The organism is Stenotrophomonas sp. INTA L402-1, assembly GCF_059295135.1.
In genome coordinates this window covers 57672-114578 of the sequence record NZ_JCAFWP010000006.1, presented here as the reverse complement: position 1 = coordinate 114578, position 56907 = coordinate 57672, and the positions used below count along the sequence as shown (strand labels likewise).

Genomic DNA, 56907 nt, shown 5'->3' with positions numbered 1-56907 from the left:
GTATCCGGGCAGAAGCTGCCGGGCTCGAAGTTCGATGGCCGTGGCGAGGTCTTCACCTTCAATGGTGACGCATTCGCCGCTGGCGCCTCCAGCCTGTCCGGTGGGGCCCGCAACCAGGCCAAGGCGCTGGCCGAGTACCTGAACATCGGCAAGAAGGGCCGCCTGCGCATCGAGGCCTATGACAGCGCCAACGGGGTCGGTCAGAAGCGTGCCGAGGCCCTGCGCGATGCCCTGGTCGCGGCGGGTGTCGCGAGCAACCGGATCCAGCTCAGCGGCAAGAAGGCGGCGTCCACCCGGGCACGCTCGGCCGAGGTCATCATCGCCCCGTAATTGCTTGATATTGTTTGTTTTTCGTTGCGATGAGCATTCAGCCTGAACCCCGCCCCGGCGGGGTTCGGTCTTTTTGCCGCAGGGGTCTTGTACCCCGCCTTGAGCAGGCGTAGGGTCAATCGTCCGGGACGCAATGCCGCGGACCGGACGATGGGAGGGCCGGGCCGATGCAAACAGGGCGCGAACCGCAGCAGATCGACGTGCGCAGGCCAGTGCCGCAGGTCGTTGCAGGCGTCCAGGTGGCCATCGACCGGCGCTCCTCCATGAACAACGCCCCGTGCCTTGCGGCCGGGGCGTTCGTGTATCTGTCGAAGGAGGTCCATCATGTTTGAAGATCAGCCCCAGAGCGAGATCGACGCCCGTCGCGCGCGTGATCCGGAGTTCAGGGCACTCCATGACCAGCACCGCAAGTTGAACAAGAAGTGCATGGACGCGGAGTTGGGTGTACTCCCGATCGATGATGTCACCCTGGGTCGCATGAAGCGCGAGAAGCTGCTGGCCAAGCAACGACTTCTGCGGATGTACGAAACACCGCTCCCAATGACGTCCCCCACGCTTTGACGCACCCCGTCACGCCCGGAACGGCGTGACCCGGCCATCGATGGCCCCGCCGGGCGCTCCTGCCCCGGCATCGCGGCACCGCCGATGAGGCGGCCGCGCCAAGGCACCACAGGCCGTGGTGCCTTGGCCTGCAGGCACAGCTCACCGATGCGGGCGGTACCGGTCTCCTCGTCGATCCGGGGCTGTCCGCATCTCTTTTTACGGTGGACGGGCTGCGGCCCTGCCGACCTGACTTTCATCGCCATCCGTCGGATAATCATCGGTCCGGCCCTGTGCGGCGCGAACCGAAAGTCCTCCGAATGCCCATCCATTCTTCCGTCCTCGAACTCATCGGCCAGACCCCGATCGTCAAGGCCCAGCGCCTGGACACCGGCGTCTGCGAGCTCTACCTGAAGCTGGAGAGCGCCAACCCGGGCGGATCGATCAAGGATCGCATCGGCCTGTCGATGATCGAGGCGGCGGAAAAGCGCGGCGACCTGAAGCCCGGTGCCACCCTGGTCGAGGGCACGGCTGGCAACACCGGCCTGGGCCTGGCGCTGGTGGCCCAGCAGAAGGGCTATAAGCTCATTCTGGTCGTTCCCGACAAGATGAGCCGGGAAAAGATCTTCAATCTGAAGGCGATGGGCGCCGAAGTGCGCCTGACCCGCTCTGACGTGGCCAAGGGCCATCCGGAGTACTACCAGGACCTGGCCAAGACCATCGCCGAGCAGACCCCGGGCGCCTACTTCATCAACCAGTTCGGCAACCCGGACAATCCGGCCGCGCATGAATTCGGTACCGGCCCGGAAATCCTCGAACAGATGGGCGGTGACCTCGACGCGATCGTGTTCGGCTGTGGCAGTTCCGGCACCATGACCGGCCTGTCGCGTGCCTTCGCCAAGCTGTCGCCGAAGACCGAACTGGTGCTGGCCGATCCGGTCGGTTCGATCCTGGCCGAGTACATCAACGACGGCAATCTGAACGACAAATCGGGCAGCTGGCTGGTGGAAGGCATCGGCGAGGACTTCCTGCCTTCGATCTCCGATTTCAGCCGCGTCAAGAAGGCTTATGCCATCAGCGATGCCGAGAGCTTCCACACCGCACGCGAACTGCTGGGCAAGGAAGGCATCCTGGGGGGGTCGTCCACCGGCACCCTGCTGGCCGCCGGCCTGAAGTACTGCAAGGAGCAGACCACGCCGAAGAAGGTGCTGGTGCTGGTGCCGGATACCGGCAACAAGTACCTGTCGAAGATGTACAACGACTACTGGATGTTGGACAACGGTTTCCTGCAGCGCCCGCAGCATGGCGACCTGCGCGACCTGATCCTGCGCCCGTACGGCCAGCGCGACACCGTGGTGATCGGCCCGAACGACCTGCTGACCACCGCCTACCAGCGCATGAAGCTGTACGACGTATCGCAGCTGCCGGTGATGGACGGCGAGCAGCTGGTCGGCATCGTCGACGAAAGCGACGTGTTGCTGCACGTGTATGGCGATGAGGCACGCTTCCGCGACACCGTCGCCACCGCGATGGTCAGCAAGCTGGACCGGCTGGACGTGAAGTCGCCGATCGAGGCGCTGCTGCCGGTGTTCGACCGCGGCCAGGTGGCGATCGTGATGGACGGCGACACTTTCCTGGGCCTGATCACCCGTATCGACCTGCTGAACTATCTGCGTCGTCGCGTGCAGTAAGCCGCTGATCGCAGACGTTAGCTACTGAATCCTGGTTTATCCGCGTCAAAGGTCGTTAAGGCCGCGCTGGTAGACTTCCGCACCTTCGATGGCGCCGTGCGTCGGCGCCCCTCAGGAAAGAACATGTCCAACGCAACTTCCCAGGATCGCGCCCTGGCCCTGGCTACCCTGGCCATCCACGGTGGCCAGTCGCCCGACCCCAGCACCGGCGCGGTGATGCCGCCGATCTACGCCACCTCGACCTACGCCCAGTCCAGCCCGGGCGAGCATCAGGGCTTCGAGTACTCGCGCACCCACAACCCGACCCGCTTCGCCTATGAGCGTTGCGTGGCGTCGCTGGAAGGGGGCACCCGCGGCTTTGCCTTCGCTTCGGGCATGGCGGCCAGCTCGACCGTGATCGAGCTGCTGGACGCCGGCAGCCATGTGGTGGCAATGGACGATATCTACGGCGGCAGCTTCCGTCTGTTCGAGCGCGTGCGTCGCCGCACCGCCGGGCTGGATTTCAGCTTCGTCGACCTGACCGATCTGGCCGCGTTCGAGGCCTCCATCACGCCGAAGACGAAGATGGTGTGGATCGAGACCCCGACCAACCCGATGCTGAAGATCGTCGACATCGCTGCGGTCGCTGCCATCGCCAAGCGCCATGGCCTGATCGTCGTCGTCGACAACACCTTCGCCTCGCCGATGCTGCAGCGCCCGCTGGAGCTGGGCGCTGACCTGGTCCTGCATTCGGCCACCAAGTATCTCAATGGCCACTCGGACATGGTCGGCGGCATGGTCGTGGTCGGCGACAACGCCGAACTGGCCGAGCAGATGGCCTTCCTGCAGAACTCGGTGGGTGGCGTGCAGGGCCCGTTCGACAGCTTCCTGGCCCTGCGTGGCCTGAAGACCCTGCCGCTGCGCATGAAGGCACACTGCGCCAATGCGCTGGCCCTGGCACAGTGGCTGGAGAAGCACCCGGCCGTGGAAAAAGTGATCTACCCGGGCCTGGCCTCGCACCCGCAGCATGAGCTGGCCGGCAAGCAGATGGCCGGTTACGGCGGCATCGTTTCGATCGTGCTCAAGGGCGGTTTCGAGGCGGCCAAGCGCTTCTGCGAGAAGACCGAACTGTTCACTCTGGCCGAGTCGCTGGGCGGCGTGGAAAGCCTGGTCAACCACCCGGCGGTGATGACGCATGCCTCGATCCCGGTCGCGCGGCGGGAGCAGCTGGGCATCAGTGATGCGCTGGTAAGGCTGAGCGTGGGTGTGGAGGAGTTGGGGGATCTGCAGGTGGATCTGGAAAGGGCGCTGGCGGGCGCCGCGGAATGAGCGGCATCCAAGCCGAGTTCGGCAGTTCGCCGGGTGCGCTCGTCCGCAGCTTGGTCTCCAATCGCATGCTGATCTGGCAGTTGACCCAGCGTGAGGTCATCAGCCGGTATCGAGGTTCGGTCTTCGGGCTGGCGTGGTCCTTCTTCAATCCATTGTTGATGCTGGCGGTCTACACCTTCGTTTTCTCGGTGGTGTTCAAGGCGCGCTGGGGCGTGGAAACCAGCAACCATGGTGATTTCGCCGTAATCCTGTTCGTCGGCATCATCGTCCACGGCGTGTTCGCCGAGTGCATCAACCGTGCCCCGGGGCTGATACTCAACAGTGCCAGCTACGTGAAGCGCGTCGTGTTCCCGCTGGAGACCCTGCCGTGGGTCGCGATGGGTGCCACCCTGTTCCATTCGATGGTTTCGGTGGTGGTCCTGCTGATCGCCCAGCTGCTCCTGCGCGGCTCGATCCCGCTGACCGCACTGTGGCTGCCGGTGGTGATCCTCCCGCTGGTGGTCGGCACCATGGGTGTGTCCTGGCTGCTGGCGGCACTGGGTGTCTACCTGCGTGACATCGGCCAGGTCACCGGCATCGTCACCACGGTGATGCTGTTCATGGCACCGGTGCTTTATCCGGTGCAGGCCCTGCCGGAGACGCTGCAGCCGTACATCTATCTCAACCCGCTCACGTTCATCATCGAACAGGCACGTGAGGTCCTGCTGTGGGGTCATGTCCCGGACTTCATCGGGCTGGGCAAGTACGCAGTAGGCGCTGCGCTTGTCGCGTGGTTCGGTTTTGCGACGTTCCAGAAAATGCGCCGGGGGTTTGCGGATGTCCTCTGATCCCTCCAGCGATGTCGCCATCCGGGTCAGCGGCGTCACCAAGTGTTTCCAGATCTATGGCCAGCCGCACCAGCGGCTGAAGCAGGCCGTGCTGCCGCGCCTGCGTCGAGCCGCGGGCCTTGCGCCGCGCCGTTACTACGATGAATTCTGGGCGCTGAAGGGCGTCGATTTCGAAGTGAGACGCGGTGACACGGTCGGCATCATCGGCCGCAACGGGTCGGGCAAGTCCACGCTGCTGCAGATCATCTGCGGCACCCTGCAGGCCACCTCTGGAACGGTCGAGGTCAAGGGGCGCGTGGCGGCCCTGCTGGAGCTCGGCGCGGGGTTCAACCCGGAGTTCAGCGGGCGCGAGAACGTCTACCTGAGCGCCTCGATCCTCGGCCTGACGCGCGAGCAGATCGACGCCCGGTTCGACGACATTATCGCCTTCGCTGACATCGGCAATTTCGTCGACCGGCCGGTGAAGACCTACTCCAGCGGCATGTACGTGCGACTGGCGTTCGCGGTCATCGCGCACGTCGATGCGGACATCCTGGTCATCGACGAAGCGCTGGCCGTGGGCGATGCCATCTTCGTGCAGAAGTGCATGCGCTTCCTGCGCAAGTTCCGCGAAACTGGCACGCTGCTGTTCGTCAGCCATGACACCTCCTCGGTGCTCAATTTCTGCCAGAGCGCGGTGTGGCTCAACCGTGGCGACATGGTCATGCACGGTACTGCCGAAGACACCTGCAACGCCTACATCGAGTACTGTTCGCAGGAGGTGTACGGCGACACGGTGAAGCTGACCTCGCGCCAGGCATCGCGTGATGCGGCGTCGGCCAAGCCGCGGCCCAAGGCCCAGGTGGAGCAAGACACGCGCCTGGAAATGTTCGACAACGTGGCCAATTCGGCTGGCTGGCATTCCGGTGTCGCCAGCATCGATTCGGTGCTGCTCAGCGATCCGCAGGGCGAAACCCTCACCTCGTTCGCTGGTGGCGAGGATGTGCTTCTGCGTGTGCGCGCCACTGCACACCAGGCGCTGTCCAGTCCGTTGATCGGTTTCTTCGTGAAGGACCGGCTGGGTCAATCGCTGTTCGGTGAGCACACCTTCACCTACATCCAGCCGCCGATGCAGGTCGAGGCCGGTACGACGCTTGAGGCCAGTTTCCGCTTCACGTTGCCGATGCTGCCCAACGGCGATTACTCGATGACCGTTTCCATTGCCGACGGTGATCCGTTTGCCAATACCCAGCACGCGTGGCTGCATGACGCTGTGCTGATCAGGGTCGCTTCGCCCAAGCTGCGTTATGGCCTGGTGGGCATTCCCTTCGATGAGGTCACCATGAAGCGGGTAGGGAGGGCGGAATGAACCATGGCTTTATTCCGCCGCTGACCACCGACGACACGCGCGTCAGCATCGGCCGCTTCACCTACGGCGGTGCTACGTTCAAGCTGTGGAGCGCAGGCGAGCGCATCGAAGTGGGTGCGTTCTGTTCCTTCGCAGAAGACGTGCTGATCTTCGGTGGCGGCGAGCACCGCATGGACTGGGTCACCACCCATCCGTTGCGCATCGCGTTCAATTCGCCGGGCGCGGGCCAAGACGGGCATCCGCATAGCAAGGGCGTGACCCGAATCGGCAACGATGTGTGGATTGGCCATGGCGCACTGGTTCTCTCCGGAGTGACGGTGGGCCACGGCGCCTGCATCGGGGCCGGTGCTGTGGTCAGCAGGGACATCCCGCCCTACGCCATCGTCGCGGGCAACCCCGGCCGTGTTGTGCGCATGCGCTTCAGTGAGGCGCAGATCGAGCAGTTGCTGCAGATAGCTTGGTGGAACTGGCCGGTGGAGCGGATCAAGCAGTTCGAATCGCTGCTGTGCAGCCCCAGCATCGACGCATTCATTACGGCCGCGCTGGCCGACCCGGACGCTGCGGCGTCGTTCACGTGATAGAGACTGAGATGATCGATTTCCCGTTGTCGTCGAACATGCTGATGATGCCCCGCAAGCTCCCGCACAGCGCGTGGCTCGGGCACATTCCCTTCGCCAGCTGGCTGGTGGAAGTGGTGCGGCCAAAGAGCATCGTGGAGCTGGGTACGCACAACGGCGCCTCGTTCCTTGCCTTCTGTCAAGCGGTGGAAACCCAGCAGGTCAGTACGCGGGTGTTCGCGGTGGATACCTGGGAAGGCGACGAGCATGCCGGTTTCTACGGCAATGAAATCTATGCCGAGCTCCGCGATTACCAGCAGCGCCACTACGCGGGCATTTCCGAGATGATGCGGATGCGCTTCGACCAGGCGCTGGAGTACTTCGCGGATGGATCGGTCGACGTCCTGCATGTGGACGGTCTGCATACCTACGAAGCCGTCCGCGAAGACTTCGAGACGTGGCGCAGCAAGCTGTCGCCGCGCGCAGTGGTGTTGTTCCACGACAGTTGCGTGCGCGAGCGCGGATTTGGCGTGTGGCAGTACTGGAGCGAGATCTCCTCGCAGTTCCCGTCGTTTGAATTCACCCACACCCATGGGCTGGGCGTGCTGCTGGTGGGCGAGGAGCAGCCGCAGGCACTGCTGCAACTCGCCCAGGCTGCTCGTGATGGCCAGTTCGCTACCATTAACCAGTTCTTCGATGCCTTGGGTCGCAACATCAAGAACGTGGAAGAGATCGAACGGGTGAACCAGGGCCTGACCGCCGCCCATGGCGAGATCGGGCGGCTCAACGCCGAGGAAGCACGCCTGCGCGCGCTGCTGGAAAAGAGCAGCGACGCCACCGAGGAGCATTACGCGATAGTGGAGTCGCAGTTGCCGAGCCTGGCCCAGGGCCTGTCACTGCTGGAGCGTCGCGTCATCGAAGGGATGAGCGAGACGCGCCAGGCGCTGGACCATTCCCGTGAAGCCTCGGTCGCCAATGTGGTGGCGTCGGTGATCCCGCGCCTGGACGAGCAGGACCGGAAACTCAATCTCCTCGTGCGCCCGTGGTGGCGCCGTGCCCTTGGCCGCTGAACAAACAGGATCCCGCAAGGCATCTACATGTCCATCGACAAGACCCTACTCAAGCGTGGCCTCAAGCGGGTGGCGGCAAAGGTGCTGTCCATCAACTGGTTCGCACCGGTTCCCGATCGCCTGAAGCTGCTGGTTGCCCGTCGGGCGGGGTGCTGTGACTGGCACTGGTATGCGCGTTTCATCCTGCGTTCGCCCGGGGCGGCCGCCGAAGGCCCCGGCCACTTCCTGTCCTTTGGCGATGCCGAAGGGAAGTCACCGAGCCCGCTGTTCGACCCGGCCTGGTACTGCGCACGTTTCGGCCTCAGGGCGTCCCCGCTTGATGCCCTGATGCAGTACATCTGCATCGGCGACCGCCTCGGCCTGGCACCCAGCCCGTGGTTCGATCCGCGCTACTGCCGGCGCACCGCACCGTCGTCCAGCGGCCTGCGGCCGGTGCTCGGCCAGTACCTGGTGGATTACCACAACTCGGGAACGCCACACCCGTTGTTCGACCAGGACTGGTACCTCAACCAGTACCCGGACGTGCGCGACAGCGGCGCCAATCCGTTGGTGCATTTCCTCTACGACGGCATTCCCGAAGGGCGCCTGCCCAATCCGTACTTCGCGCCGGCGTGGTATCTGGAAACCTATCCGGATGTGGGAGGCAACGACCCGTTCGCACATTTCTTCGCGCATGGCGCGGCGGAAGGACGCAGCCCGGGACCCGAATTCAACGCGCGACAGTATATGGACCAGAATCCGGATGTTGCGCTGACTGGCATGAACGCGCTGGCGCACTACCTGGCGGTGGGGCGCCGCGGTGGTCGCGAGCTGGGCAAGCGCCCCTTCTCGCTGTCCGATCTTGCCGCGCCCGTGGCGCCTGCCGACGCGCCGCTCCAGGACGGCGTGGTTGACATCGTCCTGCCGGTCTACCGCGGCCTGGAAGAGACGCGCAACTGCATCGATTCGGTGCTGCGCTCACACAACCGCAGCCGTACCCGGCTGCACATCTACAACGACTGCTCGCCCGAGCCGGAAGTGACCGCCTACCTGCGTGAGCTGGCCAGCCGCGAGCCGTCGGTACGCCTGGCCGAGAACCCGCAGAACCTGGGCTTCGTGCTGACCGTCAATGCCGGCATGGCGCACGCCCTGCAGCAGGCCGACAGCATCGGTGCTCTCCTGCTCAACAGTGACACGATCGTGACCGGTGACTGGGTCGACCGCATGGTTGCCCACCTAGGGGCCAATGTCGGCTCGGTCACGGCGCTTTCCAACAACGCTACGATCTGCAGCTATCCCCAGCTGGGCGCCAACGCGCTGCCGAAGGCGATGGATGCGTCGGCGCTGGACCACCTGACCCGCCGCATCAATGCCGGTGTGGCCGTGGATGTTCCCACCGGCGTCGGCTTCTGCATGCTGATCTCCCGCGCCGCGCTGGAAAAGGCCGGCCTGTTCGATGCCGAGGCTTTCGGCAAGGGCTACGGCGAGGAGAACGACTTCTGCATGCGCTCGGGTCGTCTCGGTTTCCGCCATCGCTTGGCCATGGACGTGTTCGTCGAACACGTGGGTGAAGTGAGCTTCGCCGACGACAGCAAGCCCGGCAAGATCATCGCGCAGAAGATCATCGACGAGCGCTACCCCGATTACGGTTCGCAGGTTGCCCGGTTCTGTTCGATGGATCCGGGCTTCTCGGCGCGCGTGCGGCTGACCCTGGAGGTCTGGAAGGCGAGGGCGCGTCCGGTCTCGGTGCTGTTGACCCACACCTGGGGCGGAGGCACCGAGCGTGCCGTGCAGGCCATGCGTGCCTCGCTGGCCGAAACCGGCGAAGTGGTGATCGTACGGCCGATGGAGGACAACAACGGGTCGGGGCTGGTCAACGTCAGCCATGCATCGGACTTCGATGGCTTCGAGTTCCTGTTCCGCTACCGCACGCCCGACGAGCTGGCCGGGATGCTGCAGGCACTGGGCACCGGGACGCTGCAGATCCACCATCTGGTCGGGTTTGGCCCGTCGGTGCGTCGCGCGGTGGCGCTGACCGGGCTGCCCTACAGCTTCCACGTGCATGACAACTATGCGATCTGTCCGCAGATCACCCTGACCGATGCTACCGGCAACTACTGCGGCGAGCCTGGTGAAAACGGCTGTGACAGTTGCATCGCCGAGCGCCCGTCCAACGGCGCGGCGGACATCCGCAACTGGCGCGCCAACAACCAGTGGCCGCTGCTGGGTGCGCAGGCCGTGTTCGCACCGAGCCGGGATGCGGCGCAGCGCATGCAGCGCTACACCGGCATTCCCGTGCAGGCCGTGTACCACGAGTCGAGCATCGACACGAATCCGGGCCGGCTTGGGCGAGGCGCGCGGCCGTACCGGGTGCTGCTGCTGGGTGTGATGGCCGCGCACAAGGGGCTGAATCACCTGCTGGCCATTGCCGAGGAAGCGCGACGTGTGCGTGCACCGCTCGCGTTCCACGTGATCGGCTATCCACAGACGGACATGCCCAGGAACCCGGGATTCAGCTGGAGCGGTCCCTATGCGGAGCAGGACCTGGACGAGCTGATCGAGGCGCACGACCCCGATGCGTTCCTGTTCCTTTCCCAGGCCCCGGAAACCTATTCCTACACCCTGTCGCACGCCCTGCGCGATGGCCGGCCGATTGCCGCCAACCGCCTCGGTGCGTTCACCGAGCGGCTGGAAGGCGTCCCCAATGCACTGATGCTGGCCCATGACGCGACTGCGGCCGATGCGGTACATGCGCTGGTGACGTGGCTGGAAGGTCTGTACGAAAAGGAAACCGCATGAAACAGCGATTCGGCACGGAGCGGCGTCCTGCGCTGCGCTCGCAGTACGCCCTGCGGATTGCAGTGATCCCCGAGCGCTACGGCACGGTGATGTCGCCGTGCGCGAGCATCCGCCTGCACGCGTTCACCGAGCGCTTCGCTGCCGATGTCCGCTACCTGATGCCGGAAGAGATCGCTGCATTCAAACCGCACGCCATCCTGTGGAACCGGGGAGCGATCGAGGACGCCGACCGGATCGAGCTGATGGCCGTACTGGCCAGAAGGATCGGCGCGCGGCTGATCTATGACATCGACGACAACCTGTTGGCGATGGATGAGCACCCCGAGCGCGATGCATACGCAAAGCTGATCAGCGCCGTGCGTGCGTCGATCGACGTGGCTGATGAAGTCTGGTGCTCGACGGAGATACTGGTATCTGAAATCCGGTCTGCCGGCGGTAACGCCGTTTTCATGCCAAACGCCCTGGATCCGGACCTATGGGGTGCCCCGCGCACGACAGTGCAACCAATGCCGAAGTTGAAACTGGTGTACATGGGTACAAGGACCCACGACGAGGACTACGCATTCCTGCAGAGGGTGCTGGGTCGTCTGCAGGCATCGCGCCCTGGCAGCTTTTCGTTGACCCTGATCGGGGTGAATGCGGCGTCGGTAGCACTGCCTGACTGGGTCGATGTGCAGTCGCCGCCAGCTCATGTAGGAGCATCCTATCCCGCGTTCGTGCGCTGGTTCGTCGGCCAAGGCCCATTTGACCTCGGCCTGGCACCGTTGATGGCCACCACGTTCAACCGGGCAAAGAGCGGCATCAAGGTGCTTGATTACGCGGCGATCGGCGTGCCTACGCTTGCGTCGGACGTCCCTGCTTACAGTGCCGGGGCAGCCGATGAGTGCTTGCTGGTCGACAACGACGAAGCGGCATGGCTGGATGTCCTGCAGCAGGTGGTCGACAGCAGGGCCATCCTGGAGCCGATCCGGCAACGTATCCAGCATTGCGTTGGTGAACGGCGTTTTGTCGAGGCGGTTGAACGGCGTTGGTTGCGCATCACTGCCTGACGTGACGCCAGCTGCGGGAGATCCGCAGGTGGCGCCTTGGATCAAGACGTCAGGTTCGGCATTGCGATCCACAGAAACGAACAGGCGCCCAGTACCACGGCTGCAGCCACGGCATGATGTGCCAGTCGCTCGAGTTGCGAGCCTGGTCTCAGGTGTGAGAGTTGGGCGCCGAGCAGTACACAGATGCCGAGCACGTACCTGCCTTGTGCCTGGAAATCATAGGTCCAGCTGTGCAGCAGGGACGCGCCCAGCAGGCTGACCGCCGCGCCGGCAGCCAGCAGGAGCTGGCTGCGTCCCAGTTGCAGCGGCTGCGACGTCGCTGCAGTGCATAGCGCCAGAAGCACCAGCAGCGTAGTCAGTCCCCAGATCGCCTGGTAGTAGGCCAGTGGAGCGTAGTACTGCATGTAGCCGTAGACGCCGAACAGGCTTTTGGCCGTGGCCACCTGCCATAGCAGGGGAGGCTGGAGCATCTGCGGGAGCGTATAGCCCTGTTCGTACATGCGAAGGCCGGGGGACGGTGCCGCGTCGCTGGGTTTGAAACCGGGAGCTGCATGGACTTCACGTAGATGATCGACCAGCTCCGCCTTCTGCGAGCCACTGCCGTTGCGCAGGACATCCACCGCGATCCATGGAGCTGCCAATGCCAGAGCCAGCGCAAACAGCGCGCCGAGGCGGTAGGCAGGCGCCAGCATCCGGCTGCGGACAAGTCTCCAGCCGTCGTAAGTCAGGATCATCACCGAAGTGGCGGACAGGACGGCCAGGAGCCAGCCGAGTCCGTAAGCCTGATGAAGTGCGTGTCCTGCGGCCGCCCACAGAATTCCCGACGTGCAGACGATCGCCATGGCGAGCGACGAGCGGACGGGCAGTCGCAATCCGGCTGATGCCAGCGTGGTGGCGATGAAGACCGCGACTGGCCAATAGTTCCGCTTGGAGATGACAAGCAGACCCAGGCACAGCGCGAACAGCAGGGCGTGCACGATCACCACCCGCTCGGCGTGGCGCTCACCCAGCAGGTAGCTGCGCAGCGGACTCTCGCGTGTCAACGCAATGCCTGCAGCAAGGCTTGCGGCGGCCAGAGGCAGCGCATCGCCGTTCATGTACGAAAAGACATACCACGCCTGCGGCGTGACCAGGACCGGTACGAGAGTGAACGGAGAGAGGCGCAGCAGGAAAACGGCTGCGATCAGTAATAGCAATATCGATGCCTGGTAGAGCCTGAATCCCTGACGTTCGGTCAGACCAGCCTGCGCTGCGACGTTGCTCGCTTTGCCTGCGAACAAATACGTCACGTTCCATTCGGCGAGATAGCTGACGCCGTAGGGACTCGCCTGGTACGAGGGCAGCATCTCCGGCGAATCAAGTGCCGGCGGCAGCCAATGACTGTTGAAATAACGTGCGCCCGCCTCATGCAGGTCCTCGTCAGGGCTGACAGAGGGGGAGAGGGTGGCAAACCCTGCGAGCGCGAGCACCAGCGATGCGCAGATCAGTGATGGCCATGCATAGCCACCGGTATGAGCCATCTGCAGGCCCATCGCAATCGCAAGACAAAGGCCAAGGCCGACCCAGGCCAGCCGGGCAAGTCGATGCTGCAAGCGCGATGCACTTTCCGCAGGCGTGGGAAGTGCCACCACCAGTTGCGGGTCGCCAGCACCTGGCAGCACCTGGTAGCGCCCATCCTGGCCTAGCGCTTCGATGGGAACGAGCTCGTTCAGATGGGTCGGGACAAGCAGGGTCGCAGCCGAGGGCATTGAGCCCTCGATCCGCACATCGCGTATAGCGACGGTCGACGCGCTGGTGGGAGGGTCCAGGCGAAGCGCGAACGTACGTCCCGGTGGGAGCTCCAGCTGCAGATGCGAGCTGCCTGCGGGCAGCTCCCGCGTCACTGACCCGGCCTCGGAGAAACCACTGCCCTGGTCGAAGAAGACCTGCAATGAGCCGGCAGCCGGCAGTTCCACGTCGAGCGTGAGCTCGGCATTGCTGTACTGGCGGGAGCCCGCCAGCACGACCAGCAACGCGGCGATGACCAGAACGATTAGTTGGCCTCTACGGAACCGAGCCAACCCCTGCCACCAGCTGGAACACTGATGGAGCAATCCGGCGACCGGTTGGGAGGCGCTTGTCATTCTGCCATGCCCAGGACTTCATCGGCGGCCGCGAAGATCGCATCGAGATGATCCTCAACGCCGATCCACAACGGCATGCGGACCAGCCGCTCACTGAGCTCGTTGGTGTTGCGCAGATCGCCGTGTGCACGCCCTGCCTGCAGTCCAGCCGGGGCGGAATGCAGCGGGATGTAATGGAACACGGTCTGCACGCCGCGGGCCTTCATTTCGCTTATGAATCGCGTGCGGGAATCGAGGTCCGGGAGCAGCATGTAGAACATATGCGCGTTGTGCTGGCAGTCGTCCGGCACGATCGGCCGACGCAGGTGGCCTGCGGCCTCATGCGGAGCCGCCCACTGCTGATACCGCTCCCAGATTGCCAGTCGACGCGCGGTGATCTGGTCTGCTTCCTCTATCTGCGCGCAGAGGAACGCCGCGGTGATCTCACCGGGAAGGAACGATGAGCCAACATCGACCCAGGTGTACTTATCGACCTGCCCGCGGAAGAAGCGGCTGCGATTCGTGCCCTTCTCGCGCAGGATCTCGGCGCGCTCGCCAAACTCAGCGTCACGACAGAGAAGAGCACCGCCTTCCCCCGAGATGATGTTCTTGGTCTCATGGAAGCTGAAGGCACCCAGCTCCCCGATGGTGCCCAGTGGCCGCCCCTTGTAGCTGGACATGATGGCCTGGGCAGCATCTTCGACAAGCGCCAGCCCATGACGTGCAGCGATGTCGACCAGGGTATCCATCTCACATGCGACGCCCGCATAGTGGACTGCGCAGATGGCCCGGGTGCGTGGGGTGATCGCTGCTTCGACCAGGCGTTCATCCAGGTTCAACGTGTCTTCACGGATGTCGACGAACACCGGGACCGCACCACGCAGAACAAACGCGTTGGCGGTGGAAACGAAGGTGTAGGACGGCATGATCACTTCGTCGCCGGGCTGCAGGTCGAGCAGCAATGCCGCCATCTCCAGGGCTGCCGTGCAGCTGTGGGTCAGAAGTGCGCGCTGGGCACCCGTGCGCTGCTCCAGCCAGGCGTGACTGCGTTTGGTGAATTGACCATCGCCGGACAGATGACCGTTGGCGTGCGCCTGCGCGATGTGCCAGAGCTCGCGCCCTGTCATGAAGGGCTTGTTGAAGGGAATCAAAAGAGTGCCTCGCAGCGGGCGTTGGAGTGGTTTCAGGCGACCGATCGTGACAGCACGACCACGCCCAGCATTATGATCAGCGTTCCGGCGATCTTGTATCCGTCCAGCTGCTCCCGGAATATCACGCTGGCAAACAGCGCGACCAGGAAGAAGTTGATCGCCATGTACGGGTAGGCCCGGCTGATCGGCATCTTGCTGATGGCGGCCATCCAGCACAGGGACGCGCCGAAGGCCGCCGCAAAAGCGGAAATGACCCAGGGCTTGAGCAGCAGCTGCACCAGGTTCAAGGGCTGCAGTGGTGCTGCGAGCAGATGGCCGTGGATGCCGACCTGCCATTTCAGGATCAGCTGGCCGTAGACGGTGAGTACGATCGTGAGGGCAATGAAGAGGTAGCTCATCGTGTGCCCTCACCGAGGGAATGCATCGAGGCGCGTTGCATGCGGCGATCTATGTGGTAGGTGTCGAATGCGCAGTCGATCAACAGACCCGCACGGGCCCATTGGCGCTGCACGGTGTAGTTCCATATCTGCGTGGAAATGACCAGGCGTTGGTTGCCCAGGTCGGCATGATGACGCATGACGTGGCGGAGCAGGCGGCCGTAATGTCCACGGCGTTCAAACCGCGGATGAACCGAGTTGAGCAGGATATCGGCGACGCCGTCCTTGATGTCGCAGGTTGCGAATCCGGCTATGGCCTGTCCATCGGACACGACCCAGGTGGATTGGCGCTCATCCTGCGGTTGCAGGCGGCTGTGGGCCCATTCGACGTAGCCTTCCAGGATCAGCGCGGGAGGTATCAGCGGGTTGGCGGAATAATGCGACCGGTAGCCCTGGAAGCCTGCCGTGGCGATGTCGATGATGGCCGGACGATCTGCCGGGGTCGCGCGTCGCACCGAGGGAGACCACTCGCCCGATTCCGGGGTGAGGTCAATGCCGTGGTAAACCAGTGTATCGGCGGCAATGACCGTCTCGCCCGCCCGCTGCAGCGCCAGGGCGATATCGGTCCGCCCTGCAGGTACGCGGATGATCAGCAGATCGGCCGATGACGTGGCGATGCAGTCAACCACCTCGGCAAGAGGAGATTGCGGATTGAAACTACCGCGCTCGACACGGATGCCGAAACGCGCACTGTCGACCGGGGAAAAATCAATCTTCAGAGACATTCGAATGCGTGCCCTGCCACGTGTCTTGCCAGATGATGAACTGGGGACGGCGCTTCGATTCGCTGTGGATGCGGCCGATGTAGAGGCCGACCACTCCCAGGCTGCCCATGATGAAGCTGCCCACCAGCCAGATTGAAGCGAGGATGCTGGTGAAGCCCGCCACCCTGATGTCACCGGCCCAGTAACGGTAGACCGCCAGAAGTGCGATGCCCGCACCGATGGCGGCCAGTGCAAATGCCGCCGTCATGACCAGTCGCAGGGGCTTGTCGGAGAACGACAGCGCGATCCGGGTCGCCATCTGCAGGAGCTTGCGCAGCGTGTAGCCACTCTTGCCTTCCGTACGACGACCATGCGACACCGGTACGCGCAGGGTTTTAAAACCAGTCCAGCGGGCCATCAGCGGGAGGAAGCGATCCGTCTCAGGCATCGCATTCATGGCATCAACAGCCTTGCGGCTGTAGGCACCGAAATTGGCCGTCGAAGGATCGTAGTCGGTATCGGTCAGCCATCCCAGTGTCTTGTAGAAGGCACTGGAACCGCTCCGCTTCAGCCAAGTGTCCTGGCGTTCCACCCGCTGGCCCAGCACGATCTCGTTGTCACCTTCCAGGCCTGCCAGCAGCGAGGGAATTTCCTCGGGGACATCCTGTAGGTCGCAATCCATGACAATGACACGGCTGCCCTGGGCGTACTGCAGCCCGGCACTGATTGCCACATGCTGTCCGAAATTGCGGGACAGGCGCAGGCCGCGAACCCGGGAAGACAGCTTCCCGAGTTCGCAGATCCGCTGCCAGGACTGATCCGGACCCTGGTCGTCCACGAGGATCAGTTCGTGCGTCAGGCCCATGCCCGAGATCGCATCGGCAACACGTTCGGAAAGCTGTTCAAGGCAGCCTTCACAACCGTACACGGGCACCACCACCGAAACGTCGGGGGTGGGGCCACTGTCCGGGGGATTCTGATTGCCTGCCTCAGCGCGCATGGCGTACTCACCCATGATGGAAGCCGGAGTCCAGATTCAAAGTGCTGCTTCCAGCTCCGGCAGGATCGCAAACAGATCCCCCACCAGGCCGATATCGGCAATCTCGAAGATCGGCGCATCGCCGTCCTTGTTGATCGCGACAATCGTGCCGGCATCCTTGATGCCGGTCAGGTGCTGGATCGCGCCGCTGATGCCCACCGCCACATAAAGCTCCGGGGCGATGATCTTGCCGGTCTGGCCGACCTGCAGGTCGCTGGGCACGTAGCCGGCATCGACCGCCGCACGCGAGGCACCGACGGCGGCACCGAGCTTGTCGGCCAGCTGGAAGATGACCTTGAAGTTCTCTTCCGAACCGACACCACGGCCGCCGGAGACCACGCGCTTGGCGCTCTGCAGGTCCGGGCGGTCACTGGCACCGGCGGCGAGACCGACGAAGCGGGTGTGGGTCGGCAGGGCAGCATCGACGCTCGCCGCTTCAACGACGGCGCTGCCACCCTGGGCGGCTTCCGGCCACGAGGCGGCACGCACGGTGGCGACCACGATCTGGTCGGCCGGCGCTTCCACGGTGATGATCGCGTTGCCAGCGTAGATCGGGCGCTTGAAGGTGTGGCTGCCTTCAACGCTCATCAGGTCGGAGACCTGGTTGACGCCGAGCAGGGCGGCCACGCACGGCATCAGGTCCTTGCCGAAGGTGGTCGACGGGCCGAATACGTGGGTGTAGCCCTTGGCCAGCTGTGCGATCTGCGGCGCCAGCACCTGGGCGATGGCCTGCGCGTTGGCCGCGTTGGCGACGGTCAGGACCTTGGCGACCCCAGCGATCTTCGCGGTTTCAGCGGCGACAGCGGCCGGATCGGCGGCCAGCACCAGCACGTCGATGCTGGCACCGCTGATGGCGGCGGCGGCACTGACGGTCTTGGCGGTGGCGGCGTTGAGCTTGCCGTCGTGGTGCTCGGCGATGACGAGAATCCTGCTCATTACAGCAACCCCTTCTGCTTGAGTGCGGCAACCAGTTCGGCCGCGTCCTTGACCATCACACCCTTGCTGCGCTTGGACGGCGCGGCGTACTGGGTGGTCTTGAAGGTGTCGGCGGCTTCAACGCCGAGGTCGGCCAGCTGCAGGGTCTCCAGCGGCTTGGCCTTGGCCTTCATGATGTCCGGCAGCTTGATGAAGCGCGGTTCGTTCAGGCGCAGGTCGGTGGTGACCACGGCCGGCAGATCCACTTCCAGCGTTTCCAGGCCGGCGTCGACTTCACGGGTCACCGTGGCCTTGCCATCGGCAATTTCGAGCTTGCTGGCGAAGGTCGCCTGCGGGCGGCCCCACAGCGTGGCCAGCATCTGGCCGGTCTGGTTGGCATCGTCATCAATGGCCTGCTTGCCAAGGATCACCAGGTCCGGCTGTTCCTTTTCGATCAGCTTGAGCAGGGTGCGCGACGCGGTCAGCGGCTGGATGGCCTGGTCGGTGACCACATGAACGGCGCGGTTGGCGCCCATGGCCAGGCCGTTGCGCAGGTGCGCCTGGGCGTCGGCCGGGGCGATGGTGGCAACCACGACTTCGCTGGCGATGCCCTTGTCGCGCAGGCGCAGGGCTTCTTCGAGAGCGATTTCATCGAAGGGGTTGGGGGACAGCTTGACGCCGTCGGTGACCACGCCGGAACCGTCCGGCTTGACCTGAATGCGGACGTTGTAGTCCACCACGCGCTTGTACGCGACGAGGATTTTCATCTGGTACGGGGTCCTTCAGTAACAGGGAGAACGTCCGGTCCTGCAACAGCAACCGGCTCGGGGGTGGGACCCCGATTCTAGCTGGCTTGGGGGGACCATGCGAATGCGTATGGTGACCGGCATTGGCTGCTGCGGCGCAGCAATGCAGTCGGCCTGAGTTCACTTGTGTGATCGCGTGTTACCGGAGGCCCGTTGTATCCTTCAACGTTGCATTGTCGTGGCCATGAAGGCCCCGTCCCACGAATCACGATCAGGAGAACAGGTAGTGCCCACATGGCTTGTAACCGGCGGCGCCGGATTCATTGGCGGTAACTTCGTTCTCGAGGCCGTCGCGCGCGGCGTCAAGGTCATCAATCTCGATGTGCTGACCTACGCCGGAAATCTGAAGACACTGTCCAGCCTTGACGGCAACCCGAATCACCTGTTCGTCCAGGGCGACATCGGCGACAGCTCCCTGGTCGCCCGCCTGCTGGCCGAACACCAGCCGGATGCGGTGCTGAACTTCGCCGCCGAAAGCCATGTGGACCGCTCCATCGACGGCCCTGGCGCGTTCATCCAGACCAACGTGGTGGGTACCCTGGGCCTGCTGGAAGCGGTGCGGGACTACTGGAAGGCGCTGCCGGCCGAACAAAGCGCGGCATTCCGCTTCCTGCACGTGTCCACCGACGAGGTGTACGGCACCCTGGGCGAGACAGGCAAGTTCAGCGAGACCACCCAGTACGCGCCCAATTCGCCGTACTCGGCATCGAAGGCGGCCTCGGACCACCTCGTGCGTGCGTTCCACCACACCTATGGGCTGCCGGTGCTGACCACCAACTGTTCGAACAATTACGGCCCGTACCACTTCCCCGAGAAGCTGATCCCGCTGGTGATCGCCAAGGCGCTGGCTGGCGAGCCGCTGCCGGTGTACGGCGATGGCAAGCAGGTGCGCGACTGGCTGTTCGTGTCCGATCACTGCGAAGCGATCCGTACCGTGCTGGCCAAGGGCCAGGTCGGCGAGACCTACAACGTCGGCGGCAATTCGGAAAAGCAGAACATCGAAGTGGTGCAGGCCATCTGCGCGCTGCTGGATGAGCGTCGTCCGCGCGAAGATGGCCAGCCGCGCAGCAGCCAGATCACCTACGTCACCGATCGCCCCGGTCATGACCGCCGTTATGCGATCGATGCTTCCAAGCTGAAGAACGACCTGGGCTGGGAGCCGGCCTATACGTTCGAGCAGGGCATCAGCTTCACCGTCGACTGGTACCTGGACAACCAGGAATGGGTCAACGGCGTGCTCGACGGCAGCTACCGACTGCAGCGCATCGGCACCACGGCCTGAACCCGGGAGACAACATGACGCAGCGCAAGGGCATCATCCTCGCCGGTGGCTCCGGCACCCGGCTGTATCCGATCACCAAAGGCGTCAGCAAACAGCTGCTGCCGGTGTACGACAAGCCGATGATCTACTACCCGCTCAGCGTGCTGATGCTGGCGGGCATCCGTGAAGTGCTCATCATCAATACCCCGCACGAGCAGGCGCTGTTCCAGCAGCTGCTGGGTGATGGTTCGCAGTGGGGCATGGACATCCAGTACGCGGTGCAGCCGAGTCCGGATGGCCTGGCCCAGGCCTACCTGATCGGTCGCGACTTCGTCGCCGGCAAGCCGAGCTGCCTGGTGCTGGGCGACAACATCTTCCACGGCCACGGCCTGCGCGAGGTGCTCAAGCGTGCCGATGAGCGCGTGGACGGTGCGACCGTATTCGGCTACTGGGTGAACGACCCGGAGCGTTACGGCGTGGCCGAGTTCGACACGAGCGGCAAGGTCATCGACCTGGTGGAGAAGCCGGCGAACCCGCGCTCGAACTATGCGGTGACCGGCCTGTATTTCTACGACGGCAACGCCAGCGATTACGCGGCTGAACTGAAGCCGTCGCCGCGTGGCGAACTGGAGATCACCGATCTCAACAAGCGCTACCTGGCCGAGGGCAACCTGCACCTGGAAGCACTTGGCCGTGGCTATGCTTGGCTGGATACGGGCACCCACCAGTCGCTGCTGGAAGCCTCCAACTTCATCGAGACCATCCAGACCCGCCAGGGCCTGCAGGTGTGCTGCCCGGAAGAAATTGCCTTCGGCAAGGGCTGGATCAACGCCGAACAGCTGGAAGCGCTGGCTGCACCGCTGATCAAGAATGGCTACGGCCAGTACCTGCATAAACTCGCGCTGCGTGGAGTCGTTCCGTGAAAGTGATTGAAACCAAGCTTGCCGGCTGCAAGATCATCGAGCCAGCCGTGTTTGGCGATGCGCGTGGCTATTTCTTCGAAACCTGGAATGCAGAGCGCTTCGCTGCGCTGGGCTTGCCGGACCGCTTCGTGCAGAGCAACGTATCGACGTCCGCAAAGGGCGTGCTGCGTGGCCTGCATTACCAGTGGCCGCGCCCACAGGGCAAGCTGGTCAGCGTGCTGGAGGGCGAGGTCTATGACGTGGCCGTGGACATCCGTCGCGGATCGCCGACCTTCGGCCAGTGGGAAGCGGTGGTGCTGAGTGCGGAAAACAGGAAGCAGTTCTGGATTCCGGAAGGCTTCGCGCATGGGTTTGCCGTGCTCTCCGAACGTGCGCTGTTCAGCTACCTGTGCACCGATGTCTACGTCAAGGAGGCGGATGCGGGTATCCGCTGGAACGATGGCGATATCGCAGTGGATTGGCCGATCAGTGCGCCGACCCTGTCGGCCAAGGACGACACCGCGCCCTTCCTGAAGGACATTGCCGAAGACCGCCTGCCGGTCTACATCCCGTGACGGTGCTGGTGTTCGGCGGCAATGGCCAGGTCGGCCAGGAGCTGCTGCGCGCGCTGGCGCCGCTGGGCAAGGTGGTCGCAACTACCCGCAGCGGGCAACTGCCCGACGGAAGTGCCTGCGAAACCGCCGATTTCGGCCAGCCCGACAGTCTGCCGGCATTGCTGGATCGGCTGCAGCCATCGGTGGTGGTCAATGCGGCCGCCTACACAGCGGTGGACCGCGCCGAACAGGACGTCGATGCGGCCTTCGCTGCCAACGCGCAGGCGCCGGGCGTGATCGCGCGCTGGTGTGCGGCGCACGGCGTGCCCTTCGTGCATTACTCCACCGACTACGTGTTCGATGGCCAGGGCACCACGCCGTACCGCGAGGACGAGCCGACCGCGCCGCTGGGTGTGTATGGCACCAGCAAGCGTGATGGCGAAGAGGCCGTGCGCGCTGCCGGCGGTCGTCATCTGATCTTCCGCACGGCGTGGGTATACGCCTCGCATGGCGCCAATTTCCTGCGCACGATGCTGCGGGTGGGCGCCGAGCGCGACCAGTTGCGTGTGGTAGCCGATCAGATCGGCACGCCGACACCGGCTGCGCTGATCGCTGATGTCACTGCGCAGGCGCTGCAGCATCCGGGGCAGCTGTCCGGCACCTGGCATCTGACGGCCAGCGGCCAGACCAGTTGGCATGGGTTCGCCGAGGCGATCTTCGCCCAAGCGCTGGCGACCGGCGTGTTGGCGAAGGTGCCGACCGTCGAGGCGATTCCCAGTTCCGAGTACCCGACCCCGGCCAATCGCCCGGCCTGGTCGGTGCTGGACAACCGCAAGCTGCAGCAGGATTTCGGCATCGTGCTGCCGACCTGGCAGGACGGGCTGAAGCGGGTGATGGCGGAGATTGCCTGACCCGGTAGGCGACGTGCCGACCGACGGTCGGCACCCACCCCGACCAACGGTCGGCACCCGCCGCAGGGCGTCGGATCAACTACGCCCGTACGTGTCCTCGAAACGCACGATGTCGTCTTCACCGAGGTAACTGCCGGACTGCACCTCGATCAGCTCCAGCGGCAGCTTGCCCGGGTTGCGCAGGCGATGGGTCACGCCCAGCGGGATGTACGTGCTCTGGTTCTCGCTGAGCAGGATCACCTCGTCGCCGCGGGTCACCTCGGCGGTGCCGCTGACCACGATCCAGTGCTCGGCGCGATGGTGATGCATCTGCAGGCTGAGCGTACCGCCGGGCTTGACGGTGATGCGCTTGACCTGGAAACGCTCGCCGTTGTCGATCGAATCGTAGGCGCCCCACGGGCGGTAGACCTTGCGATGCCAGGTGGCCTCGCTGCGACCGTCGGCCTTCAGCTGCGCCACCACGGTCTTGACCTCCTGCATGCGGTCGGCCTTGCCGACCAGCACCGCGTCGTCGGTCTCGACCACGATCACGTCATCCAGGCCGACCAGTGCCACCAGGCGCTGTGCATAGGCATAGGTGTTGCGGCAGTCGATCGCGATCACGTCACCCTGGTGCGCATTGCCATCGCCATCCTGATGCGAGACATCGCGCAGTGCGGTCCACGAACCGACGTCGTTCCAGCCGGCGTCCAACGGAATCACCACGGCGTCTTCGGTTTTTTCCATCACGGCATAGTCGATGGAATCGGAGGGAACGGTGGCGAACGCCTCCTTGTCGAGGCGGGTGAAATCCGAATCGCGACGGGCCTGCTGCCAGGCCTGGCGGCTGCCGGCCAGCATGTCGGGCTGGAAGCGCTCCAGTTCCTGCAGGTAGCGCGAGGCCTTGAACAGGAACATGCCGCTGTTCCAGTAGTACTGGCCGCTGGCCACATAGCCGGTGGCGGTGTCCAGGTCGGGCTTTTCGACGAAACGCTCGACGGCACGCAGGCCCTGCCCATTGGCGGCCTTGATATAGCCGTAGCCGGTTTCCGGACCGGTCGGCACGATGCCGAAGGTCACCAGCTTGCCGGCCTCGGCAGCGCTGGCTGCAGCCTGCACGACTGCACGGAACGCAGCCTCATCGGTGATTACATGGTCCGAGGGCAGCACCAGCAGCAGTGCATCGGCGCCGTCGCGGGTGGCCTCCAGGGCTGCGACCGCGATTGCCGGCGCCGTATTGCGGCCAACCGGTTCCAGGATGATGGCAGCCGGCTCGGCGCCGACCTGCTGCAGTTGCTCGGCAGCGACGAAGCGGTGCTCTTCGTTGGCGATCACCAACGGGCCGTGGGTGGCGATGGGCGCGACGCGCTGCCAGGTGGCCTGCAGCATCGTCAGTTCGCCTGCCAGCGGCAGGAACTGCTTCGGATACGCCTCGCGCGACAGTGGCCACAGGCGGGTGCCGGAACCACCGGACAGGATGACGGGCTGGATGTTGCTCATGATCTTCCTTGATTACTGCTGGATAAGGCGGGAGATTTCGTCGGTGCGCGCCTGCATCAGCGCTGCGTCGCCGCGGGCTTCAACGTTCAGGCGCAGCAGCGGCTCGGTGTTGGAACTGCGCAGGTTGAAGCGCCAGTCGCCGAAATCGGCGCTGATGCCATCGGTGTGGTCCAGCGCGGGCGACCGCGCGGCGAAGTGCTCCATCACGCGGGCCACGGCGGCCTTGGCATCGGCCACCTTGAAGTTGATCTCGCCGCTGCAGGGATAGGCCGCCATGCGGTCTTCGACCCAGTCGGCCAGCGAGCGGCCGCTCTCGGAGATCAGCTGCGCGATCAGCAGCCACGGGATCATGCCGGAGTCGGCATAGGCGAATTCGCGGAAGTAGTGGTGGGCGCTCATCTCGCCGCCGTACACCGCATCTTCGGCGCGCATCTTTTCCTTGATGAAAGCGTGACCGCTCTTGCACAGCACCGGCACGCCGCCTGCCTGTTCAACCATTTCCACGGTGTTCCAGACCAGCCGCGGGTCGTGCACGATCTTGCCACCGGGATTGCGTGCCAGGATGGCCTTGGCCAGCAGGCCGACCAGATAGTAGCCCTCGATGAAGCGGCCGGTATGGTCGAAGAAGAAGCAGCGGTCGAAGTCACCGTCCCAGGCAATGCCGAAGTCGGCGCCGTGTTCGCGCACCGCATTGGCGGTGGCGGCGCGGTTTTCCGGCAGCAGCGGGTTGGGAATGCCATTGGGGAAGCTGCCATCGGGTTCGTGGCAGATGCGGATGAACTCGAACGGCAGGTGCGGTGCCAGCAGGTCGACGATGGCGCCCGCACCACCGTTGCCGGCATTGACCACCAGCTTCAGCGGCTTGAGCTTGGCGGCGTCGACGTAGCTCAGCAGATGCTGGATATAGGCGCTCTTGTCATGCTGGGCGGTCTGCCCGGCGCGTGGCGGCTGGGCCTCGGACGTATCGACGGCGACCGCATCGGAGATCGCGAACAGGCCGGTATCGGAGCTGATCGGGCGGGCGTTCTCCTTGACCAGCTTCATCCCGTTGTAGTCCATCGGGTTGTGGCTGGCGGTCACCATCACGCCGCCGGCTGCGCCGAGGTGATCGGTCTGGAAGTAGACCTCTTCGGTACCGCACAGACCGATGTCGATCACCTCACGACCGGTACCACGCAGGCCTGCGGCCAGTGCATCCTGCAGCGCCGGGCTGGTCAGGCGCACATCGTGGCCGAGGACCACCGGGCCGGGAGCGAGCTGCGCAGCCAGGGCGACGCCGATGCGGCGCGCCAGGTCTTCGTTCAGTTCTTCCGGCACGCGGCCGCGGATATCGTAGGCCTTGAAGGCGGGCAGGGGCATCGATCAGATCCTTTGTGAGCTCAGCCCTCAATTGTAGTCCCAGTCCCGTTTGGGAATCGTTTCCATCGGAGAACGCCACCTGACTGGCGCCACGGATCAGGCCTGCGGCGATCGTCGGCCTGGCCGGCGGGTGCGCTTGGCCGGCAGGCCCGGCAACGGCGCCAGCAGCGCCTGGACGTCTTCCTCACTGAAGCGTGGACCCGTGCTGCCGCCGCCTTCCAGAATCGATTCCGCCAGAACGGCTTTGCGTTCCTGCAGCTCGGCAATCCGTTCTTCGATGCTGCCTGCGGCGATCAGCCGGTAGACGAACACCGGCTGCTGCTGGCCGATGCGGTGGGCGCGGTCACTGGCCTGGTTTTCGGCCGCCGGGTTCCACCAGGGATCGAAGTGGATGACGGTGTCTGCAGCAGTCAGGTTCAACCCGACGCCACCGGCCTTCAGGCTGATCAGGAACACGGGTACCTCGCCCTGCATGAAGCGCTGCACCGGCGTGGCCCGGTCCTGGGTGTCGCCGGTCAGCGTCACATAGGCCAGCCCGAGCTCCTCTAGCGCCTGCGCGATCAGCGCCAGCATGCCGGTGAACTGTGAGAACACCAGGATCCGCCGGCCTTCCTCGACCATCGACGGCAGCATGTCGCGCAGCAGCTCCAGCTTGGCCGAGTCGGCATTGCGTGCAGGGGCGTCGCCCGGCAGCAGGCGCGGATCGCAGCAGACCTGGCGCAGCTTCAGCAAGGCATCCAGCACCACGATATGGCTGCGCGCCAACCCGCTGCCGCTGATGGCTTCGCGCACCTGCTTTTCCATCGCCGCACGCACGGTTTCATAGAGATCACGCTGGCCACCCTCCATCTCCACCGCGCGGGTGATGAGGGTCTTGGGCGGAAGCTCTGACGCGACCTGATCCTTGCGCCGGCGCAGGATGAAGGGGCGCAGACGCTGCGCCAGTAACGTGGCGCGACGGTGGTCGCTGCCGCGTTCGATCGGATGGCGCCAATGCTGGTTGAACTGCTTTTCGCTGCCGAGCAGGCCGGGCAGCAGGAAGTCGAACTGCGTCCACAGTTCGCCCAGATGGTTTTCCAGCGGCGTACCGGTCAGGCACAGGCGATGGCGGGCCTGCAGCGTGCGCAGGGTGACCGCCGCACGTGATTTCGGATTCTTCACCTGTTGGGCCTCGTCGAGGATCAGCAGATGGTAGGCATGTGCCTGCAGCGCCTGCTCGTCGCGCCACAGCAGGGGATACGTGGTCAGTACAAGATCGTGCTCGGGGATCGCCTCGAACAGTGCTTCACGTGCCGGTCCGTGCAGGGTCAGTACGCGCAGGCCCGGGGTGAAGCGTGCCGCTTCGCTCTGCCAGTTGTGCAGCAGCGAGGTCGGCACCACCAGCAGCGCCGGCCGGTCCAGGCGGCCACTTTCCTTTTCGACCAGCAGATGCGCCAGTGTCTGCAGGGTCTTGCCCAGCCCCATGTCATCGGCCAGCACCCCGCCCAGCCCCTGCTGGCGCAGGTACTGCAGCCACGACAGGCCCTCCAGCTGGTAGGGACGCAGCGTTGCCACCAGCCCCGCCGGTGGCGGCACTTCGCCCAGTGCGGGTGCCTGCATCAGCCGCTGCACCAGCGCCTGGGTATCCTTGCGGCCCCGGAACTGCAGGCGCGCCGTGTCCTGCAGTGCCTGCAGGCGGCCACGGTCAAGCGCTGACAAGCGCAGCGGCGCGCCACGCTGGGCGAACAGGTCCGCCAACAGGGCCATGATCGGCTTCAGTCGCGCGGCCCGCAGTGCCAGGCGGGTGTTGTTGCCTGCCATCAACAGGACGTTCTCGTCGTCGCCGATGGCGTCCAGCTGGCCACGCATCCAGCGGGGATCGGACTGCAGCACCTGCTGCAGCAGCGGAACCATCGATACGTTGCGGCCTTCCACCTGGATGTCCAGACCCAGGTTGAACCAGCCCGCATCCGCCGGGTCCGCCTGGATGTCCAGGTCGATCTCATCCACCCGGGTGATGCGATGGCGGAAGTCGTCGTCAGTCTCCACCTTCCAGCCCAAGGCTTCCAGGCGCGGCACGTCATCCAGCAGGAACCGTGTCCAGTCATGGGTGCGCAGCTGGAACTGCGGGCCAGCGCCGTCCAATGGCGCCCGCGGGTCCGTGTCGCGATACAGTCCCACCGTGCGCAGCTCGGCCTCGCGCCGTGATTCCTCAGCCAGGTCACGGGGCAGCAGGGCGAGCTGGCCCTCCGGATCGAGTGCGAACAGGCTCGGATCATCCAGGAACCGCACGTGCTCGTCGTACTCGAAGGCCACGGTCGCGATATCGGCCCATTGCGATGGGTCGCGGCGGCCGAGCCACGCCGGCCGGAACTCAATCGTATGCAGGCGCAGCACGGGGATCATCGCGCTGATCTGCAGGGTGGGCAGTGTGTCGCTTGCACCGGGGCGCGGCAGGGCAGGGTCGATCTGTTGCAGCATCTGTGCGACCACCGCTTCTTCGTTGGGTAACAGATTGGGCAGGCTCAGGAAGGCGTCGGCGTCCTCGGCCCTGACATCCAGCAGCAGCGGACCGACCTCGCCGGTGACCGGGTCCAGATAGCACGCACTCCGGCCCAGGACCACGCCTCTGGCGCCGCCTTCCACGCTCAACGTGGGTTCCAGCAGCGTCGCGCCCTGCGTCATGCCAACGGTCCAGCCCAGTTCGCCGCGGCGTGGAGCTCCTGACCGGGCCGGCACGTCGCCGTGCGTACCGCAGGAGACCCAGCCATGGCCGCTGGAGACGATCAACTGCAGGGTGGCCGCGAAGTCGATCCATTCGTCCTTCGTCGCGGGCTGCCGCTGGGTGCGTAGCTGGATCATCACCGCCAGATCAGTCGGCGTGAGATAGGCCGGAGGATCCAGCAGCAGGTCCGCGGTGATATCCATCCACTTGCCCGTGCTGATCGCACCATCGGTCCCGTACTTGACGCGCCGGACCAGCACGGCGGGGTGGTGGTTGTAGGTGGACAGTTCGAAGATGACACCGTTCCGGCGTGGCTGGGCCGGCCGGATCCGCGCGCTCTGCCAACGCGAAAGCTCTGCCAGCAGTTCAGGACGCGGCGGTTGCGTCAGGTCCTGTTCGGTCAGGGGGCTCTCGTCGTCCATGGCAAGCGAATCCAGCATGTACGAGACCAGCACCGCCGCCACATGCTTGCAGGTGCGGCCGACGGGGCAGGAACAGGCACTCTGCAGGCGGCTGCGCGCGGTACGCGTACTGGCCGTCAGATCGATCTCCACGTAGTAGGGATGCCTGGCCGAACCCTGTACCTCGGCCGTCAGCAGGCCATCGCGAAGTTGCCGGTTGCGCACGCCACCCAGGCACTGCTCGCTTTTCTGCAGTGTCCATTCGTCGATCCAGCGGAACAGGTCTTCGTCTGTGAAGGTCGGCGTCATCGTAGATCGAGGGGCGTAGGCGCTGAAGCACCCTTCTGCGTGGAATCCCCCATTCTACCCAATGCCCGCCTGGTGCTCCGTCAATGCTGCGGCGCATCCAGGCCCTTCGCCGCCCTCCAGCTAGAATGCGGTCATCCTCAACGTGCAGGGTAGTACAGCAATGCAGCAATCGACTTCCACCGGCAAGCGCGGCAAGCGCTTCGCCAGTGCGGCGGAGGCCCTGCAAGGGGTGGTCGCCGATGGCCAGACGCTGGCCGTGGGCGGCTTCGGCCTGTGTGGCATTCCCGAGGCCCTGATCGCCGCGCTGCGTGACAGTGGCGCCAAGGGCCTGACCGTGATCTCCAACAATGCCGGCGTCGATGGTTTCGGCCTGGGCCAGCTGCTGGAAACCCGCCAGATCAAGAAGATGATTTCGTCCTACGTGGGCGAGAACAAGGAATTCGAGCGCCAGTTCCTGGCCGGCGAGCTGGAGCTGGAATTCAATCCGCAGGGCACCCTGGCCGAGCGCCTGCGTGCCGGCGGCGCGGGCATCCCGGCGTTCTTCACTGCCACCGGCTACGGCACCGTGGTGGCCGAGGGCAAGGAAACCCGCGAGTTCGACGGCAAGCACTACGTGATGGAGACTGCGCTGCGTGCCGATGTCGCGCTGGTCAAGGCGTGGAAGGCCGACGAAGCAGGCAACCTGGTGTTCCGCAAGACCGCGCGCAACTTCAACCCGGCCTGCGCGATGGCCGGCAAGGTCTGCATCGTGGAAGTGGAGGAGGTGGTGCCGGTCGGCGCCATCGATCCGGACCAGGTGCACCTGCCGGGTATCTACGTGCACCGCATCGTGCACAACCCGCATCCAGAAAAGCGTATTGAACAGCGCACCATCCGCGCGGAGGGCAACTGACATGGCGTGGACCCGCGATGAGATGGCGGCACGCGCCGCCCGCGAACTGACCGATGGTGCCTACGTGAACCTGGGCATCGGCCTGCCGACCCTGGTTGCCAACCACATCCCCGAAGGCGTGGACGTGTGGCTGCAGTCGGAGAACGGCCTGCTCGGTATCGGCCCGTTCCCGACCGATGCCGAAGTGGACGCCGACCTGATCAACGCCGGCAAGCAGACCGTCACCGCACGTGCCGGTGCCAGCTACTTCGGCAGCCACGACAGCTTCGCGATGATCCGCGGCGGCCACGTCAACCTGGCCATCCTCGGCGCCATGCAGGTCACCCACAAGGGCGACCTGGCCAACTGGATGGTGCCCGGCAAGATGGTCAAGGGCATGGGCGGCGCGATGGACCTTGTGGCCGGCGTGCAGCGCGTGGTGGTGCTGATGGAGCACACCGCCAAAAACGGCGAACACAAGATCCTGGCCGAATGCACGCTGCCGCTGACCGGTGTGGGCGTGGTCGACCGCATCATCACCGATCTGGCCGTGTTCGACGTGACTGACAAGGGCCTGCTGCTGGTGGAAGCCGCGCCGGGTGTCAGCGATGACGAGTTGAAGGAAAAGACGGGCGTAGCCTTTCAGCGCTAGTCCTGAGGGCTCGCGCTGACTGTACCGCGTCCGGTGAACGCGTCCTCGGTGGCGAGTTGGGCAAGTACAAGGTCGGCATTCCATCGCCCACTGCCCAGACATTGGAGTGGAACCTGGACGCCCTCGGCGTCCAGGTTCAGCTCGGCGATGTCCTCATGGAGCGTATGGCAGGTTTCTTCGATGAAGGTCAGCGTCCCGGTATGGACCTCGGCGAGGATCTCCAGGGCAGCCGTTGGAAGTTCAACGGAACCGAAGCGGGGCGTATTCAGGCCCTCGCTGCTTTCAGTGAAGCCGTTGAACTGGCCGTGCGGAGCTGCCAGCAGTGACTCCAGCAGCAGGTCGTTGGCAAGGATGGGGGAGTCTGTTTCGTTGCCGCCATTGCGGCCGTCGAAGTACCGTGCCTCGGCCCAGCCCTGCGATGCCAGTGCGCTGGCGCCTGCGCGCAGGGCCATGTAGCAGCCGCCCAGTGGCTTGCCGAGCAAGCGAGCGAGGTTACGCTGGATGCTGCCGGCGTAGCCCACGTCGATCACCATTGGCGTCGATGAGCCGACGGTACGGGCCCAGTACGCCTGATAGACCTTGCGATGGCGGGCAGCCAGCGACAGAAGTGCATCCCTGACCGGGTGCAGCCAACGCTGTACCTCGTTGGCCATTTCCGGCAGAAAGACGTCGCGCTCCATCAGCGCCGGCTGCAATGCCGCCACCCGTGCCACGGCATCTTCGCCGAGTCGTGCCTGCAGCAGGCCGCGCAGCGACCCGTTGAACGTACCCTGCATGAGCAGTGCAAGATCTGAGGCATCGAGCTGTGCGGGCAGCAGCGTCGCCCGACGCGACGCCAGAAAATAGGTGCTCTTGATCCTGGCGGCGAACGGGTGTGCGGCCTGCAGCCGGGTGAATGCCTGCTCCAGCAGATAGCCTTCGCGGCTCAGGAACAGCAGGTGGTCCACCTCGCGGCGGCGAGCTACGTCGATGATATGCAGCAGGAAGTCCAGGACCAACGGGCCGAGTACCGTATAGCCCAGCGTATGTGCATCGAGCTGGGGACGACCGAGCAGCCGCTGCGGAGAGGTGTCGGCGATCGCAGAGAAGCTGTTTGCCAGCAGGCCGCGCCAAAGCTGCTCAGACCATGGTGCCTGGGTGCCCTGGGGATGGCGGAGCGGGCGAAGGCCCGGTACGACGTCCAGCAGGGTGGCCGGCCGCAGCACGTGCACGGGCGTAAGCAGGCCGCCCAGCTGCGGCATCTGGATGTCGGCGTGTTCGTTGTCACCCACATGTAGCCAGCGGCCATCTTCGCGCCCTTCCTGACGCGCCAGCTGCTTCCAACTGTCGGCAGAATCCTTGCGCAGGCCGGTCTCGCAGGAAATCCACCACCGCGAGATGAGCTGCTGCACTCGATCGGGCAGGACCTGCCGCATGTCGTCGCTGGATAGATACATGTCGGAGAACGCCGTCAGCGAAGTCAGCTTTGCATCTACAAGCGCTGTCAGCAGACCTTGCCGCGGCCGGAGTATCGCGCACTCATGCATTCGCTCGGCATTGGCAAGCATGCTCGCATCCACGCCAGGCAACGCGAGGCGCCCGGCAAGCTCGATGTGGATCTCGGAGAGGGAGGGGTCCCGCTGCAAGATTTCACGCAGGCAGCTTTCCGCATCGGCGCGATGCCGGGAGAAATCGCATATGCCCCATTGCCGCTCCAGTCGCCAAGCGAGATGCTCGCGGGCCGCGGCGGGTGTCAGGAACACGCGGGTGACCAGCGTATCGAAAATATCGACCGTGACCATGCGTGCGTCCAGCGCGGCTAGCGTCAAACGGTCAGACAGGCCGGTTTGAAGTGCCTCGCCGACATTACGTTCACCTTCGGCAGCAAGTGCCAGGCGACCATCGGGTGGCAGGATGCCCAAGCGGAAACCCTGGTGGCGGGCGATGACGCCAAACAGGCGCTCGACGGCGTGCTGCAGCGTTCCATCCACCTGGCCCTGTTCCACGGGGAAGGCATCCAGTGGAAGGTTCAGATCGTACAGCGGTCGCAGCGCATCGACTCGCGCCCAGAACATCGAGCCGGCGGGGAAGTCTATGTAACGCTGCGCATCCAGGGCGATTCCAAGTTTCTGCGCGAGTGCGTCGCACGCGGGGCCATTGCTCAGCCAAGTGTGCGCCCAGAGTGGAACACCGTCGTAACTTTCAGGATAGACCAAGCCCAGCTGTGGGTCGGCCTGGAAGGTGCCCAAGATCCAAGCGATGCGCTCACGTGAGCCCAAAAGGCTGTCTAACAGGTAGTGGCGCCACGTCTGCTGTTCGCTACCGGTATAGAGCGATTTCTTGGTGTGAATGTGGCACACCAGATCCAGTGCCTTGATCTCTTCGCGGAACGTTACTAATAGTGGAGCGATGTCGCGACCACGATTCTGGACTTGGCGGACAAGGAGGGTCTGGACGTTCGGAAGGCGCCCGAATGCCTCACGTGCCTGCGCTTCGGCTGCAGCGTCCATCACCGAGACCAGCAAGGTAAAGCGCAGTGGCATACGCGAGAGCGTGGTGGCGAACTCGTTGATCAGGTCTGGATAGAACACGTGCGCCATCACGCCCACACTCAACCGCAGCTGTTCCAGGGGGATCGGCACAGGCAGCGCAGGCGTATCGAAGGGTTCGCTGGCGCGGGTGCGGACGACGCTGGCCGAGCGCAGGCGCGCAATGAAACCGCGCACGCCCATTGCATGAACTACCTTCAGTGCGCGGAGCAGCACCGATCCCAGTCCAGCCATGCCACCGCCGTGGCGCTGCACCGACCGTCGCGCGGTGGCGAGATAGCGCCCCAGGCTCATGACTGGCCTCTGCGGGGCTGTGGAAGAGGCGGCAGGGGGGAGGGGCACGGCATCAGGTGCATTGGGCAGTGGCGCTGAAATGTCCCGTCATTCTCCGGTTTGCGCCTGAATCGAGCAAATCAGGCATGCTCGCTGTTGCTCCTGTCCAGTACCCGGCCCAATGCTGTTTCCTCCTGATCTGCCTGACGCTGATGTCCGTCATCTATCGGGCTGGCTGCCCGCTGGCAAGGCCGCTGCATTGCTGCTGACCCTGCAGGCCGAAGTCCCCTGGGAAGTCCACCGCATCCGCATGTTCGGCAACTGGGTGGATTCGCCGCGGCTGAGCTGCTGGATCGGCGATCCGCAGGCGCGCTACCGCTATTCGGGGGCTGAATTCGTGCCGCACTTCTGGCCACCCGCGTTGCAGGCCATGCGTGATCGCCTGCAGGTGGAGGGCCTCGGCCGCTTCAACAGCGTGCTGCTGAACCGCTATCGCGGCGGCGGTGATTACATGGGCTGGCACAGCGATGACGAGCCGGAGCTGGGGCCGGCCCCGGTGATTGCTTCGCTGAGCCTGGGCGCGGCGCGGCGCTTCCTGCTACGCCGGCGCGATGACCCGGCGCGGAAGGCCGAGTATCTGCTCGGCCACGGCGATCTGCTGGTGATGGCCGGTCAGACCCAAAAGTTCTATCAGCACGCGCTGCCGAAGATGGCGCGGGTGCAGGGCGAGCGGATCAACCTGACGTTCCGCTGGATCACGCCGCGCTGATCGATCAGCGCGCGACGGTCGGCTGGTCGGCCTGCCCGCTGGTCAGCGTCCAGCCCACCACGTCCTGCGCCAGCTGCTGCAGGCCACGTTCGAAGGCGGCGGTGACGGCAGGAACATCGGTGCTGCCGACCGGCTGCGCCTGGCGGAAGGTGCGGTCGGCGACCACGCGCTGGTCGGCGACGTGGATCAGCTTGGCGTTGACCTCGATCACCACCGTCGGCGTGGCCTGTCCCTGGTAATCCGATTCGAAGCGGCGCACGTCGGTGGACAGCTTGTAGTCGGCGCGGATGCCGGCGGTGCTGCGGGCCACGCCGCGGATGCGGCCGGAATCCTCGAAGCCGCGCAGCAGGGTGTCCTCGATCATGTCGGTGGCCGGCTGGGCCCAGCTGGCGCCCTTGTAGATCTCCAGCTGCGACGGCGTCGGCCGCACGTTGATGCGCGGACTGTCGACCATGCGCGCGGCGCTGGGTTTGGCCAGTACCAGCTGCCAGCTGGCCTGTGGCCACGCCGGGTCCGCCTTGACCTGCACGGACGGCGAGTACAGCGTCACTGCGGTTTTCTCGCTGCTGCCAAGGATGGAGCAGCCGCCCAGCAGGGTGACCATCGAAGCGGCCAGCAGCAGGCGCGGAAGGGTGGTCGGGCTCATTTGGGTTCGAACTCCTTCGGTGCGTCGCGGCCCAGCAGGTAGCGCGCGGGGTTGTTCTCGAGGCGGTCGCTGACCCGGCGCAGGTCGCGGATCAGGCCGCGCAGTTCGGTCAGCGTCGGGCCGAGCTGGCCGAGGCCATCGTTGGCGAAGCTGTTGATGGCAGCGCGGTTCTCGCCAAGGATCGAATCGGCGTTGCCTGCGGCCGAATCAAGCTTGGCCAGAGTGCCGTCGAGCTTGTCGATGATGCCCGGCAGCTGCTGCACCAGGTTCTTGTCCAGGCGCTCGATGGTGCCGTTGGTGGTCTTCAGCGTGGTGTCCAGGCTGCGGGCGGCGTCGCGCGCGCTGAGCAGCAGCGCCTGCGTGCCCTGGTCACGGTCGGCCAGACCACCGCTGATGGTTTCCAGGTTGGCCAGTGTCGCGTTGATCGAAGCCACGTTGCGGTCGCTGAGGATCTGGTCCATGCGCTCGACGATGCGGTTGGCGACGTCGGTGATGTTCTGCAGCGCCGACGGCGTGGTCGGGATGATAGGCGCCGGGTCCTTGTTGACCGTGGTCAGCGCCGGCGACTGCGGCGTGCCACCGCTGAGCTGGATGATCGACGGGCCGGTCAGGCTGGTGATCGCCAGCTTGGCGCGGGTATCGGTCTTGACCGGCGTGTTGGAGTTCAGGCGGATGCGCGCGACCACCTGGCGCGGGTCGTCCGGTACCAGGTTCAGTTCGGTGATCGAGCCCACCGCGATGCCGTTGTACTGCACCGGGCTGCCCACCGACAGGCCGGTCACCGCTTCGCGGAACACCACGCGGTATTCCTGCCAGGTGCGGTCGGAAGAGTACTTGGCGGCCCACAGGCCGAAGGCCAGCAGGGCCAGGCCGGTGATCAGGGTGAACGCGCCGATCAGCACGTAGTTGGCTTTGGTTTCCATGTCTCAGGCACTCTCGATCTGTTCGCCGCGGGCGGCACGCGCGCGGGGTCCGTGGAAGTATTCCTGGATCCACGGATGATCCAGTTTCTCGATGTCAGGCAAGGGTGCGTTGGCCACCACCCTGCGGTCGGCGATCACCGCGACCCGGTCGCAGATCGCGTACAGCGTGTCCAGGTCGTGGGTGATCAGGAACACGGTCAGCCCCAGCGCTTCCTGCAGGGTCTTGATCAGGCGGTCGAATGCAGCCGCACCGATCGGGTCGAGGCCTGCGGTCGGTTCGTCCAGAAACAGCAGCGGCGGGTCCAGCGCCAATGCACGGGCCAGGCCGGCGCGCTTGCGCATGCCACCGGACAACTGCGAGGGAAGCTTGTTGATCGCATCGGCGGGCAGGCCGGCCAGCTTCACCTTCAGCAGCGCCAGCTCGTAATGCCAGCGCTCGGGCAGTTCGCGATGGTGCTCCTTCAGTGGCACCTGCACGTTCTCGCCCACGGTCAGCGAGGAGAACAGGGCACCGTCCTGGAACAGCACACCGGTGTTGCGCTCGATGTGCAGGCGGCTCTCGGCATCGTCGGCACGCGCGTCGCGGCCGAGCACTTCGATCTGCCCGGCATCGGGCACGCGCAGGCCGAGGATCGAACGCATCAGCACCGATTTGCCGGTACCCGAACCACCCACCACACCCAGGATCTCGCCGCGGCGCACGTCCAGGTCCAGGTCTTCATGCACGGTCTGGCTGCCGAAGCGGTTGACCAGCCCGCGCACGCGGATGGCCAGCTCGTGGCCGTTGTCGTCCTGCATGGGAATTTCTTCGGGCGTCGGATGCGTGCTCATGTCACCAGTCCATGTGCATGAACCACAACGCCGCGAAGGCGTCGATGATGATCACCAGCGAGATGGTCTGCACCACGCTGGAGGTGGTGCGTTCGCCGACCGACTGCGCCGTGCCTTCGACCTTCAGTCCTTCCAGACAGCCGATCAGGCCGATCACCAGCGCGAACACCGGCGCCTTCGACAGGCCGACCAGCATGTGCCGCACTTCCATCGTCTCGTGCATGCGCGCGATGTACATCTGTGGCGGAATATCCAGATCGAACGCACCCACCGTGATGCCGCCGGCCAGGCCGGCGACCATCGCGATGAAGGTCAGCAGGGGCAGGGTGACCAGCAGCGCCAGCAGCCGTGGCAGCACCAGCAGGTCGATCGGGTCCAGGCCCAGGGTGCGCATCGCATCGATTTCCTCGCGCGCCTTCATCGCACCGATCTGCGCGGTGAAGGCGCTGGCGGTGCGGCCGGCCAACACGATCGCGGTCAGCAGTACCGCAAATTCGCGCAGGAAGGCGATGTTGACCAGTTCGACCACATAGATCTCGGCGCCGAAGTCGCGCAGGATGGTCGAGCCGAGGAAGGCGATCACCGCGCCGACCAGGTAGGACAGCAGTGCCACCAGCGGTACCGCATCCAGCCCGACCTGCTCCATCTGGTGCACGGTGGCGGTCAGGCGGAAACGGCGGGGTTCCTTGACCAAGCGCGCGGCCTTGACCAGGTTCTCGCCGAGGAAACTGCACAGCGCCTTGATGTTGTGGCCGGTGGCATGGACGCTGACACCCAGCCGCTCCAGTGCAGCCAGCACGCCGAAGTCGCGCTTGGGCCTGGGCCGGTCGTCGGCCACTTCCTCGATGGTGCACACCAGCGCCTGGTGGTCCGGGCGGAACTTCAGTGCGTCCTCACCGAGGTCGGCGCGATGGGCCACGCGCAGCACCTGCAGCACGCCGGCCGAATCCATCTTTTCGATGGCGGTGGCATCGATGCCGGTCAGCGTGTCGGGAACGCCGCGCAGGACTTCGGCCGCGGCCAGCGCGGTCTTCAAGGTCCAGGTGCCGGACAGGCGGATCACGCCCGGGTCATGGGCATCCTGTTCGAGCTGGGGAGCGTGGTTCGGGGTCACTTGGGCCATTCGGGTCGCAGCATAACCGTTCTGTATTGGGCATCGCGTCGAACTCGGATGAATTTCTCCGGTAAGGTCCAGCCTAGGTAATACTACGGCGCATGTCCGCAGACGCTCACACGATCCCCACGCCCCAGGCCACCTACGCGCAGCGCGTGGCCTTCGTTTCCGAGATCGCCGGACGCCTGCACAGCTATGGCACAACGGCCCAGCGCCTGGAAACGGCAGTGGTGGCACTGGCCCGCCAGCTCGATCTGGATTGTGAACCGTGGTCGAATCCCACCGGTATCATCCTCAGCTTCAGCGACCCTGCGCAGGCGATCGGCTCCAGTGACATCACCCGCGTGATCCGCCTGGCCCCCGGCGAGAACGATCTGCACAAGCTCAGCGTGGCCGACCATATCGCCGAGGAAGTGGCCAACGGGCGGATGAGCATCGCCCAGGGCCACACCGCGCTGCGCCAGCTGGACAAGGATCCGGGTCGGCGCGGCAAGCTGCGCACCATCCTCTCGTTCACCCTCGGTGCGGCCGGCGTGGCCGGCATGTGGAAGCTGCCGTGGCTGGACATCGCCACCGCCGGTGTCATCGGCCTGATGATCGGCCTGCTCGGCATGGTCACCGACCGTCGCCCGGCCACCCGCGAAGCCGCCGAGGCACTGGCTGCGCTGCTGGCCGGCCTGGTCGCCACCCTGGTGGCGTCCTTCATCGGCGCGCTCAACCTCAACACGGTGATCATCGCCTCGCTGGTGGTGCTGCTGCCCGGCATGTCGCTGACCAATGCGGTCAATGAGCTGGCCAGCCAGCACTGGGTGTCGGGTACCGCGCGCTTTGCCGGCGCGCTGACCACCATCATGAAGCTCAGCGTCGGCGCGATGATCGCGGTGACCCTCGCCGACGTGCTCGGGCTCGATCCGGTGATCCGCGCCACGCGGCCGCAGGGGCCGTGGGTGGAGTGGGGCTCACTGCTGACCGCGGCGTTTGCCTTCGCGATGCTGTTCAAGGCCAACCGCCGCGATTATCCGTGGGTGATCGCGGCCTCGGTCGCTGGTTATGCGATCTCCAAGTTCGGTGGCCACGCCTGGGGCGCGCCGGCTGGCATCTTCCTGTCGGCGATGCTGCTGACCGCCGGTGGCAATCTGTTCGGCCGCCTCGTCGGCCGCCCGGGCGCAATCATCCGCCTGCCCGGCATCATCATGATGGTGCCCGGCAGCACCAGCCTGCGCGGCGTGCTGACCCTGGTCCAGCAGCAGGACGTGGGCGCCGGCCAGAGCGTGTTCCTCACCGTGCTCAACGTGGTGATGGCGCTGGTGGCGGGCCTGCTGTTCGGCAACCTGCTGATGCCGGCCCGCAAAACCCTGTAATCGCCCTCTGGGCTGCTTCCTGTGGGTGTGGACCGTTGGTCCACACATCTTTCCTTTCCGAAGAATGAAAAACGCCGGCTTTCGCCGGCGTTTTTCAGTGCATCCCGATCCGGCCTCAGGCCTTCTTGATCAGGAAATCTTCCGGCTTCTTGCTGCCCTTGGCGGTCAGCTCGGCCATCCAGCGCGGCTGCTTGCCACGACCGGTCCAGGTTTCCTTCGGATTGGCCGGGTTGCGGTACTTCGGCGCAACCTTGCCCAGCTTGCGGCCAGCGGTCTTCGACGGTGCCTTGGCGACCTTGGCCACCTTGCGCGCGCGCGGGGCCGGGGCGTCGCCGAACAGTTCCTCGATGGTGTAACCCTCGGTCTTGGCCAGCTTGGTCAGCTGTGCCCGGACCTTGGTGATCGGCCGGCGCTTGGCGACGATGGTCTGCTGTTTCTTGGCGGTGCGGATCAGGGCGCCCAGCTCGCGTGCCGACAGGCCGGTCAGGTCAATGCTCATTTACGGTTACTCCGGAAACTAATAAGTGGACGGGACGAGCCAGTCCCTGGCGTCGCGGGACAGAATAAAGATGAATTAATCGCAGCACAAATGCAGACCGGTCATGGCCTGGCAGCATCCCGGCTGCATTGCGTCGATTTTGACCGGATTATGTCCGCTGCAATATTGCTCAAATGGGCGTCAGGCAAAAAAAGACCGGGGCATGCCCCGGTCTTTTCCTGATCAAGCCTGCAGGCGCTGCAGCAGGGTGGCCTTGTCCAGGCTTTCCGCTTCGCTGGCACGACGCGAGCGGTACTCGTAGGTGCCGGCGGCCAGGCCACGTTCGCTGACCACCACGCGGTGCGGGATGCCGATCAGTTCCATGTCGGCGAACATTGCGCCCGGGCGCAGGCCACGGTCGTCGAGTGCCGCGTCCAGGCCCGCATCGCGCAGCTCCTGCAGCAGGTTGGCCGCGGCGTCGGCCACGGCGGCGTCACCCTTCGGGTTGATCACGCACACCACCACCTGCCACGGCGCCATCGCGTCCGGCCAGATGATGCCGGCATCGTCATGGTTCTGTTCGATCGCGGCAGCCACCACGCGCGAGATACCGATGCCATAGCAGCCCATCGCCATCACCGCCGCCTTGCCGTTCTCGTCCAGAACGGTGGCATCCAGCGCTTCGGCGTACTTGCGGCCGAGCTGGAACACGTGGCCGACTTCGATGCCACGGGCGATCTTCAGTTCACCACCGTCCAGCGCGCGGTCACCGGCACGCACGTTGCGGATGTCGGCCACTTCCGGTTCCGGCAGGTCGCGGCCCCAGTTGACGCCAGCCAGGTGGAAACCGGCTTCGTTGGCGCCGACGACGAAGTCGGACATCGCCGCCACTTCGCGATCGGCCACCACGCGGATGGCCTTGGCCGGGGCGACCGGGCCGAGGAAGCCCGGCACGCTGCCCAGGTGCTCGGCGATTTCCGCCTCACTGGCGAAGCGCTGTTCGTCCAGGCCGGCAACCTTGGCCAGCTTGATCTCGTTGACCTCATGGTCGCCGCGTACCAGCAGCAGCACGAACTGCTGTGCCTTGCCTTCGCCGGCGATCAGCGCCACCGATTTCACCGTGCGCTGCAGGTCGATGCCGAGCAGCGCCGCGACATCCTCGCAGGTCTTCTGGGTGGGGGTATCGACCTTGCGCATGGCTTCGCTGGCGGCCGCACGCGGTGCCGGATCGGCAGCGATCGCCGCTTCCATGTTGGCCGCGTAGTCCGAACCGGTGGAGAACACCAGCGCGTCTTCGCCGGAATCGGCGATGACGTGGAATTCCTGCGAGGCATCACCGCCGATCGCGCCGGAGTCGGCCTGCACCATGCGGAAATCCAGGCCGAGGCGGGTGAAGATACGGCTGTAGGCCGACTTCATGTTCTCGTACTCGCGCACCAGGCACTCATCGTGCAGGTGGAACGAATAGGCGTCCTTCATCAGGAACTCGCGCGAACGCATCACGCCGAAGCGCGGACGGATCTCGTCGCGGAACTTGGTCTGCACTTGGTAGAAGTTCACCGGCAGCTGCTTGTAGCTGGACAGCTCGCTGCGCGCGAAGTCGCAGGCGGCTTCTTCGGCGGTCGGGCTGTAGCAGAACACCTGGTCCTTGCGGTCCTTGATCTTCAGCAGCTGCGGGCCGAACTTCTGCCAGCGGCCGGTCTGCTCCCACAGTTCCTTCGGCTGGATGGTCGGGATCTGGAATTCCACGGCACCGGCGCGGTCCATTTCCTCGCGCACGATGCGCTCGACCTTGCGCAGCACGCGCAGGCCCAGCGGCGACCAGGTGTACAGGCCCGATGCCAGCTTGCGGATCATGCCCGCGCGCAGCATCAGCCGGTGGCTGGTGAGCTCGGCGTCGCTGGGGGTTTCCTTGGTGGTGTGCAGGTGGAACTGGGAGAGGCGCATCGTCGGCTTCGGATAACGGCAGAGACGCCTATTCTGCCAGCCCGGCCGGGGGGAGGGGTATCGGCAGGGCTGCGCCCTGCACCCGCCTCAAGCAACGTCAACTGCAACGGCAACAGCAAAAACCGGTTTCCTGGGAGATGGCGGGGTGGGTCCGGTTGCGGGGGGCGCCGTGAATACGTCCATGTAGGCTCGGTCGCCGCATCCATGCGGCTCACGCCCCCGCAACCGGACCCACCCCGCCTTCGACAGTTTTCCGCGATCTGTCGCCCTTTTGTAGGGCCGAGCCATGCTCGGCTGCTGTTCGATCAATTCTCGAAATATTCAATTTCCATGGAGATTCATCCACGCATGGCGTGGATCTACTGACCGTCACTAGCGATCTGTCAGGGGCGGGGCGGTGTGGGTTGGCAGGACCGTTGGCGCCATGGATGGCGCCATCGAGCCCCCATGGAAGGGTTTACGGCGTGTCCTGCCAGCCCACACCGCCCCGCCAAACCCACGGAAAGCCCAGAGCCGGCTGTTGCCGTTGACGTTGCTTTGGTCTCGGCAGGTGCAGGGCGCAGCCCTGCCGATACCCTCACTGTGCTGGGCAGTAAGCCTTGATGGCAGCTTCAGCCAATCCCTTCTGCGCGCTGCGCTGCTCCGGAGCCAACGCGGTATCGGCCTTGCCATCGCCATCGGTGTCCTGCATTACCTGGCCGCCGCCGTCCAGCAGGGCCAGGTTGGCGCGGGCGGTGCTGCACTGCTCGGGCACCGGCGCGGCCGGGATCTCGGCGCTGGCCGCCGCCTGGGGACTGCGCGCCTGCGCCCGGGTCTCGAACTTCCTGCCCGCCGGCGGGGTCTCCGAATACTGGGTCACGCCATTGGCGTCCTTCCATTTATAGACCGGGCCGGCCACGGCGTTGGCACTGGCCAACAACAGCAGGCATCCAAGGCAGGACAGGGCACGCATGGCAAACTCCACGGAATGGGCGTAGAACGCCGATTGCAGCATTGGCGCCGAGCACTGGCAAGTCGATTAAACTGGATTCCATGGACCCGATCACACCGCCGCCGCGTTCGCGCACGATTTACCTGCTGCCCAACCTGTTCACCACCGCCGGCCTGTTTGCCGGCTTCTACGCGATCATCGCCGCGGCCAACGGGGACTTCGTCAACGCCAGCATCGCCGTGTTCGTGGCGGCGGTGATGGATGGCCTGGATGGGCGCGTGGCGCGCCTGACCGGCACCAGCAGCGAATTCGGCGTGCAGTACGACTCGCTGGCCGACCTGGTCAGCTTCGGCATGGCCCCGGCGCTGGTGATGTACCACTGGTCGCTGTCGTGGCTGAAATTCGACGACCCGCTGCTGGGTCGCGTCGGCTGGGCCGTGGCCTTCCTGTATGCCGCCTGCGCGGCGCTGCGCCTGGCCCGCTTCAATACCCAGGTAGCGGTGGTCGACAAGCGCTGGTTCGTCGGCCTTGCCAGCCCGGCCGCGGCCGGCCTGATGATGTCCTTCGTCTGGGCGTTCGCCGATGGCAACCTGGGCTGGGACGGCAACCAGCTGCGCTACGTGGCGCTGGCGGTGACGATCATCGCGGCGCTGTTGATGGTCAGCCGCATCCGCTTCTGGAGCTTCAAGGGCGGCGGCGCCAAGGGCACCCGCTCCGACCGCGTGCCGTTCCTGGTACTGGCCCTGGTGCCAGTGGCGATCGCCATTGCGGTCATCGACCTGCCGCGCGTGCTGTTCGCGGTGGGCATCCTGTACGCCTTGTCGGGCCCGGTGATGTGGGCCGTGCAGCGCCTGCGCAAGAAGCCCGAGGCCGCGTGAGCGAGGACCTGCCCGTGCTGTGGTCACCGGCCCAGCAGGCCTGGCTGCAGGCCATGGGCTACACCGTCTATCACGACGGCCAGCTGGCCGCCGAGCTGGATGCCGCGCTGCAGCTGAGCGTGGCCGACGCCGAGGCGGCTGCCACACCAGCGGCGGAGCAGACGCGGGCGTCAACCGCACCCGCGCGCGAACCTCTGGCTGCGGCCGCACCGGTTTCCCGCCAGGAACGCCCGGCGCCAGCGCGTCGCGAGACCCCGGTCAGCGCACCGGACACCGCGCCCGCGGCTGCCCGGCCGCTGCCTGGCGGCAATGCCCGGCAGCCGGTGGTGCGCCTGCCGGATCGCCTGCAGATCGCCTTGCTGCGCGCGTCCGGCTGCAATCCCAATGATCCGGCCACGCAGGCGCTGATGGACAGCTGGCCGCTGGACCAGCTGCGTCAGGACCCGGCCGCCAAGCGCGCGCTGTGGCCGCAGCTGCGCGCCCTGCGCAAGCGGGGTGCGCCATGAGTGCGGTCAGCCAGCCCGGTCCGGTCAGCCTGCGCGCGCTGCGCGAGAGCGACCTCAACGCGGTGATGGCGATTGAAGTACGCGGCTATCCGTTTCCCTGGACCCGCGGCATCTTCGTCGACTGCCTGCGTGCGGGCTATCCGGGCCTGGCCATGGAGCGTGATGGCCAGCTGATCGGCTATGGCGTGCTCAGCATCGCGGCCGACGAGGCCCATGTGCTGAACGTCTGCATCGATCCACTAACGCAGTCGCGTGGGCTCGGACGTCAGTTGCTGCGCGCGCTGGTACAGCTGGCCGGCGACCGCGGGGCGCAGCGTGTGTTCCTGGAAGTGCGTCCGTCCAACACACCCGCGCTGGCCTTGTACCACAGCGAAGGCTTCAACGAGATCGGTCGCCGCCCGCGTTACTACCCGGCCGCACAGGGCCGCGAAGACGCGGTGGTGATGGCGATCGAACTGGTCGACGGCGACCTGCAGGCGATGCCGCCGCTGTAACGGAGCAGGGTTGCCGGCCAGCGGCCGGCACTACCGATGGATCTCCGCTGTCATCGACACATCACCTACCGTGGTAGGTGCCAGCCTTGGTTGGCACGCTTTCCTCACGCCAGCCGCAGTGCCAACACACCCCCGACGATCAACGCCGCCGCCAGCCAGCGCGCGCGCGGAATCCGTTCGCGCAGCAGGAACACCGAGATCAGCAACGCGAACAGGATCGACGATTCGCGCAACGCCGAGACCATCGCCACCGGCGCCTGGGTCATTGCCCACAACGCCATCGCATACGAGGTGGTGGTGCCGACGCCACCGGCCAGCCCCAGCGGCCAGTGCTGCCGCGCATAGTCCAGCACCGCGCCGCGGCGCGTGTACAGCGCCCACAGTGGCAGTGGAATGCCCGACAGCAGGAACAGCCACAACGTATAGCTGAGTGCGCTGCCGGACTGACGCGCGCCCTGCGCATCGACCAGCGTGTAGGTGGCAATCATCGCCGCGGTCAGCAGCGGCAGGCGCAGCTGACCGCCACGCGCCCCCAGCGCCATGCACAGGATGCCGGTGCTGACCAGCACCACGCCCAGCCACGCTGCCGGTGGCAGCTGCTCGCCCAGCAGGGTGCCCGCCAACGCGACCAGGATCGGCGCGCTGCCACGCATCAGCGGGTAGGCCAGGCTCATGTCGACCTGCTGGTAACAGCGTGCGACCAGGCCGTAGTAGGTCACCTGCAGCAGCACCGACGCGCCCAGCCACGGCCAGCTGTGCGCGGCGGGAAATGGCAGGAAGGGCAGGCCGGCAGCCGACAGCAGCGCGGCACTGCCGGTCACCAGTACGGTGCCGAGGAACTTGTCCGGCCCGCGCTTGACGATCGCGTTCCAGCTGGCGTGCAGGGCTGCAGCGGCGAGAACCAGCAGGAAGATGGAAAGCGGCATCCGCCGATGATGCCATGCGCGGGAAATGTAGAGTCGAGCCATGCTCGACTGCTGCCATGAGTCGAGCACGGCTCGACTCTACAAAAGGAAACGCCGGGCAGTACCCGGCGTTTCCCGGCGCTTACAGCTTCGCGCGCTGCTCGCGCAGGCCGGCCAGCTGGGTGTTCCAGTCGACCAGGCGCACGCGTTCCTGCTCGACCACCGCCGGGGGCACCTTGTCGGTGAACTTGGCCAGCTTGGTTTCGCTCTTCTCCTGCTCGCCTTCCACGCGCTTGATCTCCTTGTCCAGGCGCGCGCGCTCGGCATCGAGATCGACCAGGCCTTCCAGCGGCACCAGCAGCTTCAGTTCACCGACGATCGCGGCGGCAGCCGGCGGTGCACTTTCGCCTTCAGCCAGCCACTGGATGCTGTCCAGCTTGAGTAGGAACGACAGCGAGGCGCTGAAACGTTCGATGCGCACGCGGTCCTGCTCCAGACCGGCCTGCAGGCGCAGCGGCACCAGCTTGGAGGGCGCGACGTTCAGCTCACTGCGCACGCGGCGCACGGCACTGATCACGGCCTTCAGCCATTCCACATCGGCCTCGGCCTGGGCGAAATCGCCTTCGAACTCGGCGGCGGTCGGGTACGGGCGCAGCGACAGCGTGGTTTCGGCCAGGCCCAGTCGCGGGGCCAGCTGCTGCCACAGCTGTTCGGTGATGAACGGCGTGAGCGGGTGCAGCAGGCGCAGCAGCGCTTCCAGCACGTACAGCAGGGTGTGGCGGGTGCTTTCGGCGTCGGCGGCATCGGCACCGTTCAGCGCCGGCTTGCTCAGTTCCAGGAACCAGTCGCAGAACTCGTTCCAGGCAAACTCGTACAGGCACTGCGCCAGCAGGTCGAAGCGGTAGTTGGCGTAATGGCCCTGGGCCTCGCTGGACACGGCCGCAAGGCGCGAAAGGATCCAGCGCTCCGCATCGGTACGCGGGGTCGGCATGCCGGTGAACGCTGCACCCTCGGTGTTCATCAGGGTGAAGCGGCTGGCGTTCCACAGTTTGTTGCAGAAGTTCTTGTAGCCCTCGGCGCGGTTCATGTCGAACTTGATGTCGCGGCCGTGGGTAGCCAGCGCGGCGATGGTGAAGCGCAGCGCATCGGCACCGTGGGCGGCGATGCCGTCCGGGAATTCCTTGCGGGTGGCCTTCTCGATCTTCTCCACCATCTTCGGCTGCATCAGGCCGCCGGTGCGCTTGGCAACCAGGTCGTCGATGCTGATGCCGTCGATGATGTCCAGCGGGTCGAGCACGTTGCCCTTGCTCTTGGACATCTTCTGGCCCTGGCCGTCGCGGATCAGGCCGGTGAAGTAGACGTCCTTGAACGGGATCTTCCCGACCAGGTTGTCGGTGGCCATGATCATGCGCGCCACCCAGAAGAAGATGATGTCGAAGCCGGTGATCAGTACCGACGACGGCAGGTAGCGGTCGAAGCCGCGCTCGGCCATGGCCTGCTCGTTCGGCCAGCCCAGGGTGGAGAACGGCCACAGCTGCGAGGAGAACCAGGTCTCCAGCACGTCGCTTTCCTGGTTCAGCACCACGTCGCTGCCCAGGCTGTGCTTTGCGCGCACTTCCTCTTCGCTGCGACCGACGTAGCAGCTGCCGGTGGCTTCGTCGAACCACGCCGGAATGCGGTGGCCCCACCACAGCTGGCGGCTGATGCACCAGTCCTGGATGTTGTTCATCCAGTGGCGGTAGGTGTTGATCCAGTTCGGCGGCACGAAGGAAATGCTTCCGTCCTCGACCAGTTCCAGGCCACGCTTGGCCAGGTCGTCCATCTTCACGAACCACTGGTCGGTCAGGTATGGCTCGATCACCTGGCCGGTACGGTCGCCACGCGGCACCTGCAGCTTGTGCGCCTTGGTCTCGACCAGAATGCCCAGGTCTTCCAGCTCGGCCAGCACGGCCTTGCGCGCGGCGTAGCGGTCCAGGCCCTGGAAGCGCTCCGGCGCGTTTTCATTCAGCGCCGCCACCGGGGTGAACAGGTTGATCATCGGCAGGCTGTGGCGCACGCCCACTTCGTAGTCGTTGAAATCGTGGGCCGGGGTGACCTTGACCACGCCAGTGCCGAAGGCGCGGTCCACGTAATCATCGGCGATCACCGGCACGCGGCGGCCGGTCAGCGGCAACACCACGCTCTTGCCGATCAGGTGCGCGTAGCGCGCGTCTTCCGGGTGCACCATCACCGCGGTATCGCCCAGCAGGGTTTCCGGACGGGTAGTGGCCACCACCAGGTAGTCGCGGGTTTCGCGCAGGGTTTCCACGCCGTCGGCATCGCGCTCGACGTGCTCGTAGCTCAGGCCGTCATCCAGCGTGTAGGCGATCGACCACAGGAAGCCGTCTTCCTCGGCGCTCTCCACTTCCAGGTCGGAGATGGCGGTCTTCAGCACCGGATCCCAGTTGACCAGGCGCTGGCCGCGGTAGATCAGGCCCTGCTCGTACCAGCGCACGAAGGCTTCGTTCACCGCCGCCGAAGGCTGCGGATCCATGGTGAAGGTGCTGCGCGACCAGTCGGCCGAGGTACCGAGGCGGCGCATCTGGCGTTCGATGATGTCGCCGGACTGCTGCTTCCACTCCCAGACCTTGCCGATGAAGCCTTCGCGGCCCAGCGAATCGCGGGTCTCGCCCTTGCCTTCCAGCGCCAGGTTGCGGCTGACCACCATTTCGGTGGCGATGCCGGCATGATCGGTACCGACCTGCCACAGCGTGTCGTAGCCACGCATGCGGTGGTAGCGCACCAGCGCGTCCATCAGGGTCTGCTGGAAGGCGTGGCCCATGTGCAGGGTGCCGGTCACGTTCGGGGGCGGCAGCAGGATGGTGTACGGCTCGCCCGTGCCGGACGGCTTGAAGTGGCCGGCCTTCTCCCAGGCCTCGTAGAGGTCGGTCTCGAAGGACTTCGGGTCGTAACTGGAGGCGAGTTGGGTCATGCGGGGGAACCGGTAATCAAGGCGGAAGGGAGATCAGCGCGGCCCGAGGGCGCGCCGGATCTTCTGGTCGGTGTGGTACTGGCTGACCGCGTAGGCGGCCCAGATCGCGGCGGGCAGCCAGCCGATCAGGGTGATCTGCAGGATCAGGCAGACAATGCCGGCAAACGGCCGGCCGATGGTGAAGAAGGACAGCCAAGGAAGAATCAGGGCGATCAACAGGCGCATCAAGGGGTCCTCGCTGGACTTACATGTCGTGCTTGTTCAGGTCGTAACCGGCGGCCTTGTACTGGCGCCAGCGTTCGCGCAGCGGTTCGCGCGCTTCCGGGTCGGCCGGAACCACTTCCAGCACGCGCTCGCACTCGCCCAGCCAGGGCTCATCACGCAGGTTGATCACCAGCGGGCGCGCCGGTGCCTCGGTGCCGGGCACGGCGATCAGCACCAGGGCTTCTTCCTCGTCCATGTCCTCGCCGGCGATCTGGTGCGGGATGTAGGCATCGTTGTCGAACGCCCACAGCAGTTCGTCCAGCTCCTCGGCCTGGGCCTGGTCGCGGGCCAGCACCAGGGTGAACAACCCGGCGTCGTTGGCCTTGCGCGCCAGCTCGCAGACCAGGCGCAACGGCTCGGTCAGGAAGCGGGGCTTGGCGATCAGGTAGAAGTCGGCGCGGGGCATGGCAGGGTCCGGGTCAGGCAGGGGCCCGGCAGTGCCGGGCGAGGCCCTGGCCGGCGGAGGCCGGCCAGGGTCGGGTACGGCATCAGGCGCGGGCGGCCTGGTCCAGCAGCCACTGGCTCAGCAGGCCGACCGGGCGGCCGGTGGCCATGCCACGCTTGCCTTCATCGCTGGCCACGCCGGCGATGTCCAGGTGGGCCCAGCGCTGGCCTTCGGCGAAGCGCGACAGGAAACAGCCGGCGGTGATCGCACCGGCCCAGCGGCCGCCGATGTTGTAGACGTCGGCGAAGGTCGAATCCAGCATCGGCTGGTACTCGTCCCACAGCGGCAGGCGCCAGGCGCGGTCGAACACCTGCTCGCCGGCGGCCAGCAGCTCGTTGGCCAGGTCGTCGTGCTTGCTCATCAGGCCGGCGGTCTGGTGGCCCAGGGCGACCATGCAGGCACCGGTCAGGGTGGCGACGTCGACCAGCGCGGCCGGCTCGAAGCGCTGCGCGTAGGTCAGCGCGTCGCACAGGATCAGGCGGCCTTCGGCGTCGGTGTTGCCCACTTCGATGGTCTTGCCCGACATCGAGGTGATCACGTCGGACGGGCGGTAGGCGTTGCCATCGATGGCGTTTTCCACCGCCGGCACCACCACCACCAGGTTCAGCGGCAGCTTGGCCTTGACCGCAGCGACGAAGGTGCCGATGACGTTGGCGCCACCGCACATGTCGTACTTCATCTCTTCGATGCCGCCCTGGGTCTTCAGGTTGACGCCACCGGTATCGAAGGTGATGCCCTTGCCGACCAGCACATACGGCTTGGCGTCGCCGCCATTGTTCCACTTCAGCACGACCAGGCGCGGGCGGTTGGCCGAACCGCGGGCCACGGCCAGCAGCGAGCCCATGCCCAGCGCTTCCATCTGGTGCTCGTCGAGGATCTCGGCTTCGGCACCGTCGTGCTCGCCGGCGAACTTCACGCCGACCTCGGCCAGATGGGCCGGGGTGCAGTAGTTCGGCGGCAGGTTGCCCAGCTCGCGGGCGAACTCGACACCGGCGGCGATGGCCTGGCCCTGGGCCAGGGCCTGCGCGTCGTCACCGGCGATGGCCAGCTGGGCCAGGCCGGCGTCGTCGGCCTTCTTCTTGCCCAGGGTGGCGGTGTAGCGGTACGCGGCGTGATCGGCGGCGATCACCGCCTGGCGGATCGCCCAGGCCGCGTCGCGGTCCTTCACCGCCACTTCGGACAGGGTGAACAGTGCGCTGCGGGCAGCACCGGCCTTCAGCGCGCGCACGGCGTCGCCGACGGCCTTCAGGTACTGCGGCACGCCGAAGCGGGCGACTTCGCCGAGGCCGACCACCAGCACGCGCGGGGCGGTCACGCCCGGCAGGTCATGCAGCAGGGTGGTGGCGCCGGTCTTGCCGGACAGGTCGCCGCGCTGGGCCAGGGCGGCCAGGCGGCCACCGCTGGCGGCGTCCAGGGCCTGTGCGGCCGGGGTCAGGGTATGGTCGGCATACGCGCCAACCACCAGGCAATCGACGGTGGCGGCGGCCGGAGCAACGTGGTTCAGGGTGAATTCGAGGGCCATTGAGCAGATTCCATTGGCGAGTCCGTACAATCGCAGGCCGTTTACGCCCAGACAGTAGACTGGGCGGCACCGCGAACGAACCCCAGAGTTTAAACCACCGCCCCATGCTGAAGCTCGACCGATACCTGCTGGGCGATTTCGTCCAGAGTTTCCTGGCTACCCTGATCGTCCTGCTGGTGGTCAGCGTGGGCGGCGTGCTGGTGGACATCCTCGGCAACATCGCCGACGGGCGCCTGCCGGCCAAGCTGCTGTTCTCGCAGCTGGGCCTGCAGTTCATTGCCTACCTGCCGCTGATCCTGCCGCTGGCGCTGATGCTGGGCCTGCTGCTGGCCATCGCGCGCCTGTACCGCGACTCGGAAATGGCAGTGATCACCGCCATTGGTGTCGGCCCCAAGCGACTGCTGCGGCCACTGCTGATGCTGGTGGTGCCGGTGGTGGCACTGGTGGGCGCCTGCTCGCTGTGGCTGGGCCCGTGGGCCGGCCGGGTGGCCGAGCAGATGATCATCGAGGCCAACCGCAGCGTGTTGATGGCCGGTCTGGAGCCGGGCCGCTTCACCCCGCTGCCCAATGGCGGCGTGGTCTACCTGTCCTCGATCTCGCCCGATGGCACCCAGCTGGGCAAGGTGTTCCTGCAGCGCCAGAAGGATGACCGCCTGGAGGTGGTGTCGGCCAATGGCGGCCGCATGTTCTTCGAAGGTACCCGCCAGCGCTTCCTGGAGCTGGATGACGGCCACCAGGTGGAAGGGCCGGTGGCTGGTGGCCTGGACTACCGCCTGGCGACCTTCGCCCGCAATGACGTGGCCCTGCCCGATGGCGCGCAGACCCGCACCGAGGATGACCCGGAACTGATGCCGACCCTGCAGCTGATCGGCGATGAGCGTCCGCAGGCGCAGGCGCAGCTGCACCGCCGCCTGGCGCCGCCGCTGATCGCGCTGGCGTTCGCCCTGCTGACCGTGCCGCTGGGCCGCAGCTCGCCGCGCCAGCAGCGCTACGGCCGCATGATGCTGGCGCTGATGGCCTACATGGTCGGCACCAATCTGATGTTCATCGGCAGCGGCTGGATCGCCAACGGCAAGATCCCCCCAGCGCTCGGCCTGTGGTGGTTGACTCTGCCGTTGCTGGCGCTGGCAATCTGGATGTATGCACGTGATGGCCGCCTGGGCCGCCCGAAGGGAGCCCGCGCATGAGGCTGCGCCCGATGCGTTTCGACCTGTACCTGGGCCGGTCGGTGTTCACCACGGTGCTGCTGACCTGGGCCGTGCTGGTTGGCCTGGACGTGGTGATGGCGTTCTCCGGCGAGTTCAAGGACATCGGCAAGAACGGCTACACGCTGGGCCATGCCGCCGCCTGGGTGCTGTACACGGTGCCACGCCGCGCCTACACCATGTTCCCCACCGCCGCGGTGATCGGTGCACTGATGGGCCTGGGCCAGCTGGCAGCGACCTCGGAGCTGACCGCGCTGCGTGCGCTGGGCCTGTCGCGCAAGCGCCTGAGCGTTTCAGTGGCGATTGCGCTGTCGCTGCTGACCGCGGTGATGGTGTTCAGCGCCGAGACCCTGGGCCCCTGGGGCCAGGACCGCGCCGATGCGTTGAAGTCCAGCGCCAAGTGGGGGCGGGATATCGCCACCAGCCGCTACTCGGGCCTGTGGGCACGCGAGGGCGATACCTTCCTCAACGCGCAGAGCGGCGAGGAGCAGCTGGTCGGCGACAAGGGCACGCGCCTGATCCTGCGCGACGTGCGCCTGTACCGCATCGCCGAGAACGGGGGCATCGCCTCATTGACCCATGCCGACACCGCCGAGCATGACAAGGATGGCTGGGTGCTGACCGGGGTACGTCGCGATACCTTCGGCGAGCGCTCGGCGACCCGCCAGGAAATCGCGCGCGAACCGTGGAATTCGAAGCTGGATGCGGCCGCATTGGCCACCGGCATCGCCAAGCCGCGCAACCTCAGCCTGGCCGAACTGAGCACCAGCATCACCTACCGGCAGCGCAACGGGCTGGACGCGCGTGACTTCGAGGACGTGTACTGGAGCCGCTGGTTCTACCCGTTGAACGTGCTGGCGCTGTGCCTGGCGGCGGTGCCGTTCGCGTTCGGCTCGCTGCGCAGCGGCGGCATGGGCAAGCGCCTGTTCCTGGGCATCCTGTTCGCGCTGGGCTTCTGGCTGCTGCAGCTGTTCTTCGGACGCATGGCCGGCGCGCTGAAGTTCGATTACCGCATTGCCTATGCGCTGCCACCGATCGTGATGCTGGCGGTGTCTGGATTGCTGTTCCGGCGCAAATCAGGTTGATTCCCAGGGAGCCGGGCAAGGCCCGGCTGTTTCCGTTTCACTTCAAGGACGAACATGAGCTTCCAACGCTTTCTGCCGTACATCGCGGCCGTGCTGCTTTCTGCCGGCTGCAGCCGGTCCACCGTCGACTTCGAGATCGACAACCCGACGGATGCACCGCTGACCTTGTCGGTCGACCAGCAGGTGCATACCCTGCCGCCGCACACCTCCATGCCCCTGGTCCTGGAGCCGGGCCAGTACCGGCTGCAGAGCGAGAAAATCGGCAGCGTACGCATGGTTGTCTACGCCGACGGGATCGGCGGGCTGATCAACCCGGCCATGGCCGAGTACGTGATCGTCACCGAGCAGTACGTCACCAGCAAAACCAATACCGGCAACCTGGCATCGAAGATCGAACTGAACGATGTGGAGATCGAGGGTCCCTACGTGAAGGCGACCGGCTTCTTCATTCCGCGCCGTTGGGACGCAGGACTGAAGGGCGAGCTGCCTGACACGGTGGTCTCCAGCAGCCCGGATACCTCGTCCGACTACCGGACCAAGCTCTACAACGTGCCTGGCTTCTTCGAATACCTGGATGCCGGGGACGAGCTGAAGGAGGCTTTCGGGCCGGATGGCTACCGGCCGCCGGCAGCATCGGTGGCTTTCACTGCCGCCCAGCTGCCGCCGCTTCCGGCGGCCTATGAGGCCCAGGGCAAACCGATGCGCGAGCTGTACGCGCAGTACCTTGCCGCAACCGATGCAGGCGAGCAGAAGCGCCTGAAGAAGGCCAGCCTGAAACTGTGGCAGGAGTTCGTGAAGACCCGTGCGCAATTGAGCGGACAGTCGCCGGTGGCTGACGATGTGCAGGCCAATGCGTTTGCGTCCGCCTTCTTCGACCTCTGGACGCAGCCGGCGGTGATCCTGCCGGATCCGGCAGCTGCTGGCTGATCGCTGCGTTGATCGTGTAGAGCCGAGCCCATGCTCGGCTCTACACGTGGTGCATCACCGCTTCGGCATGCGCATCAGGCGGGTGCCGCTGGCGCGGTCGTGCCAGGTCAGGCGATCGCGGTCGACCCATGCCCACCAGAACCCCAGTCCACCCAGCAGCAGCGACAGTGAGCCCACCGCGAAGCGCAGCCACAGTTGGCCGCGCCGCAGCGGCGTGCCATCGCTCGATTGCAGTTTCAGCCGCCACGGTCGCATGCCCAGCGTCTGTCCGCCACGGCGCCAGCTGGCCGTGGCGTACCCCCCCGTGATTCCCCAGCACACCGCCCACAGCAGCCACTGCCAGGCACTGAATGGTGCGATGTTCTCGCGCTGCGCGTGGCCGCTGAAGGTGTAGGCGAGGGTGAACAGCGTGCCGGCCAGCATCCACAGCGCCAGCACCGGCAGTGCGTCGTAGACCATCGCCAGCACGCGCCAGGCCAACAAGGCACGTGGGCGGGGCATTTCGGTAGCGGCCGCAGGGGCCGTGTCGGTGGCGGGGCGGGACATGCGCCGAGCATACGCAAAGCTGGCCGCGCCCGCAGTGGCCCTCGTATCCTGCACCCATGGCCCTTGTTTCCACCCCCGCCGAACGCCGCCAGCTGGTGCAGCAACTGCCCGAGCTGCGCGCCGACGACAGCGCGCGCATCAAGCGCTTCCTCGATGCGATCTGGGCCGAGAACGGCCTGGCCCGCGCCACCCTCGACAGCTACCGGCGCGACCTGGAAGGGCTGGCGCGCTGGATGGATGGACGCGACGGTGGCCTGGCCGGCATCGAGCGCCCGGGGTTGTTCGATTACCTGGCCTGGCGCACCCGGCATGGCTGGTCGCCGCGCAGCAATGCGCGCCTGCTGTCGGCGCTGCGCGCGTTCTTCGCCGATGGCGTGCGCCGTGGTGAACGCAGCGAGGACCCCAGTGCCCTGCTGGACCCGCCGAAGCTGCCGCGGCTGTTGCCGAAGGCGCTGGCCGAAAGCCAGATCGACGCACTGTTGGCGGCGCCGGACATCGACAGTCCGCTGGGCCTGCGCGACCGCGCCATGCTGGAGCTGATGTATGCGGCCGGCCTGCGCGTGAGCGAGCTGGTGCTGCTACCGGCCACGGCAGTCAACCTGCGCCAGGGCGTGCTGAGGGTCACGGGCAAGGGCAGCAAGGAGCGGCTGGTGCCGCTGGGCGAGGAATCGCAGCACTGGCTGGAGCGCTATCTGCAGGCGTCGCGCCCGCAGCTGGTCGGCAAGGGCAAGGTGCAGGCGCTGGCCGATGGGCAGACCCCATTGTTTGTCGAGCCGACGCTGCATGCGCTGACCCGCCAGGCGTTCTGGCATCTGGTCAAGCGCCACGCGCAGGTGGCCGGTATCGATCCGGTGCGGATCAGCCCGCATGGCCTGCGCCACAGCTTCGCCACGCATCTGCTCAACCGCGGCGCCGACCTGCGCGCGCTGCAGATGCTGCTCGGCCACAGCTCGCTGTCGACCACCCAGATCTACACCCTGGTGGCCCGCGAACACCTGCAGAAGCTGCACGCGCGCCACCATCCGCGCGGCTGAGCAGCGGCCTGAACCCCGGCCTCGGACGGTGGGCAGTGTCGCGGCCCGGTAGCGGCGGCTGTGTCAGAATCCGGGATCTTCTTCTGTCGCGGACCGCTCCATGCTCCGATTTGCCATCGCCGCCGTGTTCGGTGCGCTCAGCCTGACCGCCTGCGCCCAGCCGGCTCCGCCGGCCGCCAAGGCACCCGCCGCGGCTGCGGCCAAGGCCGTCCCGGCCGCCAACGCTTCGGCCGACCAGGCCGTACGCGCCGCGCTGACCGCCCTGAATCCCGGCTTCCAGGTGGACTACATCGGCGCTGCGCCGTTCCCCGGCTTCCGCGAGGTCGTGGTCTCCGGCCAGTTGCTGTACGTGTCCGACGATGGCCGCTACCTGTTCCAGTCGCAGCCCTACGACACGCGTGCCAAGGGCCCGGCCAACAGCGAAGGCCTGCTCGGCTACCGCCGCGATCTGCTGGCCAAGGCCAACCACGGCGACCGCATCGTATTCGCTGCGCCCAATGCCAAGTACACCATCAGCGTGTTCACCGACATCGAGTGCGGTTACTGCCGCAAGCTGCATCAGGACATCGCGGAGCTCAACCGCAACGGCATCTCGGTCGAGTACCTGGCATTCCCGCGCATGGGCCTGGGCAGCAAGGACTACACCGACATGATTTCGGTCTGGTGTGCAGCGGATCGCCGCCAGGCCCTGACCAACGCCAAGCGCGGTGGCAGTGTGCCGGCCAAGAACTGCACCAACCCGGTGGCGATGCAGTACGCGCTGGGCCAGCAGTTGGGCGTGAACGGCACGCCGGCGATCTTCGCGCCGGATGGCACCCAGCTGGGCGGTTACCTGCCGCCGGCGCAGCTGCGTGCGGCGCTGGACAAGCTGTCCGAGAAGCGCTGACGCGGAATCGTAGCGTCGAGGCATGCTCGACTGCGGGACCATCAGCCGAGCATGGGCTCGGCGCTAAAGATCAGAGGCCGGGGGCGCACAATGCGCCCCCGGCTTTTTGCTTATTTCAGGCCATCACTGACCGCCTTGGTCAGCGTTCCCTGCGCATCGTCACCGCTGAACTCCCAGACGAACGCGCCGCCCAGGCCCTGGGTCTTCACGTAGCCCATCTTGCGGGTGATGTTGGCCGGGGTATCGAAGCTCCACAGCGTGCTGCCGTTGTAGATCCAGGTGGCACCGGCGGTGTTGTCGGTGTAGCCCGGCCACGCCAGGTTCTTCAGCACCTTCCAGTCTTCGATGCCGGCCTCGTAGGTACCCGGGGCGGCGCCGGTCGCGGTCTGGTACAGGCCGTTGTTGGCGTTGGCCACACCGGTCCAGCCACGCCCGTAGTAGCCGATGCCCAGGTTGAGCTTGGCGGCGGGCACGCCACGGCTGATGAAGGCCTCGATGGCGTCGTTGCTGTTGTAGAGCTTCTGGTCGCCGGTGGACGGATCATTCGGCGAATCGAACAGCGCCGACTGGTGATTGGTCTTCGCATCCCACGCGCCGTGGAAGTCGTAGGTCATCACGTTGATGTAGTCCAGGTACGGGTGGTACGCGGCCGGATCAGTGACGCGGATCTTGTCGATGCCGGCACCCACCGCCACCGTCAGCAACAGGCCCGGACGCACCGCATCGAGCTGGCGGCGGAACTCGGCCATCAGCGCGGTGAAGTTGGCGTTGTCCTCCGGCTTGCCGCATTCGATGCCACAGGCCACCGGGTACTCCCAGTCGACGTCGATGCCGTCGAACACGCCCAGTGCGGCACCGGCGCCACCGGCACCGTCGGTCACCGGCAGGTTGCCCTTGATGTAGGCGTCGATGCACGAGGCGACGAAGGCCTGGCGGTTTTCCGGACGCGCCGCGCTGGAGAAACCACGCGACCAGGTCCAGCCACCCAGCGAGATCAGCACCTTCATGCCCGGGTACTTGGCCTTGAGCTGCTTGAGCTGGTTCCAGTTACCGCGCAACGGCTGGTCCCAGGTATCGGCGCTGCCGCTGACGCTCTCGGCGGCACTGAAGGCCTTGGTGTAGTCGGCGAAGGCATCGCCACCGGCACCGCTGTTCGGATCCGACGGCTGGGTGATGCCCACTTCGCAACGGTTGTTGCGCACGTTGCCGAACGCGTAGTTGATGTGGGTCAGGCGTGCGGCCGAGCCACTGCTGTCGATGTTCTTGACCCGGTAGTTGCGGCCGTAGATGCCCCACTGGGTGAAGTAACCGATCACCCGCTTGCCGGTGGTGCCGCCGTCGCCGGCCAGCGTAGTGGCGCTGATCTCGGTGCCCTGGGCCGAG

General features: G+C 65.8%; 51 protein-coding genes (2 of these 51 running past the window's edge). 26 read left to right on the top strand and 25 right to left on the bottom strand.

The features are described from left to right. The 10 genes from AC5O77_RS06405 to AC5O77_RS06360 all read left to right on the top strand — a co-directional run. A protein-coding gene (locus AC5O77_RS06405) for an OmpA family protein (RefSeq protein ID WP_107432729.1) crosses the window boundary here: on the top strand, positions 1-330 show its end. It extends 555 nt beyond the left edge of the window; 330 of the gene's 885 nt are visible here — the last part of the coding sequence; its start codon lies beyond the left edge, outside the window; it ends in the stop codon at positions 328-330. A gap of 324 nt (positions 331-654) precedes the next feature. Then, a complete protein-coding gene (locus AC5O77_RS06400) occupies positions 655-891 on the top strand; it encodes an HP1242/YdcH family protein (RefSeq protein WP_004154075.1) in 237 nt (78 codons plus the stop codon). A 299-nt stretch (positions 892-1190) separates the two neighbouring features. After that, positions 1191-2561 carry a pyridoxal-phosphate dependent enzyme gene (locus AC5O77_RS06395; RefSeq protein ID WP_032127973.1) on the top strand — a complete coding sequence of 457 codons (1371 nt, stop codon included), beginning with the start codon at positions 1191-1193 and terminating at the stop codon, positions 2559-2561. 123 nt (positions 2562-2684) lie between these two features. Next, positions 2685-3869 (top strand): cystathionine gamma-synthase, encoded by a 1185-nt coding sequence (locus AC5O77_RS06390; RefSeq protein ID WP_478058117.1) that lies wholly within the window; start codon positions 2685-2687, stop codon positions 3867-3869. Further along, positions 3866-4696 (top strand): ABC transporter permease, encoded by an 831-nt coding sequence (locus AC5O77_RS06385; RefSeq protein ID WP_153856231.1) that lies wholly within the window; start codon positions 3866-3868, stop codon positions 4694-4696. The genes AC5O77_RS06390 and AC5O77_RS06385 overlap by 4 nt, the downstream gene beginning before the upstream one ends. After that, positions 4686-6044 carry an ABC transporter ATP-binding protein gene (locus tag AC5O77_RS06380; protein ID WP_329811400.1) on the top strand — a complete coding sequence of 453 codons (1359 nt, stop codon included), beginning with the start codon at positions 4686-4688 and terminating at the stop codon, positions 6042-6044. The genes AC5O77_RS06385 and AC5O77_RS06380 overlap by 11 nt, the downstream gene beginning before the upstream one ends. After that, entirely contained in the window at positions 6041-6622 is a 582-nt protein-coding gene (locus AC5O77_RS06375) for a CatB-related O-acetyltransferase (RefSeq protein ID WP_329811401.1), read from the top strand. Before AC5O77_RS06380 ends, AC5O77_RS06375 begins: the two co-directional genes overlap by 4 nt. Positions 6623-6633: 11 nt before the next feature. Continuing rightward, entirely contained in the window at positions 6634-7671 is a 1038-nt protein-coding gene (locus AC5O77_RS06370; RefSeq protein WP_478058118.1) for a class I SAM-dependent methyltransferase, read from the top strand. Positions 7672-7698: 27 nt separating this feature from the next. Beyond that, positions 7699-10449, top strand: a complete 2751-nt coding sequence (locus AC5O77_RS06365; RefSeq protein WP_329811403.1) for a glycosyltransferase — start codon at positions 7699-7701, stop codon at positions 10447-10449. Continuing rightward, a complete protein-coding gene (locus tag AC5O77_RS06360) occupies positions 10446-11498 on the top strand; it encodes a glycosyltransferase family protein (RefSeq protein WP_478058119.1) in 1053 nt (350 codons plus the stop codon). The genes AC5O77_RS06365 and AC5O77_RS06360 overlap by 4 nt, the downstream gene beginning before the upstream one ends. Positions 11499-11539: 41 nt before the next feature. Here the strand turns inward: AC5O77_RS06360 and AC5O77_RS06355 are convergent, their stop codons facing one another. The 7 genes from AC5O77_RS06355 to AC5O77_RS06325 all read right to left on the bottom strand — a co-directional run bounded on the left by AC5O77_RS06355 (position 11540) and on the right by AC5O77_RS06325 (position 18613). Next, positions 11540-13510: a hypothetical protein gene (locus tag AC5O77_RS06355; protein WP_478058120.1), complete on the bottom strand. Its 1971-nt coding sequence runs from the start codon at positions 13508-13510 to the stop codon at positions 11540-11542. 107 nt (positions 13511-13617) lie between these two features. Further along, the gene (rffA, locus tag AC5O77_RS06350) at positions 13618-14751 is read right to left on the bottom strand and encodes a dTDP-4-amino-4,6-dideoxygalactose transaminase (RefSeq protein ID WP_478058121.1); all 1134 of its coding nucleotides are present in this window, start codon (positions 14749-14751) and stop codon (positions 13618-13620) included. Between the two features lie 32 nt (positions 14752-14783). Continuing rightward, positions 14784-15149, bottom strand: coding sequence for an EamA family transporter (locus tag AC5O77_RS06345; RefSeq protein WP_116863423.1), 366 nt, complete (start codon positions 15147-15149; stop codon positions 14784-14786). Next, the gene (locus AC5O77_RS06340; RefSeq protein ID WP_478058122.1) at positions 15146-15913 is read right to left on the bottom strand and encodes a GNAT family N-acetyltransferase; all 768 of its coding nucleotides are present in this window, start codon (positions 15911-15913) and stop codon (positions 15146-15148) included. The genes AC5O77_RS06345 and AC5O77_RS06340 overlap by 4 nt, the downstream gene beginning before the upstream one ends. Continuing rightward, positions 15897-16907, bottom strand: a complete 1011-nt coding sequence (locus tag AC5O77_RS06335; RefSeq protein WP_478058123.1) for a glycosyltransferase family 2 protein — start codon at positions 16905-16907, stop codon at positions 15897-15899. Before AC5O77_RS06335 ends, AC5O77_RS06340 begins: the two co-directional genes overlap by 17 nt. A gap of 21 nt (positions 16908-16928) precedes the next feature. Next, on the bottom strand, positions 16929-17867 hold the full coding sequence (locus tag AC5O77_RS06330) for an electron transfer flavoprotein subunit alpha/FixB family protein (protein WP_478058124.1): 939 nt from the start codon (positions 17865-17867) through the stop codon (positions 16929-16931). Next, a complete protein-coding gene (locus tag AC5O77_RS06325; protein ID WP_189720542.1) occupies positions 17867-18613 on the bottom strand; it encodes an electron transfer flavoprotein subunit beta/FixA family protein in 747 nt (248 codons plus the stop codon). The genes AC5O77_RS06330 and AC5O77_RS06325 overlap by 1 nt, the downstream gene beginning before the upstream one ends. Positions 18614-18878: 265 nt before the next feature. Here AC5O77_RS06325 and rfbB point away from each other — a divergent pair, with 265 nt between their 5' ends. Genes rfbB through rfbD form a run of 4 tightly spaced genes read left to right on the top strand, consistent with a single transcriptional unit; the run spans position 18879 to position 22280 of the window. Then, entirely contained in the window at positions 18879-19934 is a 1056-nt protein-coding gene (gene rfbB, locus AC5O77_RS06320) for a dTDP-glucose 4,6-dehydratase (protein ID WP_478058125.1), read from the top strand. A gap of 14 nt (positions 19935-19948) precedes the next feature. After that, positions 19949-20836 (top strand): glucose-1-phosphate thymidylyltransferase RfbA, encoded by an 888-nt coding sequence (rfbA, locus tag AC5O77_RS06315; RefSeq protein ID WP_153856245.1) that lies wholly within the window; start codon positions 19949-19951, stop codon positions 20834-20836. After that, positions 20833-21390, top strand: coding sequence for a dTDP-4-dehydrorhamnose 3,5-epimerase (gene rfbC / locus AC5O77_RS06310; RefSeq protein ID WP_478058126.1), 558 nt, complete (start codon positions 20833-20835; stop codon positions 21388-21390). The genes rfbA and rfbC overlap by 4 nt, the downstream gene beginning before the upstream one ends. Continuing rightward, a complete protein-coding gene (gene rfbD / locus AC5O77_RS06305) occupies positions 21387-22280 on the top strand; it encodes a dTDP-4-dehydrorhamnose reductase (RefSeq protein ID WP_478058127.1) in 894 nt (297 codons plus the stop codon). Before rfbC ends, rfbD begins: the two co-directional genes overlap by 4 nt. A 75-nt stretch (positions 22281-22355) precedes the next feature. Here the strand turns inward: rfbD and AC5O77_RS06300 are convergent, their stop codons facing one another. The 3 genes from AC5O77_RS06300 to AC5O77_RS06290 form a co-directional block, all read right to left on the bottom strand. Then, complete coding sequence (locus AC5O77_RS06300) at positions 22356-23759, bottom strand: mannose-1-phosphate guanylyltransferase/mannose-6-phosphate isomerase (RefSeq protein WP_478058128.1); 1404 nt, start codon at positions 23757-23759, stop codon at positions 22356-22358. A gap of 12 nt (positions 23760-23771) precedes the next feature. Continuing rightward, complete coding sequence (locus AC5O77_RS06295; RefSeq protein WP_049398412.1) at positions 23772-25118, bottom strand: phosphohexomutase domain-containing protein; 1347 nt, start codon at positions 25116-25118, stop codon at positions 23772-23774. A gap of 96 nt (positions 25119-25214) precedes the next feature. Further along, positions 25215-28532 carry a DEAD/DEAH box helicase gene (locus AC5O77_RS06290; protein ID WP_478058129.1) on the bottom strand — a complete coding sequence of 1106 codons (3318 nt, stop codon included), beginning with the start codon at positions 28530-28532 and terminating at the stop codon, positions 25215-25217. Positions 28533-28692: 160 nt separating this feature from the next. Here AC5O77_RS06290 and AC5O77_RS06285 point away from each other — a divergent pair, with 160 nt between their 5' ends. Together AC5O77_RS06285 and AC5O77_RS06280 are read left to right on the top strand one after the other, a co-directional pair. Next, the gene (locus AC5O77_RS06285) at positions 28693-29424 is read left to right on the top strand and encodes a CoA transferase subunit A (protein WP_012509993.1); all 732 of its coding nucleotides are present in this window, start codon (positions 28693-28695) and stop codon (positions 29422-29424) included. Position 29425: 1 nt separating this feature from the next. Further along, the gene (locus AC5O77_RS06280; protein ID WP_164162097.1) at positions 29426-30055 is read left to right on the top strand and encodes a CoA transferase subunit B; all 630 of its coding nucleotides are present in this window, start codon (positions 29426-29428) and stop codon (positions 30053-30055) included. On the opposite strand, the gene AC5O77_RS06275 is transcribed toward AC5O77_RS06280, so the two are convergent. Next, positions 30052-32877, bottom strand: a complete 2826-nt coding sequence (locus AC5O77_RS06275) for a rhamnan synthesis F family protein (RefSeq protein WP_478058130.1) — start codon at positions 32875-32877, stop codon at positions 30052-30054. The genes AC5O77_RS06280 and AC5O77_RS06275 overlap by 4 nt on opposite strands. A 160-nt stretch (positions 32878-33037) precedes the next feature. Here AC5O77_RS06275 and AC5O77_RS06270 point away from each other — a divergent pair, with 160 nt between their 5' ends. Next, the gene (locus AC5O77_RS06270) at positions 33038-33625 is read left to right on the top strand and encodes an alpha-ketoglutarate-dependent dioxygenase AlkB family protein (protein WP_478058131.1); all 588 of its coding nucleotides are present in this window, start codon (positions 33038-33040) and stop codon (positions 33623-33625) included. A 4-nt stretch (positions 33626-33629) separates the two neighbouring features. Here AC5O77_RS06270 and AC5O77_RS06265 read toward each other — a convergent pair whose 3' ends face one another. From AC5O77_RS06265 to AC5O77_RS06250, 4 genes are read right to left on the bottom strand one after another with little or no spacing between them, the layout of a single operon-like run. Then, positions 33630-34271 (bottom strand): ABC-type transport auxiliary lipoprotein family protein, encoded by a 642-nt coding sequence (locus tag AC5O77_RS06265; RefSeq protein WP_049424921.1) that lies wholly within the window; start codon positions 34269-34271, stop codon positions 33630-33632. Continuing rightward, positions 34268-35194, bottom strand: coding sequence for an MlaD family protein (locus AC5O77_RS06260; protein WP_014035909.1), 927 nt, complete (start codon positions 35192-35194; stop codon positions 34268-34270). Before AC5O77_RS06260 ends, AC5O77_RS06265 begins: the two co-directional genes overlap by 4 nt. Positions 35195-35197: 3 nt before the next feature. Then, the gene (locus tag AC5O77_RS06255; protein ID WP_329914231.1) at positions 35198-36025 is read right to left on the bottom strand and encodes an ABC transporter ATP-binding protein; all 828 of its coding nucleotides are present in this window, start codon (positions 36023-36025) and stop codon (positions 35198-35200) included. 1 nt (position 36026) lies between these two features. After that, positions 36027-37148 (bottom strand): ABC transporter permease, encoded by a 1122-nt coding sequence (locus tag AC5O77_RS06250; RefSeq protein WP_049424924.1) that lies wholly within the window; start codon positions 37146-37148, stop codon positions 36027-36029. A gap of 92 nt (positions 37149-37240) precedes the next feature. Between AC5O77_RS06250 and AC5O77_RS06245 the strand changes: the two genes are divergently transcribed. Further along, positions 37241-38500 carry a threonine/serine exporter family protein gene (locus AC5O77_RS06245; RefSeq protein ID WP_049398420.1) on the top strand — a complete coding sequence of 420 codons (1260 nt, stop codon included), beginning with the start codon at positions 37241-37243 and terminating at the stop codon, positions 38498-38500. A gap of 115 nt (positions 38501-38615) precedes the next feature. Here AC5O77_RS06245 and AC5O77_RS06240 read toward each other — a convergent pair whose 3' ends face one another. From AC5O77_RS06240 to AC5O77_RS06230, 3 genes are all read right to left on the bottom strand, one after another. After that, positions 38616-38999 carry an H-NS histone family protein gene (locus AC5O77_RS06240; RefSeq protein WP_032128000.1) on the bottom strand — a complete coding sequence of 128 codons (384 nt, stop codon included), beginning with the start codon at positions 38997-38999 and terminating at the stop codon, positions 38616-38618. Positions 39000-39221: 222 nt separating this feature from the next. Further along, a complete protein-coding gene (locus AC5O77_RS06235) occupies positions 39222-40925 on the bottom strand; it encodes a proline--tRNA ligase (RefSeq protein WP_478058132.1) in 1704 nt (567 codons plus the stop codon). A gap of 577 nt (positions 40926-41502) precedes the next feature. Further along, the gene (locus AC5O77_RS06230) at positions 41503-41877 is read right to left on the bottom strand and encodes a DUF4124 domain-containing protein (RefSeq protein WP_494506570.1); all 375 of its coding nucleotides are present in this window, start codon (positions 41875-41877) and stop codon (positions 41503-41505) included. Between the two features lie 80 nt (positions 41878-41957). On the opposite strand from AC5O77_RS06230, the gene pssA reads away from it, so the two are divergent. From pssA to rimI, 3 genes are read left to right on the top strand one after another with little or no spacing between them, the layout of a single operon-like run. Then, positions 41958-42734, top strand: coding sequence for a CDP-diacylglycerol--serine O-phosphatidyltransferase (gene pssA, locus AC5O77_RS06225; protein WP_019660986.1), 777 nt, complete (start codon positions 41958-41960; stop codon positions 42732-42734). Continuing rightward, positions 42731-43240 carry a hypothetical protein gene (locus AC5O77_RS06220; protein WP_494506569.1) on the top strand — a complete coding sequence of 170 codons (510 nt, stop codon included), beginning with the start codon at positions 42731-42733 and terminating at the stop codon, positions 43238-43240. Before pssA ends, AC5O77_RS06220 begins: the two co-directional genes overlap by 4 nt. Further along, positions 43237-43734: a ribosomal protein S18-alanine N-acetyltransferase gene (rimI, locus tag AC5O77_RS06215; protein WP_032128003.1), complete on the top strand. Its 498-nt coding sequence runs from the start codon at positions 43237-43239 to the stop codon at positions 43732-43734. Before AC5O77_RS06220 ends, rimI begins: the two co-directional genes overlap by 4 nt. Positions 43735-43838: 104 nt before the next feature. Here rimI and AC5O77_RS06210 read toward each other — a convergent pair whose 3' ends face one another. The 5 genes from AC5O77_RS06210 to AC5O77_RS06190 form a co-directional block, all read right to left on the bottom strand. Beyond that, positions 43839-44660: an EamA family transporter gene (locus tag AC5O77_RS06210; protein WP_049461825.1), complete on the bottom strand. Its 822-nt coding sequence runs from the start codon at positions 44658-44660 to the stop codon at positions 43839-43841. A 121-nt stretch (positions 44661-44781) separates the two neighbouring features. Next, positions 44782-47610, bottom strand: coding sequence for a valine--tRNA ligase (locus AC5O77_RS06205; RefSeq protein WP_494506568.1), 2829 nt, complete (start codon positions 47608-47610; stop codon positions 44782-44784). Between the two features lie 33 nt (positions 47611-47643). After that, entirely contained in the window at positions 47644-47835 is a 192-nt protein-coding gene (locus AC5O77_RS06200) for a YqaE/Pmp3 family membrane protein (RefSeq protein ID WP_012510005.1), read from the bottom strand. A 19-nt stretch (positions 47836-47854) separates the two neighbouring features. Next, the gene (locus AC5O77_RS06195; protein ID WP_049400292.1) at positions 47855-48280 is read right to left on the bottom strand and encodes a DNA polymerase III subunit chi; all 426 of its coding nucleotides are present in this window, start codon (positions 48278-48280) and stop codon (positions 47855-47857) included. A gap of 82 nt (positions 48281-48362) precedes the next feature. Further along, the gene (locus AC5O77_RS06190; RefSeq protein ID WP_329810708.1) at positions 48363-49841 is read right to left on the bottom strand and encodes a leucyl aminopeptidase; all 1479 of its coding nucleotides are present in this window, start codon (positions 49839-49841) and stop codon (positions 48363-48365) included. Positions 49842-49945: 104 nt separating this feature from the next. On the opposite strand from AC5O77_RS06190, the gene lptF reads away from it, so the two are divergent. From lptF to AC5O77_RS06175, 3 genes are read left to right on the top strand one after another with little or no spacing between them, the layout of a single operon-like run. Beyond that, on the top strand, positions 49946-51028 hold the full coding sequence (gene lptF, locus AC5O77_RS06185; RefSeq protein WP_032128008.1) for an LPS export ABC transporter permease LptF: 1083 nt from the start codon (positions 49946-49948) through the stop codon (positions 51026-51028). After that, positions 51025-52131, top strand: a complete 1107-nt coding sequence (gene lptG, locus AC5O77_RS06180; protein WP_032128009.1) for an LPS export ABC transporter permease LptG — start codon at positions 51025-51027, stop codon at positions 52129-52131. The genes lptF and lptG overlap by 4 nt, the downstream gene beginning before the upstream one ends. A gap of 54 nt (positions 52132-52185) precedes the next feature. Further along, positions 52186-53058 carry a hypothetical protein gene (locus tag AC5O77_RS06175; protein WP_478058135.1) on the top strand — a complete coding sequence of 291 codons (873 nt, stop codon included), beginning with the start codon at positions 52186-52188 and terminating at the stop codon, positions 53056-53058. A 54-nt stretch (positions 53059-53112) separates the two neighbouring features. On the opposite strand, the gene AC5O77_RS06170 is transcribed toward AC5O77_RS06175, so the two are convergent. Continuing rightward, entirely contained in the window at positions 53113-53604 is a 492-nt protein-coding gene (locus tag AC5O77_RS06170; protein WP_478058136.1) for an RDD family protein, read from the bottom strand. A gap of 56 nt (positions 53605-53660) precedes the next feature. On the opposite strand from AC5O77_RS06170, the gene xerD reads away from it, so the two are divergent. Together xerD and AC5O77_RS06160 are read left to right on the top strand one after the other, a co-directional pair. Continuing rightward, a complete protein-coding gene (xerD, locus tag AC5O77_RS06165; RefSeq protein ID WP_478058137.1) occupies positions 53661-54638 on the top strand; it encodes a site-specific tyrosine recombinase XerD in 978 nt (325 codons plus the stop codon). A gap of 100 nt (positions 54639-54738) precedes the next feature. Beyond that, complete coding sequence (locus tag AC5O77_RS06160; RefSeq protein ID WP_049398153.1) at positions 54739-55524, top strand: DsbC family protein; 786 nt, start codon at positions 54739-54741, stop codon at positions 55522-55524. Positions 55525-55634: 110 nt separating this feature from the next. On the opposite strand, the gene AC5O77_RS06155 is transcribed toward AC5O77_RS06160, so the two are convergent. Further along, positions 55635-56907, bottom strand: partial view of a glycosyl hydrolase family 18 protein gene (locus tag AC5O77_RS06155; protein ID WP_494506567.1) — the 3' portion only. It continues 827 nt past the right edge of the window; the window shows 1273 of its 2100 coding nt (coding positions 828-2100); its start codon lies off the right edge, out of view; it ends in the stop codon at positions 55635-55637.

Coding starts and splice junctions, on each gene's coding strand:
- AC5O77_RS06210 (WP_049461825.1), bottom strand. CDS start 44,660: ATGCCGCTTTCCATCTTCCTGCTGGTTCTCGCCGCTGCAGCCCTGCAC.
- AC5O77_RS06390 (WP_478058117.1), top strand. CDS start 2,685: ATGTCCAACGCAACTTCCCAGGATCGCGCCCTGGCCCTGGCTACCCTG.
- AC5O77_RS06230 (WP_494506570.1), bottom strand. CDS start 41,877: ATGCGTGCCCTGTCCTGCCTTGGATGCCTGCTGTTGTTGGCCAGTGCC.
- AC5O77_RS06275 (WP_478058130.1), bottom strand. CDS start 32,877: ATGAGCCTGGGGCGCTATCTCGCCACCGCGCGACGGTCGGTGCAGCGC.
- AC5O77_RS06250 (WP_049424924.1), bottom strand. CDS start 37,148: ATGGCCCAAGTGACCCCGAACCACGCTCCCCAGCTCGAACAGGATGCC.
- xerD (WP_478058137.1), top strand. CDS start 53,661: ATGGCCCTTGTTTCCACCCCCGCCGAACGCCGCCAGCTGGTGCAGCAA.
- AC5O77_RS06385 (WP_153856231.1), top strand. CDS start 3,866: ATGAGCGGCATCCAAGCCGAGTTCGGCAGTTCGCCGGGTGCGCTCGTC.
- AC5O77_RS06340 (WP_478058122.1), bottom strand. CDS start 15,913: ATGTCTCTGAAGATTGATTTTTCCCCGGTCGACAGTGCGCGTTTCGGC.
- AC5O77_RS06195 (WP_049400292.1), bottom strand. CDS start 48,280: ATGCCCCGCGCCGACTTCTACCTGATCGCCAAGCCCCGCTTCCTGACC.
- rimI (WP_032128003.1), top strand. CDS start 43,237: ATGAGTGCGGTCAGCCAGCCCGGTCCGGTCAGCCTGCGCGCGCTGCGC.
- AC5O77_RS06200 (WP_012510005.1), bottom strand. CDS start 47,835: ATGCGCCTGTTGATCGCCCTGATTCTTCCTTGGCTGTCCTTCTTCACC.
- AC5O77_RS06175 (WP_478058135.1), top strand. CDS start 52,186: ATGAGCTTCCAACGCTTTCTGCCGTACATCGCGGCCGTGCTGCTTTCT.
- AC5O77_RS06335 (WP_478058123.1), bottom strand. CDS start 16,907: ATGGGTGAGTACGCCATGCGCGCTGAGGCAGGCAATCAGAATCCCCCG.
- AC5O77_RS06395 (WP_032127973.1), top strand. CDS start 1,191: ATGCCCATCCATTCTTCCGTCCTCGAACTCATCGGCCAGACCCCGATC.
- AC5O77_RS06295 (WP_049398412.1), bottom strand. CDS start 25,118: ATGCCCCTGCCCGCCTTCAAGGCCTACGATATCCGCGGCCGCGTGCCG.
- AC5O77_RS06205 (WP_494506568.1), bottom strand. CDS start 47,610: ATGACCCAACTCGCCTCCAGTTACGACCCGAAGTCCTTCGAGACCGAC.
- pssA (WP_019660986.1), top strand. CDS start 41,958: ATGGACCCGATCACACCGCCGCCGCGTTCGCGCACGATTTACCTGCTG.
- AC5O77_RS06265 (WP_049424921.1), bottom strand. CDS start 34,271: ATGAGCCCGACCACCCTTCCGCGCCTGCTGCTGGCCGCTTCGATGGTC.
- AC5O77_RS06245 (WP_049398420.1), top strand. CDS start 37,241: ATGTCCGCAGACGCTCACACGATCCCCACGCCCCAGGCCACCTACGCG.
- AC5O77_RS06325 (WP_189720542.1), bottom strand. CDS start 18,613: ATGAAAATCCTCGTCGCGTACAAGCGCGTGGTGGACTACAACGTCCGC.
- AC5O77_RS06400 (WP_004154075.1), top strand. CDS start 655: ATGTTTGAAGATCAGCCCCAGAGCGAGATCGACGCCCGTCGCGCGCGT.
- rfbA (WP_153856245.1), top strand. CDS start 19,949: ATGACGCAGCGCAAGGGCATCATCCTCGCCGGTGGCTCCGGCACCCGG.
- AC5O77_RS06190 (WP_329810708.1), bottom strand. CDS start 49,841: ATGGCCCTCGAATTCACCCTGAACCACGTTGCTCCGGCCGCCGCCACC.
- AC5O77_RS06360 (WP_478058119.1), top strand. CDS start 10,446: ATGAAACAGCGATTCGGCACGGAGCGGCGTCCTGCGCTGCGCTCGCAG.
- lptG (WP_032128009.1), top strand. CDS start 51,025: ATGAGGCTGCGCCCGATGCGTTTCGACCTGTACCTGGGCCGGTCGGTG.
- AC5O77_RS06300 (WP_478058128.1), bottom strand. CDS start 23,759: ATGAGCAACATCCAGCCCGTCATCCTGTCCGGTGGTTCCGGCACCCGC.
- AC5O77_RS06235 (WP_478058132.1), bottom strand. CDS start 40,925: ATGCGCCTCTCCCAGTTCCACCTGCACACCACCAAGGAAACCCCCAGC.
- AC5O77_RS06260 (WP_014035909.1), bottom strand. CDS start 35,194: ATGGAAACCAAAGCCAACTACGTGCTGATCGGCGCGTTCACCCTGATC.
- AC5O77_RS06270 (WP_478058131.1), top strand. CDS start 33,038: ATGCTGTTTCCTCCTGATCTGCCTGACGCTGATGTCCGTCATCTATCG.
- lptF (WP_032128008.1), top strand. CDS start 49,946: ATGCTGAAGCTCGACCGATACCTGCTGGGCGATTTCGTCCAGAGTTTC.
- AC5O77_RS06255 (WP_329914231.1), bottom strand. CDS start 36,025: ATGAGCACGCATCCGACGCCCGAAGAAATTCCCATGCAGGACGACAAC.
- AC5O77_RS06345 (WP_116863423.1), bottom strand. CDS start 15,149: ATGAGCTACCTCTTCATTGCCCTCACGATCGTACTCACCGTCTACGGC.
- AC5O77_RS06380 (WP_329811400.1), top strand. CDS start 4,686: ATGTCCTCTGATCCCTCCAGCGATGTCGCCATCCGGGTCAGCGGCGTC.
- AC5O77_RS06365 (WP_329811403.1), top strand. CDS start 7,699: ATGTCCATCGACAAGACCCTACTCAAGCGTGGCCTCAAGCGGGTGGCG.
- AC5O77_RS06160 (WP_049398153.1), top strand. CDS start 54,739: ATGCTCCGATTTGCCATCGCCGCCGTGTTCGGTGCGCTCAGCCTGACC.
- AC5O77_RS06280 (WP_164162097.1), top strand. CDS start 29,426: ATGGCGTGGACCCGCGATGAGATGGCGGCACGCGCCGCCCGCGAACTG.
- AC5O77_RS06370 (WP_478058118.1), top strand. CDS start 6,634: ATGATCGATTTCCCGTTGTCGTCGAACATGCTGATGATGCCCCGCAAG.
- AC5O77_RS06290 (WP_478058129.1), bottom strand. CDS start 28,532: ATGACGCCGACCTTCACAGACGAAGACCTGTTCCGCTGGATCGACGAA.
- AC5O77_RS06375 (WP_329811401.1), top strand. CDS start 6,041: ATGAACCATGGCTTTATTCCGCCGCTGACCACCGACGACACGCGCGTC.
- AC5O77_RS06285 (WP_012509993.1), top strand. CDS start 28,693: ATGCAGCAATCGACTTCCACCGGCAAGCGCGGCAAGCGCTTCGCCAGT.
- AC5O77_RS06330 (WP_478058124.1), bottom strand. CDS start 17,867: ATGAGCAGGATTCTCGTCATCGCCGAGCACCACGACGGCAAGCTCAAC.
- AC5O77_RS06170 (WP_478058136.1), bottom strand. CDS start 53,604: ATGTCCCGCCCCGCCACCGACACGGCCCCTGCGGCCGCTACCGAAATG.
- AC5O77_RS06240 (WP_032128000.1), bottom strand. CDS start 38,999: ATGAGCATTGACCTGACCGGCCTGTCGGCACGCGAGCTGGGCGCCCTG.